At 36.9% G+C, this 48,526-nt stretch carries 38 protein-coding genes and 2 pseudogenes; 20 read left to right on the forward strand and 20 right to left on the reverse strand.

The features are described 5' to 3' along the window. A partial coding sequence (locus tag ACHABW_RS17500) for a glycoside hydrolase family 3 protein (protein ID WP_435757091.1) occupies positions 1–1,082 on the reverse strand: 1,082 nt, incomplete at its 3' end. Between the two features lie 481 nt (positions 1,083–1,563). Here ACHABW_RS17500 and ACHABW_RS17505 point away from each other — a divergent pair. The 3 genes from ACHABW_RS17505 to ACHABW_RS17515 all read left to right on the forward strand — a co-directional run bounded on the left by ACHABW_RS17505 (position 1,564) and on the right by ACHABW_RS17515 (position 6,277). Then, positions 1,564–2,421: an AraC family transcriptional regulator gene (locus ACHABW_RS17505; protein ID WP_435757093.1), complete on the forward strand. Its 858-nt coding sequence runs from the start codon at positions 1,564–1,566 to the stop codon at positions 2,419–2,421. 144 nt (positions 2,422–2,565) lie between these two features. Continuing rightward, on the forward strand, positions 2,566–6,147 hold the full coding sequence (gene pelA, locus ACHABW_RS17510; protein WP_435757095.1) for a pectate lyase: 3,582 nt from the start codon (positions 2,566–2,568) through the stop codon (positions 6,145–6,147). Continuing rightward, positions 6,110–6,277, forward strand: coding sequence for a hypothetical protein (locus tag ACHABW_RS17515; protein WP_435757097.1), 168 nt, complete (start codon positions 6,110–6,112; stop codon positions 6,275–6,277). Before pelA ends, ACHABW_RS17515 begins: the two co-directional genes overlap by 38 nt. Positions 6,278–6,456: 179 nt before the next feature. Here ACHABW_RS17515 and ACHABW_RS17520 read toward each other — a convergent pair. Then, positions 6,457–6,873 (reverse strand): annotated as a pseudogene (locus ACHABW_RS17520) (NAD(P)H-dependent oxidoreductase); the annotation flags it as partial. Between the two features lie 26 nt (positions 6,874–6,899). Between ACHABW_RS17520 and ACHABW_RS17525 the strand changes: the two are divergent. The 3 genes from ACHABW_RS17525 (at position 6,900) to ACHABW_RS17535 (ending at position 9,858) form a co-directional block, all read left to right on the forward strand. After that, positions 6,900–7,046, forward strand: coding sequence for a hypothetical protein (locus ACHABW_RS17525; RefSeq protein ID WP_435757099.1), 147 nt, complete (start codon positions 6,900–6,902; stop codon positions 7,044–7,046). A gap of 287 nt (positions 7,047–7,333) precedes the next feature. Continuing rightward, positions 7,334–8,476, forward strand: a complete 1,143-nt coding sequence (proB, locus tag ACHABW_RS17530; protein ID WP_110937475.1) for a glutamate 5-kinase — start codon at positions 7,334–7,336, stop codon at positions 8,474–8,476. 116 nt (positions 8,477–8,592) lie between these two features. Then, on the forward strand, positions 8,593–9,858 hold the full coding sequence (locus ACHABW_RS17535) for a glutamate-5-semialdehyde dehydrogenase (protein WP_435757102.1): 1,266 nt from the start codon (positions 8,593–8,595) through the stop codon (positions 9,856–9,858). A 168-nt stretch (positions 9,859–10,026) separates the two neighbouring features. On the opposite strand, the gene ACHABW_RS17540 is transcribed toward ACHABW_RS17535, so the two are convergent. Continuing rightward, a complete protein-coding gene (locus tag ACHABW_RS17540; protein WP_435757104.1) occupies positions 10,027–10,710 on the reverse strand; it encodes an alpha/beta fold hydrolase in 684 nt (227 codons plus the stop codon). A 339-nt stretch (positions 10,711–11,049) separates the two neighbouring features. Between ACHABW_RS17540 and ACHABW_RS17545 the strand changes: the two genes are divergently transcribed. Further along, entirely contained in the window at positions 11,050–11,547 is a 498-nt protein-coding gene (locus ACHABW_RS17545; protein WP_435757106.1) for a spore coat protein, read from the forward strand. 364 nt (positions 11,548–11,911) lie between these two features. Next, positions 11,912–12,430, forward strand: coding sequence for an LPXTG cell wall anchor domain-containing protein (locus tag ACHABW_RS17550; protein ID WP_435757108.1), 519 nt, complete (start codon positions 11,912–11,914; stop codon positions 12,428–12,430). A 104-nt stretch (positions 12,431–12,534) separates the two neighbouring features. Here ACHABW_RS17550 and ACHABW_RS17555 read toward each other — a convergent pair whose 3' ends face one another. The 5 genes from ACHABW_RS17555 to ACHABW_RS17575 form a co-directional block, all read right to left on the reverse strand. Then, a complete protein-coding gene (locus ACHABW_RS17555) occupies positions 12,535–13,206 on the reverse strand; it encodes a class D sortase (RefSeq protein WP_435757110.1) in 672 nt (223 codons plus the stop codon). A 254-nt stretch (positions 13,207–13,460) separates the two neighbouring features. Then, positions 13,461–14,828, reverse strand: a complete 1,368-nt coding sequence (locus ACHABW_RS17560; RefSeq protein ID WP_435757112.1) for a copper resistance CopC/CopD family protein — start codon at positions 14,826–14,828, stop codon at positions 13,461–13,463. Positions 14,829–14,870: 42 nt separating this feature from the next. Then, positions 14,871–15,857 (reverse strand): DUF4198 domain-containing protein, encoded by a 987-nt coding sequence (locus ACHABW_RS17565; protein ID WP_435757114.1) that lies wholly within the window; start codon positions 15,855–15,857, stop codon positions 14,871–14,873. Positions 15,858–16,052: 195 nt separating this feature from the next. Then, positions 16,053–16,619, reverse strand: coding sequence for an NADPH-dependent FMN reductase (locus ACHABW_RS17570; RefSeq protein ID WP_435757116.1), 567 nt, complete (start codon positions 16,617–16,619; stop codon positions 16,053–16,055). A gap of 11 nt (positions 16,620–16,630) precedes the next feature. After that, complete coding sequence (locus ACHABW_RS17575; RefSeq protein WP_435757118.1) at positions 16,631–17,689, reverse strand: LLM class flavin-dependent oxidoreductase; 1,059 nt, start codon at positions 17,687–17,689, stop codon at positions 16,631–16,633. 675 nt (positions 17,690–18,364) lie between these two features. Between ACHABW_RS17575 and ACHABW_RS17580 the strand changes: the two genes are divergently transcribed. Beyond that, complete coding sequence (locus ACHABW_RS17580) at positions 18,365–19,840, forward strand: sensor domain-containing diguanylate cyclase (RefSeq protein WP_435757120.1); 1,476 nt, start codon at positions 18,365–18,367, stop codon at positions 19,838–19,840. A gap of 29 nt (positions 19,841–19,869) precedes the next feature. Next, complete coding sequence (locus ACHABW_RS17585) at positions 19,870–20,241, forward strand: GGDEF domain-containing protein (protein WP_435757122.1); 372 nt, start codon at positions 19,870–19,872, stop codon at positions 20,239–20,241. Positions 20,242–20,452: 211 nt separating this feature from the next. Here ACHABW_RS17585 and ACHABW_RS17590 read toward each other — a convergent pair whose 3' ends face one another. Together ACHABW_RS17590 and ACHABW_RS17595 are read right to left on the reverse strand one after the other, a co-directional pair. Then, entirely contained in the window at positions 20,453–22,876 is a 2,424-nt protein-coding gene (locus tag ACHABW_RS17590) for a heavy metal translocating P-type ATPase (protein ID WP_435757124.1), read from the reverse strand. A 13-nt stretch (positions 22,877–22,889) separates the two neighbouring features. After that, entirely contained in the window at positions 22,890–23,210 is a 321-nt protein-coding gene (locus tag ACHABW_RS17595; RefSeq protein WP_435757126.1) for an ArsR/SmtB family transcription factor, read from the reverse strand. A 289-nt stretch (positions 23,211–23,499) separates the two neighbouring features. Between ACHABW_RS17595 and ACHABW_RS17600 the strand changes: the two genes are divergently transcribed. Beyond that, positions 23,500–24,060 carry a YkoP family protein gene (locus ACHABW_RS17600; RefSeq protein WP_435757128.1) on the forward strand — a complete coding sequence of 187 codons (561 nt, stop codon included), beginning with the start codon at positions 23,500–23,502 and terminating at the stop codon, positions 24,058–24,060. Between the two features lie 55 nt (positions 24,061–24,115). Here the strand turns inward: ACHABW_RS17600 and ACHABW_RS17605 are convergent, their stop codons facing one another. Next, positions 24,116–24,970: a metallophosphoesterase gene (locus tag ACHABW_RS17605; RefSeq protein WP_435757130.1), complete on the reverse strand. Its 855-nt coding sequence runs from the start codon at positions 24,968–24,970 to the stop codon at positions 24,116–24,118. Between the two features lie 146 nt (positions 24,971–25,116). Here ACHABW_RS17605 and ACHABW_RS17610 point away from each other — a divergent pair, with 146 nt between their 5' ends. Next, positions 25,117–26,235, forward strand: a complete 1,119-nt coding sequence (locus ACHABW_RS17610) for an MGDG synthase family glycosyltransferase (RefSeq protein WP_435757132.1) — start codon at positions 25,117–25,119, stop codon at positions 26,233–26,235. 333 nt (positions 26,236–26,568) lie between these two features. Here ACHABW_RS17610 and ACHABW_RS17615 read toward each other — a convergent pair whose 3' ends face one another. The 3 genes from ACHABW_RS17615 to ACHABW_RS17625 form a co-directional block, all read right to left on the reverse strand. After that, positions 26,569–27,981, reverse strand: a complete 1,413-nt coding sequence (locus ACHABW_RS17615) for an amidohydrolase (protein ID WP_435757134.1) — start codon at positions 27,979–27,981, stop codon at positions 26,569–26,571. 143 nt (positions 27,982–28,124) lie between these two features. Then, entirely contained in the window at positions 28,125–28,847 is a 723-nt protein-coding gene (locus ACHABW_RS17620) for a small-conductance mechanosensitive channel (RefSeq protein ID WP_435757136.1), read from the reverse strand. A gap of 21 nt (positions 28,848–28,868) precedes the next feature. Next, on the reverse strand, positions 28,869–29,579 hold the full coding sequence (locus tag ACHABW_RS17625) for a DUF5058 family protein (protein ID WP_435757138.1): 711 nt from the start codon (positions 29,577–29,579) through the stop codon (positions 28,869–28,871). Between the two features lie 273 nt (positions 29,580–29,852). On the opposite strand from ACHABW_RS17625, the gene ACHABW_RS17630 reads away from it, so the two are divergent. Further along, a complete protein-coding gene (locus tag ACHABW_RS17630) occupies positions 29,853–31,967 on the forward strand; it encodes a helix-turn-helix domain-containing protein (RefSeq protein WP_435757140.1) in 2,115 nt (704 codons plus the stop codon). A 246-nt stretch (positions 31,968–32,213) separates the two neighbouring features. After that, positions 32,214–32,471, forward strand: a complete 258-nt coding sequence (locus tag ACHABW_RS17635; protein WP_435757142.1) for a DUF4277 domain-containing protein — start codon at positions 32,214–32,216, stop codon at positions 32,469–32,471. A gap of 1,026 nt (positions 32,472–33,497) precedes the next feature. Here the strand turns inward: ACHABW_RS17635 and betB are convergent. After that, complete coding sequence (gene betB / locus ACHABW_RS17640; RefSeq protein WP_435757144.1) at positions 33,498–34,970, reverse strand: betaine-aldehyde dehydrogenase; 1,473 nt, start codon at positions 34,968–34,970, stop codon at positions 33,498–33,500. Positions 34,971–35,262: 292 nt separating this feature from the next. Between betB and cudC the strand changes: the two genes are divergently transcribed. The 3 genes from cudC to ACHABW_RS17655 all read left to right on the forward strand — a co-directional run bounded on the left by cudC (position 35,263) and on the right by ACHABW_RS17655 (position 38,483). Then, positions 35,263–35,814, forward strand: coding sequence for a choline uptake/conversion transcriptional regulator CudC (cudC, locus tag ACHABW_RS17645; RefSeq protein WP_435757146.1), 552 nt, complete (start codon positions 35,263–35,265; stop codon positions 35,812–35,814). 186 nt (positions 35,815–36,000) lie between these two features. Beyond that, positions 36,001–36,909 carry a glycine betaine ABC transporter substrate-binding protein gene (locus tag ACHABW_RS17650; RefSeq protein WP_435757148.1) on the forward strand — a complete coding sequence of 303 codons (909 nt, stop codon included), beginning with the start codon at positions 36,001–36,003 and terminating at the stop codon, positions 36,907–36,909. A gap of 650 nt (positions 36,910–37,559) precedes the next feature. Next, positions 37,560–38,483, forward strand: a complete 924-nt coding sequence (locus ACHABW_RS17655) for a glycine betaine ABC transporter substrate-binding protein (protein WP_435757150.1) — start codon at positions 37,560–37,562, stop codon at positions 38,481–38,483. Between the two features lie 327 nt (positions 38,484–38,810). Here ACHABW_RS17655 and betA read toward each other — a convergent pair whose 3' ends face one another. Continuing rightward, positions 38,811–40,493: a choline dehydrogenase gene (gene betA / locus ACHABW_RS17660; RefSeq protein ID WP_435757152.1), complete on the reverse strand. Its 1,683-nt coding sequence runs from the start codon at positions 40,491–40,493 to the stop codon at positions 38,811–38,813. A gap of 824 nt (positions 40,494–41,317) precedes the next feature. Here betA and ACHABW_RS17665 point away from each other — a divergent pair. Further along, positions 41,318–42,151, forward strand: a complete 834-nt coding sequence (locus ACHABW_RS17665; RefSeq protein WP_435757154.1) for an Ltp family lipoprotein — start codon at positions 41,318–41,320, stop codon at positions 42,149–42,151. Positions 42,152–42,329: 178 nt separating this feature from the next. On the opposite strand, the gene ACHABW_RS17670 is transcribed toward ACHABW_RS17665, so the two are convergent. The 3 genes from ACHABW_RS17670 to ACHABW_RS17680 form a co-directional block, all read right to left on the reverse strand. Then, a complete protein-coding gene (locus ACHABW_RS17670) occupies positions 42,330–43,031 on the reverse strand; it encodes an ABC transporter ATP-binding protein (RefSeq protein ID WP_435757156.1) in 702 nt (233 codons plus the stop codon). Next, a complete protein-coding gene (locus ACHABW_RS17675) occupies positions 43,032–44,672 on the reverse strand; it encodes an ABC transporter permease (RefSeq protein WP_435757165.1) in 1,641 nt (546 codons plus the stop codon). 159 nt (positions 44,673–44,831) lie between these two features. Beyond that, positions 44,832–45,959, reverse strand: a complete 1,128-nt coding sequence (locus ACHABW_RS17680; protein WP_435757158.1) for a Fe(3+) ABC transporter substrate-binding protein — start codon at positions 45,957–45,959, stop codon at positions 44,832–44,834. 503 nt (positions 45,960–46,462) lie between these two features. Between ACHABW_RS17680 and ACHABW_RS17685 the strand changes: the two genes are divergently transcribed. After that, complete coding sequence (locus tag ACHABW_RS17685) at positions 46,463–47,038, forward strand: IS66 family transposase zinc-finger binding domain-containing protein (RefSeq protein WP_435757160.1); 576 nt, start codon at positions 46,463–46,465, stop codon at positions 47,036–47,038. Next, positions 46,993–47,301 (forward strand): IS66 family transposase, encoded by a 309-nt coding sequence (locus ACHABW_RS17690; protein ID WP_435757162.1) that lies wholly within the window; start codon positions 46,993–46,995, stop codon positions 47,299–47,301. Before ACHABW_RS17685 ends, ACHABW_RS17690 begins: the two co-directional genes overlap by 46 nt. 141 nt (positions 47,302–47,442) lie before the next feature. On the opposite strand, the pseudogene ACHABW_RS17695 reads toward ACHABW_RS17690, so the two are convergent. Continuing rightward, positions 47,443–48,139, reverse strand: a pseudogene (locus ACHABW_RS17695) (IS4 family transposase); the annotation flags it as partial. Positions 48,140–48,526 lie beyond the last annotated feature (387 nt).

Here is a 48,526-nt window from a genome sequence, read left to right on the forward strand (position 1 = left end):
TGATCCCCCTTGAAACTTGGTGTTTTAATTACAATTTTCAGAATGTGTTTAATATTCCTGTCAAGAATATCTTCATCAAGCAATCCATTTTTCACAGCATCTGTAATTTTAGCAATATGTTGTTGTTCTCCTGGCATAATGAGGTCGTTTCCCGCTCTCATTTGTTCAATCGGGTCAACGCCAGCAAACCAATCCGTCATCACAAAACCATTAAAATTCCAGTCCTCTCTTAACACGGTTGTCAACAATTCTTCATTTTGAGACGTATAAATTCCATTAAGCTGATTATATGCACTCATTACTGCCCAAGGATTCGCTTCTTTTACTGCTATTTCAAAACCTTTTAGATACAATTCTCGTAAGGCCCTTTGTGATACGATGGTATCAATTTTCATCCTGTTTGTTTCTTGGTTATTAGCAACAAAGTGCTTAACGGTTGCTCCAACATCGTTAGATTGGACTCCATTCACATAAGAAGTCCCCATTTCTCCCGTTAATAGAGGGTCTTCTGAAAAATATTCAAAGTTCCTTCCACCTAAAGGATTACGATGAAGATTCAGTGCGGGTGCTAAGAGAATATCAAGCCCGTAGTCTTTTACTTCATTACCTATGGCAACACCAATAGCTTCAACCATTTTCTTATCCCATGTTGAGGCCAATGCAGTCTCTATTGGAAATGCCGTTGAATAATATGTATCTGTTTCATCTTCTCTAATTGGACTTATCCTTAACCCAGCTGGACCGTCGGCAAATAATAATACTGGAATTCCTAACCTGGGAATTGCGTGTGTGACTCCCACAGCACCCGCCACTTCTGCTTTGGGATTTCCAAACATTCCAGGCATACCACTACCGACAACCATTTTTGCCTTTTCTTCTAGTGTCATTGCTCTTATTACTTCATCAATTGATGCAACATCTACTAATTTAGTGGCAGTCTGTTGTCCATTATCTTTTTGCCCCGGTGGAATAAAATCTGCAAAAACAAATTTACTACTGAAAAAGAAAAACATTATGAGACCTATAGTGATTGTACATGTCATGAAAATCTCGCTCTTCTTCCTTATTATTCGAAATAGCATAATTCTACTCCTTTTATTTACATAATTGAAAACCTTTGATTTAAAAATGAAGGTTATGCATCTTTACTATAACTAGGTTTAATATGACACCGATCTAATATAAATATCCTTTCGTTCCCCTCTCATACTTTCACTCAAGCCACTTTCTAATAAGAAAAACGCATAGCGTCTTTTGTTAAATACAGCATAAGCTTTCGCCACCCCGAGTAGCACCCTGAATTGAGTGTAGCGTAAAGAGAGCTGTCAACTCTAAAAAAAACTGTACTATTCCTCGAAAGTATTTAACCTGCTTGAAAATAATATTTGAACGCTTTCCCACTTTAGAATAACTTCAACAGCTAATGATTCAACTGGTTTAGTCGCATAAATTTATCCATCCTCCCCTCAAAAAGTAGTAGGATTGTCTTATTTCTCCGTACAATGCAAAGGTAAGCTGGTTTTGCATGGTAAAATATGTTTATTGTGATTGGAGGGATGTTAGGTGGTACAAGAAGTAAGTGTTTCTTTACGTGAACAATCATATTATATTAATTATTCTAGTGGATACAATTCTTCCATGACTACTCACCACATGCACCAAGATTATGAGATATTTTATTTATTTAAAGGAGAGCGTATTTATTTGATTAATGGTAAGGAGTATATTGTTAGGAAAGATCACCTTGTTTTTATTAATAAAAATGTCTTGCACAAAACATTGGTAATGAATAATGAGTTGTATGAACGCTTTGTCATCAACTTTCGAGAGAGTTTCATAAGTTTTAATGAACACCACTTAATCAAGCAACTTTTTGAAGATGGTCCTCATGTTATCCCAGTCTCTGAAAATAAGAAAACATTGATTTATAACATTATAAAAAGCCAGATCAATGAATACTATAAGAATCAAAAAGATAAAGATACATATATTCGTTCTCTTTTAACGCAACTTCTTGTAGAAAGCACAAGATTATTGGAAGAAAAGCATAAAACAATTACTGAACTTCATCAACAACAGAATCCAAATAAAAACGAGATAACTGACGTGATTAAGTTCATTCATGATCATTATGAAAGTGCCATCTCACTTAATTTATTGTCACACCATTTTCATTTAAATGAACAATATATTAGCAGGTTATTTAAAAAAACTACTGGTTGTAGTTTAATTGTTTATTTGAATGCAGTTCGAGTGAATGAAGCCAAGAGACTACTAATCGAATCCAATATGAAGATCAATCTAATAGCAAAAAAAGTAGGTTATTCAAATAATATTCATTTATGGAGAGTCTTTAAAAAACTAACAGGTGAATCTCCTAATCAATATAGAATAACCAATCTAAATACACTAAAAATGTAAGCGTTATCAATGTAAGGCAACAAAATATGTAAACAGACTATTGCTATGATATAGATATAAGCATTTCACAAAACAGGAGGAGTGACATTTTAATATTCACAATAGTTAAAACGTATATAAAATACTTTTTTGAAAGGGGAAAATATGAGGAAATCATTACAAAAGCAATGGTGTAGAAGTAGAATTATGTTGGGATCTTTTATCATTTTTGCTAGTGTCTTTTCGACTACAGGGTATGTTAGTGCTGAGGAAGCACCATCCCAAAGTCAGATCTATGAGGCGGAAAATGCAAGTGGAGACGGCTTTATCATTGATAATCAGCACCTTGGCTATACTGGAGATGGCTTTGTTGATTATAAACCGAACGAACCCGGCGGCTATATTGACTGGACAATTGATGTAGAGGAAGAAGCAAAATATGTATTAGCTTTTCGTTACGCACATGGTAAAACAGACAATCGTCACGCAGAGCTTCAAGTGGATGGAAACATTGTCGAGGAACAGTTAAATTTTCCGCAAAGTGGAGATTTTGATGATTATATATATGTCACAAAAACCACAGAATTAACGGCAGGTGAACACACAATTCGGCTAACTGCAACAGCTGAAAATGGTGGTGCTAATATTGATCACTTAGCAGTGTACAGAATGATAGATATCACTAGTGAAGCCGAGGATACCAATAATGAAGGGGTAGTTATTGATAACAAACACCTTGGTTTTACTGGAACGGGTTTTGCGGATTATAATCCGAATATACCTGGCGGCTATCTTGAGTGGACCGTTAATCTCCCTGCATCTGGAGAGTATAATTTGGATTTTCGTTATGCACATGCGGGTGGCAGTGAAAGACCTGCAGAAGTTAGTATCAATGGAACGATCATAGAAGAATTACAATTTCCTCCAACGGGAGATTGGGCAGGCTGGAGCAATCAATCATTACGTGCTCCTTTAGAAAAAGGTGAAAATATTATTCGCTTAACTGCAACTGGAGCAGAAGGTGGCGGTAATATAGACCATCTTCGCATTCACAACCTTATGGAGACAGATAATGTACTTGCCCCTGTTATAACAGAGGAAGTAGAATTATCCGAAGTTGTTGATGGTGTCACAATGAAAAAGTTAAATCAATTAGGTATATTAGACAATATAGAAGAAAAGCAGGATCAACCAGTGACTGCTTTAGAATTTATGGCATTAATTAATAATTCGTTTGGATTTAATGACAAAGAAATCTATGAAAATATGGAATCTAGACAGGATATTGGTAACATTGCTGCTGAAGACTGGGGAATTTATGTGGCAGAAGTAGCAGAGGCGCATCAATATGTCCCAGATTTTCTTTGGCAGGAATTACAACCAAATCAAACACTAGATAAAGATAAAATGGCCTTAATTATCGGTGATTTAATGGATATGGTGTCAGAGGATGATGAGGATTCAAACATGTTGGGGAAATTAGCTGGTCAAGGGATCATGAATCCAAACAGTGATCATAATTTTGGTATTAAATCAAACATGACTTGGAAGGAAGCGCAACAACTGGTTCAAAAGTTAGTGGATAAATCTGATAAGTCTACTAATGACGTTAATATCGCACGTGTCGATGCATTAACTAGTAATCTAATAGCATTAACGTTTAATGGAACGTTTGAAACATTTGATTTTAGCGATGTAGCTATTTCGGTCCCAAGGGGAAGTTGGGAAAGTCTTTCTCCCTTGTTGGATAGAAATCTTCGGATAGCTAAAGGTGCCCATGGTATGGATACATTCGGGAATACAGTACTAATTTTGGAAAGTATGGACGAATTATCTGGTGATAAGTTTATTGTAGAAAAAGAACCTCAGCAATTTAGCGGCGACCTGGAGGAAGCCATCAAACAAGCTGATAATATGTTAACGTGGCAAATGGAACACGGTGGCTGGTCAAAAGCAATTGACTATAGTCATGCTTGGGATGGTGAAGAGTCAAGATCTGCATGGATAAACGGTGATGGTGTAGAACTTGGTACGATTGATAATGATGCAACAATCAAAGAAATACATTTCTTATCGGAAGTCTATGCGGAGACAAAAGATGAACGCTATAAGGAAAGTGTTTTAGACGGAATTGATTTCCTAATGGATCTGCAATATGAAACAGGCGGATTTGCACAAGTATTTCCAAGACGCGGAAATTACTCGGATATGGTGACCTTCAATGATGAAGCAATGATTCGTGTCTTGAATACATTCGATAATATTTTAGATAAAGAATACCCGTTTCATTCTGGTGTGATAGATGATAAATATTATGAGATCGTAGAGACTTCCATGCAACAGGCGACTGATTATATATTAGAAGCTCAAATAGAGGTTGATGGTGTCCTTACGGCGTGGGGTGCACAACATGATCCGGTCACATATGAACCTGTTCAAGCTCGTTCTTATGAACACCCATCGATTTCTGGAAGTGAGTCTATCGGTATTGTCCGATTCCTCATGTCTCGACAAAATCAAACAGAAGAAATTAGAAATGCCATAACAGGTGCTCTACAGTGGTTCGATGAAAGTAAACTGGAAAATACTCGCTATGTTAGCGGCGGAACTGATAACGGAGAATACTTTGTCGAGCACGCCGGCACTGATACATGGTATAGATTTTATGAAATTGGTACGAATAAACCGATTTTCTCCGGACGTGATGGTGTTATTAAACATGATATCAAGGAGATTGAGGAAGAAAGAAGAAATGGGTATCAGTGGGGCGGAAGTTATGCTACACAACTATTAGAAACGGCTAAAATGACAGGTTATTTTGAAGGCAACGTGTATGCTCGTATAGTGGATACACAATCTCAAGATGACATGGGTAAAACATTAGTTGAAGGACAAGTAGAAAAGATGGAAGATTACTCTAAACAACTTAACCAAATAGAAAGCAAGCTCATAGTAGCACAAGATGGAAGTGGAGATTACGAAAAAGTTCAGGATGCGATTAATGCAGTTCCGGACAACAATAATCAAGAAGTAGAGATTCTAATTAAGAATGGGGTCTATAAAGAAGTACTTGATATTCCTGCGGACAAAGCCAATATTTCATTAATTGGAGAAAATGCAGAGAAAACAATTATTACGTATGATAATTACGCGGGAAAAGATAATGGTGTGGGTGGAACAATAGGTACATCTGGAAGTGCTACAGCATTTTTGCGAGCAGATGATTTCAAAGCAGAAAACCTTACTTTTGAAAATGCTTTTGATGAAGCATCAACAGATGTTAATGGTAAACAAGCAGTTGCTGTTAACGCTAGTGGCGAAAGAATGATTTTTAATAATGTTCGTTTCCTCGGCAATCAGGATACTCTCCTGGCTCACTCGGGTACACAGTACTATTATAATAGCTATATTGAGGGTGATGTTGATTTTATTTTCGGAGCTGCTCGTGCAGTGTTTGATAATAGTACTATCCATTCTCTAGACAGGGGTTCTGATTCAAATAATGGTTACATCACAGCGGCAAGTACGCTAGTTGATCAGCCTTACGGGTTTTTGTTTTTGGACAGTGAGTTAACAAGTGATGCCCCTGCCAATACTGTTTATCTTGGACGACCTTGGCAACCAAGTAGTAACCCAAGTGCAATTGCAAATGTCGTATTTAAAACAAGCAATCTTGGTGAACATATCAAAACAGAAGGTTGGACTGAAAATGGGAGGGTTCAAACCGGAAAATGCAAGGTTATATGAATACCAAAATGAAGGACCAGGAGCTGTTGTGAATGAACAACGTCGACAGCTTAGCGATGAAGAAGCCGCTAAATACAGTGTAGAAAATGTACTTGATGGATGGAAACCGGATTTAGGTGAAGGGAATTAAGTAATGGCCAGCCCATTAGCCATCACATTAAAGGTGGGCTGTCTCACTAGTTTTACATTATAGTAAATGATTGTTTTTACGGGGATGCTCGAAGATGTGAGGGGCGGTGACACGCGAGGAACACCTCCTTCTTCAGCAGCTTCGAGTACTTCCCTGTTCAAACTTCTTAGTCTTAAACATTAAACACTGACAGTTTTGAAATAGCGATATATTTTTTCGAGCTTTTGTTTTTGCTTTCCACGCACACTCTCCATACTGCCAAATTCAAAAAACTTTACTCTCTTGATGCCTACATAATTTAAAAGGGCTTTTCGCATTAACACTTTGTGAGCATTACTTAACCATAACATCGGATAAAGGGTTGGTCCCTTCATGCTGGAAACACAAACGATTGATTTACCCTTCAGAAGCCCTTCCGGCAAAAGCCCTCCATTGTCCTTGTATGCAAACCCAGACGCAAACATCTTGTCTATATATCCTAGTAGCATAGCCGGAGGTCTTCCCCACCAAATCGGATATACAAAAACAATTTTATCAGCCCAGGTAAGTTGCTCTCTATATTCTGTAAGTTCAGGATCTCTATACATATCTCTTCTATTCACTTACCCCAAAAGGAGAAGCAATGATGAACGAAGCCTTTCAACGTATTGAATCTCAATTTAACACGCGTATAGAGAATATATCCGAAGAAGAACTAAAGGAAATCGAGCGTGCGCTGGAGTTGCTCCAAAAAAAAGTATTCTATGAAGAAAACAATTCTAAATTTTAACCGAAAACAATTAAAGGGTTTTCATTGTGCTCAAAACAACATTCATACTTTCATTTACTTCCATTTCCTATTCCTCTCTTTAAGTTCGGATACATACATAGGGTTGTAATAAAGGTGAAACTGAACTAACATTAATAGATTAGTGCATTTTATAATCTATATGAAAAGGTATTTTTCATGTGATTTATCGGCAAAAAGAGGCGTATCTATTAAAACGCCTAAACGTGTCAACAATATCCGTAAGCACAGTCAGCTGATGACGGATTAAAAAAATGGAGTGAAATAAATTGGCAGGAAATCAAGAAACAAAGCGTATAGTTGTTAAAATTGGAAGTAGTTCATTAACTAGTCGAAACGGTGCCATTAGTTATCGGAAATTAGTGCGCTTAGTAGATGAAATTGCTCAAATTAAAGATGATGGTCACGAAGTTGTTTTGGTTTCATCCGGAGCTGTTGCGGCAGGGTATCGTAAGCTTGGGTTTATAGAACGTCCTAACCACTTAGCAGAGAAACAAGCTGCTGCTTCTATCGGTCAATGCTTATTGATGGAAGCTTATTCAGAAAGATTCGGCTCTCATGGATATGTTGCTTCACAAATTCTAATAACTAGAAGCGACTTTTTAGACCAGAAGCGCTATATGAACGCTCGAAATACGATCCAAGTACTTCTTGAACGAGGAGTCGTACCTATCGTTAATGAAAATGATACGATTACCATTAAGCAATTAAAATTCGGTGATAATGATACATTATCAGCTAAGGTAGCCGGACTGGTGGATGCAGACCAGCTGATTATTTTATCTGACATTGATGGCCTATATGACGATAATCCTCACACGAATCCAAACGCAAAGCTTTTAAAGGTTGTTCATGACATTACACCAGAGATTGAAGAGGCAGCTGGCGAATCCGCTAGTGATGTCGGGACCGGTGGAATGAACTCTAAAATTGAAGCTGCAAAAATTTCATTGGCTGCCGGAATTGAGACGTTTATAGGCGATGCAAATCGACCTAACATCCTTTTTGAAGCTGTTAACCGCCAAGCTAGAGGAACGTACTTCAAACCTAATGCAGACCAAGACGACTTAAATGTCCGAAAACATTGGATTGCTTTTAATTCAGGTCCAAAAGGGGAAGTCACCATTGATGAAGGCGCACGTATAGCTATCACGGAAGAACAAAGTCATTTACTTCCGCAAGGTGTTCGGGAAGTTAGTGGCACATTTGACTGTGGAGATGTTGTGGTCATATCTGATATGCAAGGAATGGAAGTTGGACGCGGGGTCATCAATTACTCAGCAGCTCAATTGCGTGAGATTAAAAGGTTCAAACTAAAAGATATACCTGAGTATATAAAAGTTACAAAGAGTGAAGCCATTAGTCAAAATGACTTGGTTTGTCACAATACAAACCTACCAACACCCACTTAAAAAAACGCGTAGCGTCTTTTGTTAAATACAGCGTGATCTTTCGCCTTATACTTTCTGTTAAGAAAAACTACATTGCAGTAATTTTATAAATTCTTTTAAAAAAGGAGCGATTACTTTTGGATACAAATAATATCACTACAATAGATGTGGAAGACCAAGCTAGAAAAGCACAAAAAGCGGGAAAAACACTAAGTATACTTTCAACAACTGATAAAAATGAAGCCTTACTTATTATTGCAGATGAATTAGAAAAGAATAGTTCGTTTATATTAGAGGCAAATCAAAAGGATCTAGCTAAAGGCAAAGAGAAAAACTTCGATCAGGCATATATGGACCGACTACTTCTAACGAAAGAACGAGTGAAGGACTTTGCTGATGGCCTGCGAGAGGTTGTAAATTTAAAAGACCCCGTTGGTGACATTCTCTCTGAATGGACGTTAGACAATGGACTGAATGTAAAGAAAAAAACAGTTTCACTTGGTGTAATCGGAATGATTTATGAAGCAAGACCCAATGTAACAGTTGATGCAACTGGACTCGCATTAAAATCAGGTAATGCCATCGTCTTAAAAGGTGGTTCTTCCGCTTTGTATTCAAACAAAGCAATTGTTTCTGTCATTCATAGTGCCCTCAAGAAAACAAAAATACCAGTGGACGCAGTACAATTTATCGCAAGTACAGACAGAAGCGCTACAGAAAAACTATTTACATTAAAACAATATATTGATGTTCTCATTCCAAGGGGAGGCGCTTCATTAATTGAAACCGTTGTCCAAAAGGCGACGATTCCTGTTCTTGAAACGGGTGTTGGTAATGTACATGTTTATGTAGATAAAGAAGCCGATGTAGAAAAGGCTTTAAATATAATTGCTAACGCGAAGACTGATCGTCCAGCAGTATGTAATGCTCTAGAGACGGTACTCCTGCACAAAGACTGGTTTACTAACAATAAAGAAGTCCTTATTGCCATGCTAAAAGACTATAATATTACTGTACACGGCGATGAAGAAGCAGTGAAGATGATACCTGACTCGTTAGTCGCGGAAGAAAAAGATTGGACAGATGAATATTTAAGTTTAGATCTCGCAGTAAAAATTGTTGATGATATAGAAGAAGCCATTGCTCATATAGAAAAGTATGGAACTAAACACTCCGAGGCTATTATTACAGAGAATCAAACAGCAGCAGATCAGTTTATCCAGGAAGTTGATGCTGCCGCAGTTTACCATAATGCATCCACTCGATTTACGGATGGAAGTGCATTAGGCTATGGAGCTGAAATCGGGATTTCCACGCAAAAACTGCATGCTCGTGGACCAATGGGGTTACCTGCTTTAACAACAACAAAACTATGCATTTCCGGAAACGGACAAATTAGATAAAAATTATATAGAAACAAGCATTAATAAACCAGACATGTAGATTCCTGCACGTCTGGTTTTTTGTTATAAGATATTTATAAAATTATTAGTTTTTAAGCTCGGTGTTTGCTTTCGAACACAAGACCCGAATCCGCTTTCCGCAGGTACGGTCTCTAATTCACAGCTATTTTAATGAGATGCAATCAACTTTGTCCGTCTCATCCATTCTCTAATTAAAGCGTTACATTCATGGGAAGACTTAGTTGGAACTTGATGTTTCATCTTATGGACATATGCAACCTCTGTTTTAGGGATCAACTTCCGAAAAAGATATTGATAGGACTGTATGTAGTAATCCTTGGCACCGTAAATTAATAGTAATGGTGCTTTTATTTGGTGAAGCCGATCTGTACTGCTGTAATGTAGGCCAACATGATATTGAGCTGCTAACATTTTTGAATCTGATCGTATAATTTCATTAAATAGTTCATCCGCTGCTTGCTTATTGGTAAAATGGTTTTTCGCAAGCCCCGCTGCCAAGATTGTCTTAATGTTTTTGGCAGCCCATATTCCTATTTGATACTCCTTTTCCAATAAAAAGCTTCTTACAGCATAAAACCCACCAATAAGAATTAAACCTGCCGTCCGTTCTGGGTAGTTAATGGCAAATTCCTGGACGATACTTGCACCGTTTGAATAGCCACAAATAACTGCTTTACCTACATGATTGGCATCTAAAACCCGTTTTACGTCATAAGCTAGTTGCTCCATTGCCATCGGTATAGAGGTTCTCCCACTTCGCCCATCGCCTCGTATATCAAAAGTGATGATCTGACATTCATCCATTAAACTAACTTGATAACGAAACGTCAAATGTCCCACACCCGGCGGCGGTATGTTTCATAGTAAATAGAAGGTTCCCCTTTTTCTTTCGAAAATGGCATCTTATGTAATCAACTCCTTAAGAACAGTCATCCCAATAATAAATCTTGAACTAACATCTATCGAAAACCCTAATATCCATAGTCATAGCAAGTTAACTATTCTTACTATGCCTTAATTTCGACCTATTATTCCATACAGTTTAGATGAAACACTAGAACAAGTTTTACAGATTAAAAACCCGTCTTGTAAACGGAGTTTTATGAGACAAATTCCCATTTCCCCTTCTTCGAATAGTTTATTAAGAATATTTTCTGAGGAGGAAAAGATATGGAAAATTATTATCCCGATCATCTTGCATGGCATGAAACATTGGAAATTCATGAACTAACAGCTTTTCAATCAATTGGACTTATGAAGCTAAAGAAAGCTTACCCTGAAGTTACTGATCCTGCTCTAAAAGAATTGTACACACACGCTATAAATGGCTTAAGTACAAATATCCGTGAACTTCTCGAATTCTATCCCCTGGCACCGAGATCAGACGATGATGATGATGAATTTCGTAACGCTGAAACACCCTTCTATGCTGGGGATTTATTAGTATTATTTAAAACAGGAGTAAGGAATTATGCTATTGCCATAACTGAAACAGCAACACCTGCAGTTAGAAAGGTTCTTAAACAGCAATTGATCCGTGCCATTGATACCCATGCCAAAGTATTTAACTACATGTATGAAAAAAGCTATTACCCGTCTTACAATTTAGAGCAATTACTGCAAAACGATATTAACTTGGCAAATAAAGCATTAAACAAGACTTTTTAACCGTTAAATTTATTAGCTCGTCAGCTAACATAGAATTACAATATTTCTCAATCATGTTATTTATAGAACCCACCATTATTGGTGGGTTTTTATTTTGTAATCATGTTTGAATTAATTTTCCGACAGTTACTTGATCTTACAATATGTCTCCAATTTTTTCAGCTTTAATATTTGGTTAAAGTTAGCAATGAAACACTTATGAAACGTTCTTTCTATTTTTCCAATAAATAAACTCTCGCAATTTATTAAAATTAAAATCACAAATTATAAGATTTTTCAGAATATTCTTGAATTAATTGCTAGTATATGTCATACTTCATTCAGTAATATGGTACTTATTTCATAAAAAGGGGAGATACGGAAAATGATTAGAAAATGGTTAGTAGGATTAGCTAGTGTAGCATTGATCAGTCTTGGCGGAATGAGCGCAGTACAAGCAGAAGATAAGAACTGTGGTGATTTCGAAACGGGAGAAGAGGTATGGGAATTTTGGGATTCTAATGGTCATAGTAAAGATAACGATCCAGAGGGGCTAGATCGAGATAAAGATGGTCTACCATGTGAAGAGCTAACAGCAGGTATGGAAGAGCAATTTTTAGAATCTGAATCCAGTGAAGAAACAGTAACTGAAGAAGAGACAACGGAAGAAGAAGTAACCGAAGAAAACGACAGCGAAGAGGAAGCAGCGGAAGAATCTGAAGAAGAAACAGCTAGCGAGGAGGAGAATTCGGAAGAAGTAGCAGCTGGTGCGGAAGAGAGCTCCGATACTGGTGATGCCCTTCCTACAACAGCTACCTCGTATCCGATGATGATACTTTTTGGTGCTATAACTGCTGGCGCTGGTGCATTACTACTTTTCCGTCGCAAGACTATTCAGGCATAATCACCGCTTCAGAATCATCCTTATAAACCCCAATATATCGAAAAAGCCGTATTGAATCATTAATTCAATACGGCTTTTTCCGCTAAAATGTTTCATTGTAATCGTTATTTATCATTTATACTGATCAGCTCTGCTTGGATAATATAACGATCCGGCGCTGCACCAAGAAATTCAAAAGGATAGCAGGTAGTAAGGGTAAGTGTTGGCTTGTCCTTATGAATAATCACTGTCCGGTCCTCGGCATTGGTAATCCAAATTTCACGGATCTGATATTCATAAACATCTTCTTCAAAACTTACGTACAACCTATCGCCTTCGACCAGATCAGCAAGCTTCTGAAACACTGTATCTCTATGTCCTGACAAAACAGTATGTCGTAATCCGTCCGGAGGAGTAGTGAAGTCACTGTCATGATAACCGACTCCTTGATCCAGCGTATCCTCATCAGTTCCCCAGTAAACCTCGTAAATACGTTCAAGTCTAGGAATAAACAGCTCTCCTATTTCATCCCCTGCTTCATAGTTATATTCCTTTTCTACAAGCTTATTAGAGTTTACCGAAGCTACTTCGGGATCCGTTTCATCTACATTCTCAACGGATTCGCTGTTTTCATTATATCCTTCATTAAAACGGGTATTATCCCAATCTTCACTTATCGCTTGTGTTTTCTCTTTATCCTGAATGACACCTCCCGTACTCGCGTACAATTGCCAGGAGTTCCACCCGAAAATCATTAATCCTACAGCAATCATTAGAATTAAAAGACGGTTCATCATGTGGATCAACTCCTCCGGATACCAATAGTTTATTTTCCTTCTTGCACTAAGTTATGAATACATTTGCCTTTCAATCTACCATTTTCACACTATAAATAAAATTTTCAAATAAATTAAAAAACAACCTCTTAAGAATATACTATCTTAAGAGGTTGTAAACTATCAACTTTTTTTCAAATTATAACCTTTATTTTAAAGCTAACTCATTTTTACTCTTTCGAATAAGTAAATGACAGATGACCTTCTTTTCTTTACTAATGATCGTGATTTTGCATCTCAGTGCCATGATCATGGTCTATTTCAGTAGGTGGTGAGGTCGTCGAGAGCATCCCTGCAAAAACAAGAGAAACAATTACCAAAACCAGTTCCAGTCTTAATCCCCAGACTAGTGCTTTTAATTGTTGTTGTTTATCTTGCATTCCTCTGAGTTTTTTAAGATTAGGTAGCCAAACGAATCGATGAAAAGCAGCTACGATAATCGCTATAACAAAGAATCCTATTTTCCATAAAAGAGTTTCTCCGTAAACACTAGCAAAAATATTTTCCATCGAACCTACTAATCGATAGCTTAACCATAGTCCACTTGCCGACAGCAAAATCACGGAAGTTAGGGCAACCTTGGAGAACTTTCGCAAACGTTTATGAAACAGCATCATCAAGTCGGGTTCACTTGGTAGTGTAAAGGACATTACCGTGAAACCAAGTAAACCACCGATCCAAATGACGACCATACTCATATGCATATAGTGACTAACGATCTCACTAAAACCTGCCGCGTGACTCGTTACCGTAAAACTACCTAGAATAATTAGCAAAAGTAAGGCATTTAGCCATTTAGACAGAGACAAAAATGTTAATCCAAAAAGCAGTAAAAAAAGTAATGGACGAAGGATAGCCATCCACCCGATTACAGATGATATGACAATAGATTCAGCTGCCTGCCACATTAACTGCAGGTCTTCCCCTTCCATAAATTGACTGGCACGCCAGAAAACATGACTCATTCCAGACATAGTAAACAAAAGAAATCCTGAAAAATAAAGTCGTCTTTCCGTTCTTAACGAAGGATAATCTTCTAAGCTCTCCTTTCGCTTCCAAAAAAGATATATAAATACATACCAACTCGCAATAACTACAAATACTAGGATCTCTAACACTCTTAAAAAGGAAAGAAAGCCATCACGCTCACTTGAAGGAACTACCTGTTCTTCTACTTCCGCACCAATAGTTACGGTATCCTCCGGTAACTGTTTAGGCAGTTCTTCGCCCACCGAAAATCGAAAAGATCCTTCAGTGATATGAGAGTCCAAGGCAAGCACTTGCCAGGAAACGTGATACCTGTCATTCTCAAGTTCAGGTATGAGTAGAACGAGAGTATTGTCTTCTTCCCCCGACAACAACTCACCTTCCACTACGTCACCGGCTCCATTATTGAGTTTTATCTGACTGATCGCTGTATCAATCGGCTCGGAGAATTGCACTTTTATTTCAGTTGGTGATTCTTCTAACTGCGTTTCTTGAGAAGGTGATGACTGAGTTAAATAAGCATGCGCTTCCACAATCATTGGGCTCGTAAAAAAGAAAATAACAAGAATATATAGTATAAATTTGATTTCCCCCACCTTCACCCTCTCCTTACTATCTTGGCTTTGCCTAGTTATCTTCTATCTTCTTAAACGTAAAATTAGTAAGGTAATTAGTCCAAATCCCAGTAAAACCGTGAAGTAGAAAAATGGATTACTTAATACACTCCTGTTATCAGGTTGATTTTCGATGTCAGCGTACGCCGATTCGCTAGCAATGTTTGTGTCACTATTTTTTGTGATCGCTTCTTCTTCATGCCGTTCATGATCTTCTCCGTTCTGAACGGCAAACGTCATCGTTGCTTCATAGTTTAGAACGTTATAATCTTCTCCCTCTCCTTCTGTTTCTTCACTTGCACGAAGCAAATAGTAATCCGCTGGTCCCGAAGTAAAAGAGATCATTCCTTCCTCATCTGTCAAAAAGACTTCAGATTCAGAGGTGCTCCTTCGAACGAGCGTCACTTCCTCCTCTTGAACAGGGCTGCCCTCTCTTACAAGTTGAACTTCGACAGCCTCCTTTGGCGTTAATGCTACTGGGTTAAATTGAGGAATAAACTCTGCTCGATCCTGCGTTACCTCTTCCCCGTATCCGTCCATCGCTTTCGCCTTATGAAAAGTTGGAACATCACTGACTGCCGCAAAAGATTTAGCACTCCGAAGCGTTCTGCTACTCGTTTCTCCTTGTGAAAAAATACTGTCGCTTTCTCCGGAAATAATATATATCCCTGTATCTATAGCGGAGAAAGATGCTATATGATAATTATTTACTCCTGAATCGCCTTCATCAGATTCATCTAGCTCCCCCGTGTAAAACAAAGTACTTGTAACGTCCACTGCTTCTCCTGCTGGTGTACGAACATTAACTTTTGTATTATCTTCGTTCCAATTTCCTTCAATACGATAACTTCCATGATCGTTAGAGTGATTTCCAAACAATAACTCTATGTAAATATTTTCTTCCGGTTCTACGATCGTTGCGTTCGTTTGTGTCCATCCATCGTGAGCCTTTACTGGCTCAGCTGTTCCAATCACTAATAATATAAAACTTAATAAAATAATTTTTCGCATTTGATTGTGACCTCCTGAAAGTTCTATATTCTAATAACGAAATAATGGAGAAAATGGATCACAAAGTGTTGAAATGTTTTTTAAGCTAAATTAAACCCTCTAATCCTAAAGGATTAGAGGGTTTAATGGTTAACATCTATTTATAACTTTAAGTCTCTTCGGTTTTCACTCGAACCTAATTTCAACAACAAACGATCAAAAATCGTACTCTGCCTTTTTATCTTCCCGAACTTTTTTAAACGTTTCGGTTAACACTACCGTGTCTTCTACAAGCCGGTCAATTCGGTGTAAAACATCGTCATTCACAATTTCTTTTTGATGAAAGTCCCGTTCCTCTATGAATACGTATGTTTGTACAATCTGTGCTTTCATATAAGACAGAATAGGTTTGAGTTGTAGATCCGCCACTAAATAGTGCTTCGGCGAACCAGCCGTCACGAGCATACTCACGACCTTGTCCCGAAAGGCATTGACTGGAAGTAAATCAAATATGTTTTTTAAAGCAGCCGGTATCGAGGCTTGAAAAATGGGTGTTCCAATAATGATCGCATCTGCCTCCATGATCGTTTTGGTAACAAATCCTGTGTCCCCTTCATAGTCCAAAAAATTACGACCATCACTAAACTTCACGTCATAATCAGCTAAATCAATCAGTGTCATTTCCAAGTCGGGATATTTCTCTGTCAGAGCCTTCTTCGCAGCATTCATAGCGGTTCTCGTTTTAGAACCGACGATAGAGCCTGATAAACCAACGATTTTCATAGTAACACCTCCTACTTTTTAGCTGTATACTTTTTAATTGCCGGTAAAATTTCTGTGCCAATTAAATCCAGGTTTTTCTTAATGTTATCCATCGGCATTCCACCAAAGTCAATTTGCGCAATGTAACGTTGGTGACCAAACATTTCATGCTGATATAGAATTTTCTCAATGATCTCCTGCGGGCTGCCGATGTTCATAATGTTATGTGGATCGACCCCTTGAGCGAAATGTTGCTTTGGAAAGCCTTGTCCGTTTGTTCGCTTCATTCCTTCATTGATGTGGGGATACAATTCTTGTAGCGCCTGCTGTGAGGTTTCGGCAGCATAGAAGAAACCCGCTGTTGCTATTGGTAGCTCTGATGGATCATGCCCGCCTGCTGTTGCCGCTTCCCGATAAGCATCTACCGTCCGCTTGAAAACAGAAGCAGTTCCACCTAAATGGGCCATGAACATTGGAACACCTGCGTACCCAGCTTTCATCGCACTAGCAGGTGTCCCGCCAACAGCACGCCAAATCGGCATAGACCCATTTACTGGTCGTGGAAGCACCCTAGCGTTCTTTAGCGAAGCGCGGAATTCACCGCTCCAGTTCACAACTTCTTCTTCATTTATCTGCCTTAATAAATCAAACTTTTCCTCATATAACTCTTCGTAATTACGAATGTCATACCCTAATAAATCAAAAAGTCCTACTCTGGACGCACGCCCGGCAACGATCTCTGCTCGTCCTTTTGAGATCAAATCAACCGTTGCAAAATTTTCATATACCCTTACAGGATCGGAAGTACTGATAATCGTCGAAGAGCTGGCAATCTTTATTTTTTCTGTCGCCTGAGCAATCGCTGAAAGAACAACAGCGTGCGCCTGCGTTGCAAAGTATTCTTGATGACTCTCTCCTACACTAAAAAAATCAACGCCTGCCTGCTCAGCCAGTTTTGCGTAATCGATGATTTCATGTATCCGTTCCTGTGCAGAAATCCTTTCCCCGGTTGCAGGATTTGGTAAATGATCTCCAAGTGTATAGATACCAAATTCAAGTCCTTTGCTTTCATCAATGCGATATTTATTCATTTTTTATCCACCTTTCTTTTCATAGTTATTCATGCCCAATTTTATTCAAACTGTACTATCTCTTTTTTTCTTATATGAGACAACCAATTGCTGTCAAAACATTATCTTTTTTCTTAACTATAGGGTACAAAATATTAGTTGTTATAGCAACTATTGTGTACTTAACCCAAGAAAGAAAGAAAGAAAGTAACTATATTAACCATGTAGGTGTTTTACAATTTGACTATAAAAAGAACAAATTGCTTATTAAGAAAGACTGCATTGTACAGTCTTAAAAAAACTTTTATATCTAATTTGGTTTAATTTGCTGACTTATATTTTTTAAAATGCCACCAAAACTATTTCGCTTGGTAATTCAGCTTAGATTTATTATCAGTAGCACTTCCTCAAATACGGATACCGACTAAGTTTTACCAACCAACAAAACTAACATTACTATAATACTACATCTATATATCTACAAATTGTAAATAAATAATAGTATCAGACATAAAAATGAGTGTTTTGTGATATAATTGACCTATTATTTCTAACTTGAAGTTACACATATTCACCAACATTGTTCTGAATATTAAGCAGGGTTTTTTCACTTATAAAAACTAAATGTTCTAAAAATCTACATTATGATTAACCCATTCTTATTATTTTAGCATCAGAGAGAGAGAGGGAAGCATTTTGAAGCCTAAATTAATACTATTATGTGTGGTTGTCATTTTCATTTTACAAGCATGTACTATCCCAAACGAAAGTAATAATACCAGTTTCACAGCTAAAGAGGGCAATATCGATCTATCTGAATGGGACAATGACAAGTCTTTAGTACATTTAAATGGGCAATGGAGTTTATATTGGAACCAACTGCTTGATCCAACTGATTTCACAAGCGGCTCTTCTGTTAAACAGACTGGCATGATAAGTATGCCAAGTATCTGGCATACTCAATCCATCAATGGTAAGTCTCTTCCAAAAGAGGGCTTTGCTACCTTCAGGCTGGATGTTTCCATGGAAGAAATAGATGAAGTAATGGGACTAAGAATTCCTTATATGCATTCTAATTTCAATTTATGGATCGATGATGAACTACTTGCTAGTAACGGACAGGTGGGTACAAGTGCTGCTACAAGCGTTCCCGAAAAACACCCAAAAATAGTTTATTTCAGTCCAAAAAACAACACATTTTCCGTTACCTTACAGATTTCCAATTATGACTATGCTGTCGGAGGGTTATTGGAACCGATTATATTGGGAAAATCAGATAACATTCATTCTAGTCATTTTAAAGAAACCATCGCTCAGTCAATTTTACTTGGTATTTTAATATTTTCCGGAATTTATCATATTGGTCTTGGTTTTTTCAGAAAAACAGAACCTTATTTCTTTTATTTTGGAATATTTTGTTTAGTGGCACCTTTTCGTTATTTAATGGTTGGAAATGTTTTTTTCACAAAAATTTTTCCGAACATAGATTGGGCCCTAGCTATGAAACTGGATTACATTAGCCTATATAGTCATGTCCCGTTGTTCGCCATGGTGTTATATCGTTTATATCCTCAACATAGTTACAAATGGGTTACTATATTTAGTTTTATCGTTACTGCTTTTTACGACATGCTTACTATTTTAACGCCTGCAAAAACCTATCAGTTATTCACTGTCTATTTTCAATTATTTATGATTACAGGTGTTTGTTATGCCCTCTTTGTAGTAGTTAAATCACTGAATAAAAAGCATGTAGAAAGCTATTTCCTTCTTACGGGTATAGTCTTTTTAATGACTACGATTCTTTTAGATATTTTCAATTCTTTACTCAACTATCCTGATTCTAATTTTTATCCAATTGGTATTGCTACTTTCATCATATGCTTCTCCTTAATTATATCGAAAAGACTGTCATCTTCCCTAGATCTATCAGTAGGGTTGGCCGAAGACTTGTCACGGTTAAACAGCGATCTTGAAAACAAGGTAGAGCAGCGCACACAACAAATTCAACATTCCAATAAAAAACTAGAGGCAATTAACGAAAAACTTAGAGGCATGGCACTTATTGACGGACTGACAAACATACCTAATAGAAGACAATTTGATGAATACTATAAGGAGCAATTTGAAATCTGCGCCGATGAAAACACTAGCTTTTCAATCCTTTATTAGATATCGATTACTTTAAAAACTACAACGATTTGTACGGACACCAACAGGGGGATGAATGCTTAAAACTAGTTGCACAATCATTAAACGACAAAACAACCAAATTAACAGAAGGATTAGTTGCAAGATATGGCGGTGAGGAATTTGTATGTGTTATTCCAAAACATAGTGAAGAGATAGTAAAACAATTTGCCCAAGATATCAACCAACAAATTGAACAATTAAAAATAGTTCATGAGAAATCACCAGTTTCTAACTATGTCACTGTTAGCATTGGCCTGGTCACTCTTATTCCAAAACATGCAACAGCAACAGATATGAATAGTGTAATAAAGAAAGCAGATCATGCTTTATATCAAGCAAAGACTGCAGGAAGAAACCAAGCAATCTTCTATACCGACTAGGAAATAGGTGAAGATTTTTGTTCTTTTTTCAGAACAGAATTGGTCATCAGAAAAGGCATGCTTTCTTCATAGTTTCCAACAAATTACCTAATGAAATAAAGCGTAGTAGAAATTTTCCTAATACGCTTTATTTCTATCATTAAGGTCTTTCTCATCGTTGTGAGAAAATTTAACAAAAAAGTTGTTAAGGCTATCGAACAGCCTAGCCTTACTACTCTTTTACTTTTAGAAGTCGGAGAGCATTTAGTATTACTATAATAGCAGCACCTGTATCGCTTAGCACAGCCATCCAAAGTGTAAGCCATCCCGGAAATATAAGAACTAATGCGATAAATTTCACGCTTAAGGAAAACCAGATATTTTGTTTAATGATGGATAGTGCTCTCCTACTTAATTTAATCGTATGTGGTAACTTTTCCAGATTATCAGCCATTAAAACAATATCGGCAGTTTCCATTGCCGTATCCGTTCCTGCTCCACCCATTGCAATACCTAAATCAGCAGTAGCTAGTGCTGGGGCATCATTTATTCCATCGCCAACCATGGCTACTTTATGACCTTCCCTTTGTAATTGTTTAATCGCATCCACTTTATCTTCTGGTAATAGCTCTGCAAAATAGCGATTTACATTCGTTTCGCTAGAAATCAATTTCGCAGTACCTGCATTATCACCAGTTAACATGACAAGTTGTTTTACGCCTACTTGTTTCAACCCATTCAATGCTCTAACAGCAGTTGATCGAAGGGTATCAGAAACAGAGATTATCCCCATTATTTCTTGTTGTGTACCGATAATGACTACCGTTTTTCCTAGACTTTGGATCTCGTCTACTTTGCTCCTGACATCTCCCGTGGATATATTCATTTCATCAAACAGTTTTAAATTACCGGCATAATAAATGTCTCCATTGATGGTTGCTTGAACACCTTTACCGACTATACTCTTATATAACTCTCCGTTTTTGCCCTTAACTCCCTTGTCTCTTGCATATGCAACAATTGTTTTTGCTATAGGATGTGTTGAATAATTTTCTAATGTTAATGCGATAGAAATTAACTCTTCTTCCGAAACAGTTAGCGATTCAATTTCAGAAACTTTTGGTTTCCCTTCTGTTAATGTCCCTGTTTTATCAAACGCAATCGCATTAATAGCACCTGCTTTTTCTAGAAACGTCCCCCCTTTGATTAACACACCATTTTTTGCAGCGTTTCCGATAGCAGAAACAATTGCAACAGGAGTAGATATAACCAATGCACAAGGGCAAGCAACAACTAATAATGCAAGTCCTTTATAAGCCCATTCTCCCCATGTTCCAAAGCCTAAAAGTGGTGGTAGTATAATGACAACGAATGCTAATATAAATACAATTGGTGTATATATGCTTGCGAATTTATCGATAAATGCTTGGGTAGGAGCTTTTTGCTCCTGGGCTTCTTCAACCAAATGGATGATTTTAGCTATTGTCGTCTCTTCTACTAACTTCGTGACTCGAACTTCTAGAGAACCACTTTCATTAATGGTACCTGCGTAAACCGCATCTCCAATCATTTTATCAACTGGAATAGATTCTCCAGTAATAGGCGCCTGGTTTACACTGGTCTCCCCTTGGATGATTTCCCCATCTAATGGAATTCTATCACCGGGCTTAATCACAATAGTCTCCCCAACCGGGATGTCCTCCACTGGCTTTTTAACTAACTCTGATCCAACTTTGATCCAAGCCTCTGATGGTGCTAAATCCATTAGATTGCTGATCGATCTTCTAGTTTGTTCAATCGATCTATTTTGAAGCAAAGTACCTAATGCAAATAACCATACTACTGTCGCCCCTTCAAACCATTCTCCAATTAAAGCAGCGCCTATTGCTGCTACTGACATTAGAACATTCATATCTAACGAACGACTTTTTACAGCATAAAACGCACTTTTCACTGGTTTATAGCCACTTATAACGATAGCTATCGCATATAAGATGGATGACATTAAAAAGGGGAGCCCATTGTAAGAACCAATAAAACCTAGGGCAATTAATATACCCGATAAGGTAATTAAACCGTACCCTTCCTTGTTTACCGAAATTTCTTTTGATTTGCTGCCATTCTCAAGCAAAGAGGCTTTAAAACCAGTTTTAGAAACTTCCGAAACGATTTCATCAACACTATTTTCGTGCTCCACTTTCATTTTTCCAGTGGAAAAGTTTACACTTACATGGCTAACTGTTGGAACAGTATTCAAGTGATTTTCAATACTTTTCGCACAACTACCACAGTCCATTCCTTCAATATTATATGTTCTCACATTTTTGTTTTGTTTTAGTGGTTCTATCTTAAATCCTAGCTTTTGGACTTCATTTTCTATACTGTCTGAAGACAGGGCATTAGTACCGATTACCTGCAGCTTCGAGGTGTTGTAAGTTACCTTTGCTTCTTGTATGTTGTCTAACCTTCTTAATGCATTTTCTATAGTTATTGCACAGGAAGGACAATCCATTCCGTATATTCGATAATCTACTTTTTCACCGTTAACAGATGTTATATGATTGTTTGAACTTTCTTCCTTTTCTCTACTACAACACCCTTTATTGTCTTCCATACTTATAAGTTCTTCACTTGATCCATCGCTTTTGTCTGCCATTCATTCCACCCCATTAATCTATATGATTTTCACAACTAGCAATATCATTTTGAACATCTTCAAGCACTACATCAAACATCTTTAGTAAATCGCGTACAAGTTGATTGCGTACACGGTAATACACATATTTTCCATCCTGTCTCCCTACAATAAGGCCGCATCCTTTTAAACACGCCAAGTGCTGGGATATGTTTGATTGATTACCTTTTATGTCCTGAACAATCTGTGAAACTGTTTTTTCATTTTCTTTTATACATTCGAGTATTTGAATTCTCGTTTTATGTGAAAAGCCATGCATAAACTTCATCTTCGTATCTATATCTACTTTTAACATTGGTTATCCTCCCGTTATATTAGTTTACACTAATATGTTTTGTTATTATCATATTAGCAGTAACTAATATATGTGTCAAACTTCAATTTGTCCACTAAACACTGTTTTATGTGTCTTTGCCTAACATCCTCAATAGGTAATACTTTACTCTCATCAAAGTTGCATTTTTATTCTTTAGTGAAAGCTTTCTACTAATAAATAGCAGCGGTTAAAATTTTCCATCAATAAAATTGGCAAAGTTGATTAAAAATATCATGCAGAAAGGAAAAGAAAAGGAGAGGCAGGAAACATGAGAAGTTATCTAATTTCAATTTGGGGTTTAATCGATCCCTTATACTATTTTTGCACACGTCTTACATCCCCTCCAAGTAAAGGAACAGAAGGAAATATTTTCAGGATCAGACTAACAAAATATAAAGGGAAAAGTATCGTCCTTTCAGATGGTACACAAATAAACAAAAATGATACTTTAGTAAAGATTCATCTTCACAATGTCAGACTTTTATCAGAACTTAAAGATATAAAGAGTGAATTTAAAAGAGCTAAAATTATTTCCTATTATGTCAAAAAGTCTTTGCCTGGTGTTGAAATTTACATTCGGAACTATAGCAATTCTGACGAAATAAAAGGAATTATTGGAATTACGCTATTAAATAAAGGCTGTGAACGTCTTGGTTTTGAGATTGTTGACATCACACATCCCATTTACAAATGGTTTAAGCGATTATCTTTTTTACCAATTAGTATTCTGGCCAGCAAAAATTCGTCAATTAATCATATTCTCATGCAACAGGCGCCAAGTTATTTATTTATGTCCAGACTAAAATTATCTAATATGTACAAGCTTTAATAAATATCTGTAAAAAAAAGAAAAAAAGCTGTTAATGAATTAACAGCTTATCTCCTTAAATTGCTTCAACTACTTTTTTAATAATAGGAGCCGGCAAAGAAAACTCATGAAATGTAATTTCCGGTCGGCTTCCAACGCGGATATTAACGCCTGTTTGACCTAACCCTTCACTGATATAAAAGGATTTCCCACCTTGTATATGCAAGCCTTTTATGATATTCATTCTAGCAAGTTGACCCATTTTTGCTAGGTGATACGCTTTTGGATAGCAGATTTGCCCTCCATGAAAATGGCCGGCAAGCAAATAGTCAAAATGGTATTTATCCATGTGCAGTACGATATTCGGATCATGGGTTAACACTAAGTTTATTCCTGATTTTAGTCCATTATATGAAGCTGCAAGGTTGCTTCGTTTTGTACTAAAATCATCGATGCCAATAATATTCACCGGTTTTCCCTGAACAAAAATGATCTCATTTTCATTCTGTAAAACTTTACAGTTATATTCTTCAAGCGTTTCTATTAATAGTTGTAAGTTTTGATTACGTAAAACATAATCATGGTTTCCCAAAACAGCATAGATACCGTATTTTGCATTTAATTGATTCAGTATTTTTAAATATGGAACAAGCTTAGGAATTGTTCTTTTACGGTCGAGGAAATCTCCAGTGAGTGCAATTAAATCAATTGGCTCATCTTTTAATTTTTCATAAAGCTCGGTAGGGGAAATAGAAATATTTTCGAGATGTAAATCGGAAAGTTGTAGAATATTTATTTTAGGAATATGTCCATGGGACACTTCATTATTGATTTTAATTTTATGAATGATGATATCCTTCGTGTTTTTATAGGCTTTTATAATGAAATAAAAAATAATAATGGCTAATACTATAAAGAACAATATCTTCAATGACAATCACTCCTTCCCTATTAGATTATACAGGAGAAATACTGTTTTTCAGCAAGTAAATAATGCCTTAAATTCCATGGCAGCGAATACCATACCATCATGCTCAGAAGTAATAAAATTATCGTAGTTTTTAGAAGAGGTGCCCTATGAATAAACTTACTAAATCCGTGTTATTCTTGCCTTTTTTACAGATTCCATCTGGTCATCATCAGACTGCAACTGCTTTAATAGATGAAATTTTACAATTGCATCCACAAATAAGGTGCGAAAAGGTAGATATTCTTGCATACAGTTACGGAAAAATTGAAGCTTTAGTTTCTAACGTCTATCTCAAATGGATACAAGCTTTCCCCGGCATATATAATGCCCTTTATCAAAACTCTGTCTACAAAAATATCGAAGAAAATAAACGTTATCGTTTGTATGAATTTTTATTTATTTATTTTATGAAAAGACTTATACAGGAAAAAAAACCAGATCTAATAGTTTGTACCCATGCTTTACCCGCTTATATGTTAAATTACTTAAAGAAAAAAAATGAACTTAGAGTGCCGGTTATCAATGTGTATACAGATTATTTCATACACAGTTTTTGGGGAGTGGAGTATATCGACTTACATTTTGTTCCCTCTTATAACATGAAACATTTCTTGATTAAAAAAGGAATTAGAGATGAGCGAATTTTCATTACCGGAATTCCGATCCATTCAAAAATTATAAAACAGAAACAAACTGCAGAACTGTCAACAAAATCTGTATCTTCTGTTTTAATTTCTGGAGGAAATCTAGGTGTCGGCGCCATGGAGGACTTAATCCGAAAAATCAAAGAGGTCCCTGTCCAGGAAATTCAATATTATGTGTTGTGCGGAAAAAATAGAAAATTATATGAAAAGCTAAAAAGTATACAAAAAAACCATATTATTCCGTTCCCGTATATTACCTGCAGGGAAAAAATGAACAGAATTTATGATCAAATTGATGCAATTATAACAAAGCCTGGAGGTGTCACGATAAGTGAAAGTCTTTTTAAGCGCAAGCCTATTTTTATTTATCATGCATTGCCAGGCCAAGAAGAAATTAATCTGCAGCAGCTAAAAGATTTAGGTTTGATCTTTCATCTAGATAAGCAGGGTATTCATGAACAATTACATTCCATTCTCCGAAACCAAAATACACTCGAAAAATATCAAAATCACGTGGCAAATTTCCATTCTCATATTCATTCCAAAGAGCCAGCGGAGATAATAGTCGATCAATTAATGTAATTTAGAAAAGCAATACGGAATTTGGAAATTTCCATCAAGTTCCGTTAGCCTAAAAGTACCAATTAAATTGTATAAATGCTTTATAAAAAAGCAATAGTACAGTTTGCTAATCAACGCACTGAGGATTAGGAACCAAAGTCTGGAATTATTCAGTAGTGCCAGGAAAACGATCTACTGACCGATGTTATATGAATTTCATGTATAGCGAACATCTGTAGTTTTAAAAGGGGATGCTCAGAAACCTCGGAACTTTATTCACGTTCCAAACATTATTAAAGAACAAAGATGGCTACGTTTATTCCACCTCTGTCCTTAAGCATCGTTGCTCCTAAGTTATTTAATCTTCACTGCACCTTTGGGTGGTCCTGTTTCTTTTGGTATCCCAGCTACATATTGCTTTTCTTTTGTACTTCTCTTAAACTCTTCCTTTGCCTTCTCAAGAACTTTCCCTTTATTCACCAACAAATCATAAGCAGTTAGTGACATGATTTGGGCCGCTAAATGCATCCCTTTATAACCAATTGATGATCCAAAAGAAGCAGTCGCCTGCCAAGAATGAAGTGGAACACCAACAGGAGCACAGGTTGTACTAATCATGCCAATTGGTGTAATCCAGCTAACATCACCAACATCAGTTGAACCGCCAATAGATCTTCCACTTAGTTCCCTCTTATATTGAAAGTTTATTGGGAGAAGCTCATCAACTGTACTCCCAAACAAGCTAGTTTCATTTCCGACTTTCTGATCAATGGAATTCACTAACTGTGTTGCAAAACTTTGCTCATCCTCATTAAATAACAACGCAGTCGATTGATGCATGTTTTCAAACATAAGCTCATTTAGTTGTTCATTCGGAAGCGTTTCATATGCATACGCTAATATTTCAGATTCTATATTTGTTTCCGTCATCATGGCTGCACCATTTGCAATTTTCTCGACTCTCGTGAGTAATTGATCAACTTGATCTTTACTCGCTCCTCTCAAGTAATACCAGACACTAGCCTCATCTGGAACAACATTGGGTGCTAGGCCACCATTTGTAATGACATAATGTATGCGGGTACCATCTGGAACATGTTCACGTAAATAGTTTGTTCCTACATTCATAAGCTCTACACCATCAAGAGCACTTCTTCCTGCATGAGGTGCTGCCGCGGCATGTGCGGTAATACCTTTAAAATGAAATTTCACAGAAACCATCGCTTGCATACTCATATTCATTACCATGTTCGAGTCACCAGGGTGCCATGTTAAAGCACAATCTAAATCATTAAATACACCTTCTCTTGCCATAAATGTTTTTCCAGAGAGAACCTCTTCTGCCGGGCAACCATAGTATCGGATTGTTCCGCTAATCTCTTCCTCTTTCATTACTTTTTTTAGAGCTATGACAGCTTCTACACCCGCTGTACCAAGTAAATTATGTCCACAACCATGCCCTGGACCACCTGAAACAATTTCTTCTTGAATTGCGCTTACTTGTTGAGAAAGTCCTGGCAAAGCATCATATTCACCTAATATTCCAATTACAGGTTTTCCAGTGCCGTATTCAGCCACAAACGCTGTATCAATTCCACCGATATGTGACTGAATGTTAAATCCCTCTTCTTCTAATTTAGATATCTGTAAATTAGAAGCATACTCTTCTTCATATGCTAATTGAGGATGTTCCCAAATCTTTTTCGCCATATCAGTAAACTCGGACTGATACCTGTTCATTAATTGTAAAATATTTTGTTTACTCAAATCTAATCACTCCATCATAAATTTAACTTAAGTTTCAGATCGACCTTTTCATCTTAAATATTTCTAGCAGGTTGCTCAACTTTAAACAATTCCATGCAAATTGGCAACGTGCGAAACTCTGTATTCTTTTTTACATTTAATTATTATTCTACTTCCCTTTGTCTTTTAAATTTCTCCAAAAGCATGCAAACCACCACTGTCCCAAGGATACACAAAAAGGTTTGCAAAGGACGTGCTACTGGACCTAAATTCACAAATAATCCAAAGGCAATTGCAACAATTCCCCATACTGGCCTTTGAACAGCAAATTTCGCGATAACTGCCCCAAAAATAGCTGGAAGAACAAATACAAATGAATTGGCCACTGATTCAGGCAAAAGAGATATCATATATGAACCACCTAGAACAGCTAAAATAAGGATGATGATATTAACAAGCGAGGCAGTAGCTATAGCTAACGTCGCCGTAAGCTCACCTTTTTTTGTCCCAGGTTCTGCACCAACAACACTTTGAGCAATTGATGCACAAGGAAGGCATAGGTTTCCAATATTTCCAGTTAGAAAGGCAAGATAAGTACCTGAAACCCCTAGCACTGGATAATAACTTATAGGCTCAATTACCCAAACTAGTGCAATAATTGAAGCATAAGCAGCGAATCCTGTGATAATTACGTTCCAACCCGGATGAAAACCAAGAACAAATGAAAGATAAAGAGGGACCATTAACGTTAAAATAATAACCGCCCCGATTGTCAAACGCCCCCAAAAATGTGCCTTATCTTGAAAGTGATCAAAATTTATTATATCTGATTTTACTTGCTTTCCTTCACTCTTAACCACGTTTTTTGCTTCATTACTAAGTGCCATTCACCATCTCCTGCCCCTCTTTTACGAAATAATGTAACCAACCGTCAAACCTATAATGATGATCAATCCAAGTGACCATTCTTTCAACCAGTTTAAATTAAATTTATTTGCAATCCACATTATGATTGGCATACTGATAAATGCAACAACTAATACAATTGACTCAGTTAAACCCTTTACCATTTCTCCTGTTCCAAGATAACCAAAGGCTCCTAACATAGCTGCAGTTGAAACTAGTTTTAAAGTATTTACGTTTTTCGTTTTACCAATGGCCTTATCTTGTATTTTCCCTAGTGATTTTGTAAAAAATAACACGAATAACAACCAACCCAATCCACCAAGACACATAACCCATACAGCAGTCGTAAAGGCCATTGCAGTGTAATTAGCAGCTCCTAATTCAGCTCCTGCTGCTTGCGAACCAATGCTAGCACCAACCACTTCAATAGCAGCTGAGCCAATGATTCCAATTCGCATTAACGTAACAGGATCTCCTATTAATGTAAGAAGAGAAATAACCACAATCACAATGGCGAGGGAAGGTCCTAAAGAGCTAATGGCCCCCGTTCTAATAGCTGCTTTAACTTCTTGGGAAGTCATTCCGATAGATGAACTTGTTTTTGAAGCAAGTCTTATAAAAATAATTGCCTGAAATATAACAACGCCAGCTACTAGTGAAGCAAAAATCCAAAGTGGAAAACTATTTGCTATTTGCATTACTTGTTCCATCATTTAACCCCGCTCTCTACATTATTTTGCCTAAAGTTCTATAATGAAATCTATCTCGCCGTTTTTATTGTTAGCGCTTTCATTTACTCCCTTCCGACTCTGTTTTATGCGAAATTTACAGAGCTTATGTTTTAATTGAGTTTTTTGAACGTTTAGACTTTTCAAACTATTACTTTTACTTTACACTCAGGTTAAGAAGAATACAATGTATAACCTTACATAATAAATACAATCAAAGTGTAAGGTTATACATTGTATTAAGAGGGGGCGTATGAGTTGAGTCAAGTTGAATATTATCTTTTATTTTTAAAAAGAAAATTAAATGATATTCCGTTTCAAGTATGGACATATAAACACTATCAAAATGAAAGGAACTTATTATATAGTAGCGGGAATAAAGAGCCTCTTTCACCACCGCTTCACAATTGTCAAGAAGAAACTACCACCTTCAGAATCAAGAAACAAAGCGATAAACATTTAATATTTTTTTATTATCCTGATGGAAATCAAGTTTGCGTGTGCATATATCGACCTTATATTGTTCTTACTAATGAGGAGATAGAGTATTTATATAATTTCCTTTCTCTACCGCTATTGAAAGAAATCATTCAAGAGAAAGATATAGAACTGAATAATGTAATTGATAGTTTTCGTTCATTAACATCTAGCTTAGATCTTAATGAAGTACTAGAAAAGATTATTAATAATGCCCTTAAAGTAATTCCAGCTGCAGATGCAGGTTTTTTACTTCTTTATGACCATTCAACGGAACGATTAATTCCGAAATCACCTGTAGGTTTTAACCAAAATATTTATCATTTAAAAATGAAAGTAGGGGAATCCATTACCGGTAAAGTATTCGAAGATGGAATAGGAAGGATTTTTAATTCAAAAAAAGGGCTTTTTGACGAAATGAAACTTAATAATATCTCTAAGGAAAATTATTATTACATTACCTCTGCTGCAAAAAAAACAGAAGCTGCTATGTGTGTCCCCATCTCAATAGATGATAAAAGAATTGGAGTAATGATTATTCATCAATGGTATAAAAAGAAAGTGTTAGTCGAACATGACCTTATGTTACTGCAAGGGTTTGCTACACAAGCTGCTATTGCAATTCAAAATGCACAATTTTATTCAAAAGCAAATCAAAGATTAATCGAAATAACGAAATTAAGTAACCAGCTAAAGGAAAAAAACACTCTACTTCAAAAAAGACATGATGTGCATGCAGCATTAACAAATATTTCTCTACAAAATAATGGAGTTGAAACAATCGTTCTTGAAATTAATCAAATGATTCAGCCCTCTGTATCATTTTTAAATGTACTTGATAATATGTTCTATTCAGATAATTCCATTCAAGCTCCTTTGAGTATTTATGAAATTAAAAAAATACTTTCAAATAAACGTCAACCTTTACATGTTGAAATCATCGAACAATCAATCAAAAAGTATTTTCTTTATCCTATTTATAACGGAACTGTTTTGCTTGGTTGCTTAATTATGAACGAAACAGTGCCCATTTCAAACTCCGATCAAATGACACTTGAACAAGGTTGTTCTATATTGGCTTTGGAGTTACTTAAAAAACAAACAATTACAGAAATCTTCTATAAGAAGACCCACGAACAATTTGAGAGTTTGCTAAACTATCAAGATGCCCACCAATTAGCTAGACAAGCAAAAGAGATTGGACTAAACGCTTCTTCTCATTGGGTGATCACTGTTTTTGAAATACCCAACTACTCGGACTTACAATTACTTGAGATTCAAATCCATCAACTAATCTCAAAAATAAAAAAACAACTGCAAACTGAGGAAAAATTGATATATGGTTTTAATAATAAAATTATCATACTTATTTCCATACCAGAACCCGATAACTTTAATCACATTTATTCAATATTCCAATCTATAAGAAAGGGATGGGAGAAAAGTGATAACCCTCCTTTTCGTGGGGGAATAAGCACCATTTATAAAGGATTAGAAAATATTAAAAAATGTTACGATGAAGCCAATAAGGCACTGTCTTATCTAGCTAATCAGAATAGAACAGAAATTTTCCGCTTTGAAGATATTGGGTTGAATAGACTATTTTTAAATCAATCTTTTGAGGAAATCGAACAATTTATAAACGAGATCTTTTCACCACTTTGGTCTGCTCACGATCGAAACAAAGATTTAGAAAAAACTCTACTCACATACATTAAAAACAATCGTTCCGCTACGAAAACAGCCGATAAGCTTCACATTCATATTAATACATTATATCAACGAATCAAAAAAATTGAAGATTTACTACAATTAGAGTTAAATAATAATGAGGATGCTCTAAGAATACAGTTAGCTTGTCACCTTAGAGAGACTTATCACCATTTACTGGTATAATTAACTAAAAACTTAATTGTCTGTTTAGAATAACACCCAGATTCCGCGCCTTTTCTAGCATAAAAATACCTTTTAGCATGAATTTAGCATAATGATATCAAAGGTTATACCATAACCAAAACCGGAATTATAACATTTGCGAGACATTCCTAACATTCACCCGTTGCATATCGGGGCAGCACCCGTTTTATAAGCCAGTTGATCGATAAGATGGAGCTAATTGCGCGTATTGATAAGGTATCCCCTATGAAAAAGGAAGACTGTAACGTCTCCATAGGAACTCGAATCGCCGCATTGATCATCAATCAATTAACCGATCGCAAAGCGCTTTATAAGGTGGAAGAATTCTATGAAAAGCAAGGTATCGCCTCGCCTTATGGTACCGTTGTGGAAACAAACGACTTTAATGATGATGCCTTATCCAGGGCATTGGACGCCCCTTATAAGGCAGACCTTTCTATCGTGATGATGCAAGCTTGTTCAAGGCATTCAACAAGTCGCTGATCTTTCCTGGGACAGCCTTCACTTTGATACGACCTCCTTCGTGCATACGGGGGAAGCGATGGTGAACCCGGACGACGAAGGTACATTAAAAATCGTACGAGGGTATTCCAACGAAGTCTTCGGTTTCTTGTCGTGCATTCCAACAAGCTAGATGCCCGAAAAAAGAAAAGCTGGAAAAGGAGCTTGTGAATCCGACGCGAAAGAAGCCCTTTCCGCGTTTCTCAAGGGCCACCGTGGTTTCACACCTGCCATGGATCGATCGTTCAGGAAGGGAAGATAAAACGACTCGTCCCATCGAACAGTCACCGCGAATTGGAACACTTGAAAAGGATAGCTCCCTGTCTTTCATGTCGAAAAAACAGGAACCGCTTGATATTTTGGCGTAAACAACCCGACACATAGAATAGGTTACATATTAGTTCATCTATACCAAAAAGTATGCCTTGATTAGGTAGCTCGGAATCTAGCTTACATACCACCGCAACGCCTATTCCTTCACCAGTGATCGCTGCTGCACCGTCAGAAGCTAAAAAAACAGCACTTCTGAAGGCTTAAGTCGGATCAATTATAACTCCCAAGCCCATTAACATATCAGTCGGCTACAATGGTAGTAGTATTATAAAAAGAGGTCTTCCATTAAGTTTGTAACTTAACGAAAGACCTATCTAATAATCTTAATAGTTAATATCATCATTTTTACAGACACTTAGAATGTTGTTAAGGTTCATGAAAGTTGATATAAAAGGGGTCTCATTCCCTTATTACATCATGCCGCCCGTAAGAGAGTCTGTAACATCTCTAACGGAATTTTATCGTTTCTCACTTGATTGCGTTAGAGAAATGATAGCATTTTTTATTAGCTCTTTGGAGAGTATGAATGTTTAGTTTAACACTAATCCATAATTAGAAAGATGAAACTCGGTTTAAGACTGCAAGTGTACTATTTGGTTTAGGCTATTAGCTCTTTACCTTCAGTTGTTTCATATCTAGTATAATGCCTACATCTGTCACTTCAACACTGATATCTTAGAACCAGTTAATAGCTTCAGGTTTAAGGTTTTGGAATATATGCTTTGTTTCTGTGTATTCTTCCATACCTAGTTTTCCTAGTTCGCGTCCAATACCAGACTGCTTAAATCCACCCCATGGTGCATGTGGGAAGTACAGGTTGAATTCATTGATCCAAACAGTACCCATGCGCATCTTTGTTGCACAGCGTTCAGCTTTTGCAATATCGTTTGTCCAAACGCCACCAGCAAGTCCGTAAATCGAGTCATTAGCAAGCTTTACTGCTTCCTCTTCTGTACGGAATTTCTCAACCGTGATAATAGGACCAAATGCTTCATCTTGAACAATGTTCATGTCTGTTGTACAGTCTGTGAAAATAGTTGGAAGGTAGAAAAATCCATTTTGTAGTTCCGGATCTTCTGGACGGCTACCACCAACTGCAATTGTAGCACCTTCTTTAACACCTGTTTCTACATACTCTTCTACTTTCGCAAGTTGCTCTGCTGAAATAAGCGGGCCCATTTGTGTATCTTCATTAAATCCGCTTCCAAGCTTAAACTTTTTCACTCGCTCAACAAGTGCTTGAACGAACTCATCGTGAATACTTTCTTCTACAATCAGTCTTGTACCAGCAGAACAGATTTGTCCTGCGTGGAAGAATACCCCGTTTAATGCTTGGTCTACAGCTATCTCAAAATCAGCATCAGCAAAGATAATGTTAGGGTTTTTCCCACCAAGTTCAAGTGCTAGCTTCTTCACATTAACGCTTGCCGCTTGCATGATTTTCTTCCCGGTAACAATTCCTCCTGTAAAGGAAATAAGGTCCACATCCATGTTACTGGATAGCTCTGCACCAACTGTGTTACCAGCACCAAGTACTAGGTTAGCAACACCAGCAGGCACTCCCGCCTCTTCCATTAGTTCGAATACTTTAATCGTAGTAAGTGGTGTAATTTCACTTGGCTTCATTATTAAAGTATTCCCAGTCGCAAGCGCTGGAGCTAGTTTCCAAGACGCTTGAAGTAATGGATAATTCCACGGTGTTATTTGACCACAAACACCAACTGGTTCGTTAACCACTCTACTAATAGAGTTTGGCACTGGAGAATCAATCAGTTCCCCGCCATTCTTGTCTGCAAGCTCTGCATAATATCGAAATACTCCAGCGATATCATCCATATCTCCACGACTTTCCTCTACTGTTTTACCAGTATCTAATGATTCTAATCTAGAAAGCTCTTCTTTATCTCTTTCTATTAATTCCGCAATTTTCCTTACAATAGCCCCTCGTTCTGTTGCTGGAGTAGAAGACCATTCTCCATTATCAAATGCTGCTCTTGCAGCAGCAATTGCTGCTTTTGTATCTGTTTCATCAGATTCTGGTACAGTAGCAATAATTTCCTTGTTAAATGGATTAATAATATCACGCGTATTACCTGAATTCGCGTCTACCCATTGACCATTAATGTATTGTTGTTGTTTTATACTCAAATCCATCAACTCCAGTTTTTCGAATAAATTAAGTTTGTTAAAAATATATTTAACGTTTTTAATATAATACCATTTATTTTGGAGGCTGTCAAAGAGACATTTAAAACAAAAAAGTTTAGAAAGAATTTAAATTAACTAGAAGGCTTGTCATACTAAGTTAGTAGACGTATGCAGTTGTCTAAAATCATGTTTTTCCATTTGACATTTAATCTGTACACGGTATCATAAAGTTTGTGAAGAAGATTAAAAAAAGATTTAACGCACTTAACTTTATTATGAAGGGAGTGACTTTATGAGTGAATCTACTGATAGATCGAAAATTAAAATAGAAGAAGCCAAAGATAAAGTTATTGGGGCCATTGCAGAGACAATGGATTTATATGGTCTAACACCATCTGCTGCAAATTTATATGCGACGATGTACTTTAAAGATCAGATGACTCTTGATGAGATGCGTACGGAACTTGAAATGAGTAAACCGAGTATGAGTACTAGTGTCCGTAAGCTCCAAGAAATAGAAATGGTGAAGAAAACATTTACCCGCGGTTCTAGGAAACATACCTATGTAGCTGAGAAAAATTTCTTCCGTTCCTTTATGGTGTTCTACTGTCACATGTGGGAACGCGAAGTAAAAATGAATTTGGAAGCAACTGAGGAAGCACAAGAGGATTTAATAGATGTCATAAAAGATCCTACTAGTACACCAGAAATTGTTGCAGAAGCAAAAAAATACTATGATCAATTAGAAGAGTCTAAAACATATTATCACTGGTTGACAGACTTAGTTGCAAGCATAAGAAGTGGTAAGATATTTGAATTTTTACCTAAAGAACAGCAAGATTAATTTGAAAAGAAGTTATCAGGTAGTCTCTAGAAAAAAACTATTGACTACCTTCAATATAAATGTTTCACTTCTATCTTCTAAATAGGAGATGTTTAAGTTTTGTGTTATCGTTAAAATATTTCTTAACGTTTTTAACATTTGAAATATTTTAGTTTAGCAAATAAAAAAACAAAGGGGTTTTACAACATGAACAACTCGAAAAAAACACTTATTTTTATCTTAGCGATACTAATGGCTGCTGTACTAACAGCATGCGGAAGCAATAATAGTGGGGAAACTAACAGTGCACAAGATGACGCAGAAACAGAAACCAAGGTAAGTGATGAAGAATTAACGATTGCTCAAATTAACTGGGCTGAAAATATTGCAGTAACAAACATGTGGAAAGTAATTTTAGAAGATAAAGGTTATGACGTGACGTTAAACTTATTGGACATGGGTGTTACGATGGAGGCTTTAGCAACTAGCGAGCTAGATGCTAGTTTAGAGATATGGTTACCGGTTCAAGATGCGAATTATTTGGATACGTATGAAGATACTGTTAACTTTTCAGAATCTACTTGGTTTGATAATGCAAAAGTAGGACTTGTTGTTCCAACCTATTTAGAAGAAGTGAATAGTGTAGAAGATCTAAATGAACATATAGAACTGTTTGAAGGACAAATTATTGGTTTTGATTCTGGCGCAGGGACGATGGAAGTAACGGAACAATTAATTGAAGATTATAATCTTGAGTTTGAACTACTACCAAGCTCTGAACCTGCGATGATAACTGCGATTGGAGAAGCAATAAAAAATGAAGAACCAATCGTGTCACCACTTTGGAGCCCGCACTCGGTATTCTCTAACTATGACTTGAAATTCCTAGAGGATCCGCAAAACACATTCGGTGGTGTAGAAAAAATTCACCATGCTACAAGACTTGGATTTGAAGAAGATCATCCAGAAGTGAGTGAGTGGTTTAAAAATTGGAAGATGAATGACGAAGAAATTGGCCAACTTATCAGTTATGTAGATAATGCCGAAGACCCTCTTGATGGGGCTAAGAAATGGATTGAAGAGAATCAAGACTTGGTTGATGAATGGGTAAAATAAAGACATAAGTAAATAGTTGAAATACAAAAAAAAGCTGGTCCTTCAATTTGGAGAGACCAGCTTTTTTTGTATTTCAAAACTGTTTTATATTTTATACTTTCCCCTTTGATTACGGCCATAAAAATGTACTACTTCTGTCATGTTTTTCAGAAAAAATTGGCACAGTTTTTACTACATGCTACCAACAGTTTACCCGTGGAGTAGCTTCAAGAAATTACGGATTTACAACGTTAAGATAAGAAAAGTCTAATCCTCTTCAAAATAAGCAAGCTGTTACTTGAAGTACAATTCACAAGCAACTAGTTGTCAAACGTACATTATCCTCCTCCTTGAACAAATTCATATTAACAAGGAAAAAGAGTGAATATGGGTACAATGGCTCTAAGATGGAGCATAGTGAAGGAAGTAAACGTTATATACCTTGAAGTACGGACAACCTTACATTTTACATACTATTTCGACAATAATTACAGTATTAACCGTTTGACTTGTACATCAACGAAAGCTTAACATTTAAAGCAGTTAGTCTCTAATCTCGCTATTTCATATGCTTTTACTGTTGGTGACATAGAACATAAAAGACAACTGAAAATTACTACATAGCAGAGCAGAAAAGTGGTAATAATAGTAACTAAAGGAGTGTACTAAACATGTTTAATTGGAGAAAAAATCTAGGGATTATTGCTGGTTTATCTTTATCCCTTGTAGCCGCTGGATGTGGAACAGAGGAGTCAAATGACAGCGGGAATGGGCAGACAGAAGATACATCAAATGTCAGTGAAGAAATGGGATATCAAATTACTGGTATTGAGCCTGGTGCTGGGCAAACACAGACAAATGAGAAGGCTATAGCTGAGTATGAAAGTCTTGCTGGTTGGGAACAGGAAACGTCTTCAGCAGCTGCCATGTTGACCGCGTTAGGAGACGCTATTGAAAACGAAGAACCCATCATTGTTGCTGCATGGTCACCTCACTATATGTTTGCTAAATATGATATAAAGTACTTAGAAGATCCTGAACTTATCTTTGGTGAGGAGGAACACATTACAACAATTGTAAGACAAGGTCTAAAAGAAGACATGCCTAGTGCTTATACGATTCTTGATAGACTTCACTGGGAACTACCAGTATTCCAAGAAGCTTTACTTGAAGCTCAAGAAATGGATTTTGATTTTGAAAAAGTAGCTCAAGAGTGGGTGGATGAGAATCCAGAAAAGGTTACAGAATGGACAGAAGGGGTAGAACCTGTTGATGGTACTTCAATAGACTTAGTCTTAACTTCGTGGGATGCAGAAACTTTTTCAACGAATGTGGCTAAAATTGTTTTAGAACAACAAGGCTTCGATGTTATGCTTACACCAGTAGATCCATCTATTATGTTTAGTGCAATAGCATCTGGTGATTCTGATGCTACTCTATCTCCATGGATGCCTGCAACACATGGTGCACTTTATGAAGAGTATGATGGTCAATTTGAAGATTTAGGACCGAACCTTGAAGGGGCTAGGATTGGTTTAGCTGTACCATCCTATATGGACATCGATTCCATAGAGGATCTTGAGCCTGCAGAGTAAGAACACTGAATACAAAATAGATATGCTTCCCTTTAAGTAATTTGATTACTAAAGGGGAGCATTCTTTATGTTTAAAAGAGCTTACGATACAGAGTATACGTTCAATAATTTACATTCATCACGTTCTTTAAAAAATTCAATCAAGAAGATGAACTTCATTATTTACGTGAATGTCCCCAGTTTTATCACAGAAGCATAAACACCAAAATTATTATTTCTTTTTTTACACGTTCCAGACAAAAAGAAGAAGGCACTCTTTCATGAAATGTATGCCTTGACTGGCTAATACATTTTGAAAGAGGCCTTCTTATGAAAGCATTATTTAACTTAACCTTTTATTGTGCCTGCATCAGCTGGATGTACCCCATGACGATAGAAGTCCGTATTAATAGGCTCCAGTGGTTTACGTCCAAGGATTAAGTCCGCTGCCTTTTCCGCCAACATCAATACCGGTGCATGGATATTACCGTTAGTGACATAGGGCATAGCAGATGCATCAGCCACTCGTAGATTGTCGAGCCCATGGACCTTCATGGTTAGAGGATCTACGACAGCCATTGGGTCTGAAGCTGGTCCCATTTTTGCCGTACACGATGGATGAAGCGCAGTCTCCGCATCATTCGCCACCCAATCCAAAATCTCTTCATCTGTTTGAACAGAATCACCAGGTGAAATTTCTCCTGAATTGTAGCGTGCCATTGCTGGCTGAGACATAATATCCCTTGAAATTCGTACCGCTTCAATCCACTCACGTCGGTCCTGTTCGGTAGAAAGATAGTTGTAGACCATGCTCGGGTACTCTTTAGGGTTTTTCGAACGAATCTTTAATGTTCCTCGAGAATCGGAGTACATAGGTCCTACATGGACCTGGAATCCGTGATCAGTGTCTGCTTTTTTTCCATCGTACCGTACCGCTACCGGAAGGAAGTGGAACATCAAATTTGGATAGTCGACGTCCTCGTTCGAACGAACAAAACCCCCACCTTCGAAATGGTTGGTTGCTGCTGGACCTTTGCGACTGAGCAACCACTGCAAACCAATCCAAGGCATACGCGCTTTATTTAAGTTAGGCTGCTCTGAAACCGGTTCTGGACAAGAGTATTGAATATAGGCTTCAAGATGATCCTGAAGGTTCTGACCTACACCAGGAAGATCAACTACAGGTTTAATGCCAAGTGAGCGCAAGTGCTTCGCGTCACCCACACCTGACAATTGAAGCAGCTGCGGCGTATTGATTGCACCACCAGAGAGTATAACTTCCCCTGCTTTAACTTGATGAGTTCTCCCGTTTCGTTCATATGTCACACCTTTAGCTCGGGTACCTTCGAAATCGATACTTGCAACAAAAGCACGAGTTTTCACAGTGAGGTTCTTACGCTTCATAGCCGGATGCAGATATGCACGTGAAGCTGACAATCGTCTGCCTTTGTACACATGCTTATCAAACGGACCAAATCCCTCCTGCCGGAAACCGTTCACATCGGGTGTTCGCGAGTAACCAGCCTCGACACCTGCGTTAAAAAAGGCTGGGAATAAAGGATTCTTAGCTGGCCCGCGTTCTAGTTTAAGAGGACCATCGTGACCGCGAAGCTCATCTTCCGGTGAAGCTAAAGCATTTTCCAGGCGTTTGAAATATGGAAGACAGTGCGCAAAATTCCACGTTTCCATACCTGGATCGGCGCCCCAACGTTCGTAGTCCATCGGATTACCGCGTTGGAAAATCATACCGTTAATTGAGCTCGAACCTCCGAGAACTTTTCCACGGGCATGCTTGATATGCCGTCCATTCATATAAGGTTCAGGGTCAGATTCATATTTCCAGTCGTATAATGATTTCCCTGCTGGGAACGGCAAAGCTGCTGGCATTTGGATCAATAGGTCCCATGAAAAATCTTTTCGCCCTGCCTCTAACACAAGAACACTGCGTGTCCCATCTGCACTTAAGCGATCGCCGAGAACAGAACCCGCACTACCGCCACCTATAATAACTATATCGTATGTTTCTTTCATATTTAGTACCTCCTTGGATGTTTGAAAACTAGTTTAGTGATTAAAGCTATACTAAAAGCATTTATCATAAACTCACCTTCTGTTATTGAAACCAGTTCGTAGTTTGATAGTTTTTTAATTAAATTTACTTGAACCAATTCAGTGGCTCAGATTCGACTTTTGTTAACTTTGTTAAATTTTTATTTAATGTATTTAACACTTTTAATTTACCATAGTATAATTTTTTTGTAAACCTGTGTCTGTATTATTTTAGAGATATTTTACTTTTACTCAAGAAATGAAAGGTAATATTGGCATGAGCAAGCCAACATATTGAAAATCAAATCTAACGGATAACGAAACAAATGAACATTCACCAAAACTCAGAAGAAACACACATGTGGAAGAAACTACAAGTCATTGCAGCCTTAGTCGAGTTTATCTATAGAGGATATTTTGGACGCCTGGAAGCATGACGATAGATGCCACTCGGATCATCTATCGTCATGCGACAGGAGAAATGAAAAAGAGGCTTCTCAAAGTTTTATTAAACTTCGAGAAGCCTCTATAAATGACACATACAAATACTTTAAAACAGAACAATAAAACCGCTAAATAACGTTAACACTATAGGAGACCATTTCTCATCTGAAGCTTGTAGAACATCATTAAAAATCATATCATTCCGTTCTTTAAATATAGTTTATATATCAGTTTCATCTGTTTTCATTGATGTTTCTCTTTTAACAAGAGTTTGTATGAACTGTCGAATATTGTTATTTGTTTTATATCTTTTAGATATGCTACCATTTAACTATACTCATATAAAGAAAAGGATGGTTATTTTGGGAGTTTTATTAGGGGTAATAGGTTTTCTAGGAATTATAGTAGGAATTGTATTATTTATTGTTGGTATCATTAAGAAGAAAAAATTTAAGAGTGGATTAATTATTGGTGGATCTTTCTTATTACTTATCATTAGTATTATTGTGACACCTACCGAAGATGAAAGTGAAATAACAGCAGATGACGAAAAACAAGAAGAATCAATTGAAGAAGAAGATACCGCTGAACCTGAAGAAGAGGAAACGGAAGAACCTATCGAAGAAGAAGATACCGTTGAACCTGAAGAAGAGGAAACTGAAGAACCTGTCGAAGAAGAATCCAATCAAGAGAATGTTGAAAACACATCCGACGAAGAAGAAACAAACACAGAAGACGATGTCCCTACTGAATACATATCTGCATTAAATTCAGCAGAAAGCTATTCAGATATGATGTATATGTCTAAAGCCGGAATTTTTGACCAGTTGACTTCCGAATATGGTGACCAATTCCCGGAAGAAGCTGCTCAGTACGCAATTGACAATATTGAGGCTGATTGGAACGAAAATGCATTGAAATCAGCAGAAAACTACAGCGAGAGTATGCATATGTCTAAAGCGGGTATATACGACCAATTGATATCGGAATACGGAGAAAAATTCACAGATAAAGAAGCACAATACGCTGTGGATAATATAGAAGCAGACTGGAATGAGAACGCACTAGAATCAGCAAGAAGTTATCAAGAGTCAATGGATATGTCGGTAGAAGCAATAAGAGATCAATTAACATCAGACTACGGAGAAAAATTCACTCAAGAACAAGCAGATTATGCAGTTGAAAATTTAGAGTAATCTATATTATTAATTATGTATTAATGAACTCAAAAGCAAATAATCGTTAAAAACCGGGCATAAAAACCATGCCCGGTCTTTTTAGGTCAGATAATACACCCCCAAAAAATATTGTTTTATCTTAGCAATTTTCTTCTAGATCACTTTCGCGGACCACACAAAGTGTTAAAAAGGTTTATTAATTCACTTTTTCATTAAGTAAGCTTAGCATGTCACACGGCCTGCCGGACTTAATCATTTTCCCTTTGTTTAAAATCACCATTTTATCAGCCAAAGCCCTTACATCATTTTCATCATGCGTAACAAAGATGGAAGTTGTCCCTGTCTTTTTGAGAATTACTTTTAGTTCCTCTCTAATCTTGTTTTGCAAATTAGCATCTAAATTGCTAAAGGGTTCATCAAATAATAAAAGAGCAGGATTAGGAGCCAAAGCTCTTGCTAAAGCTACTCGTTGCTGCTGACCACCACTTAGTTCATGAGGATAGCGTTTTGGGTACTCAGATAAGTTTACTAAATCAAGAACTTCTTCTAATCGCTGCTTCTTTTGTTGCCGGTTCCATTTCTTCAATCCATACGTGATATTCTGCGCAACTGTCATGTGAGGAAATAAAGCATAATCTTGAAAAACCATACCAATTCCTCGTTTTTCCGGTAATACAAATGTATATTCATCGCACAGCAATCTATTGTCAACTTTAATAGATCCTTTTGCAGAAACTTCTAAACCAGCAAGGAGTCGTAAAATTGTACTTTTACCACTACCGCTTTCACCAAGAATAGCGAGAATTTCACCCTTTTCTAAATCTATAGAAAAATGGTCCACCGTAAGCTTATCCTTCCTTTTGTACGCAAAGCAAATTTCCTTAATTTGGATATACAATTAGAACACCTCCTTTTCCATAAACAGATGAGAGAAAAAGATAAAAATACCACTAATCATAACAATAATAAGAGAAGGTATCGCAGCTTCCTGAACCATCTCATTTCCTGCATATTGAAAAGCTTTTGTCGCTAATGTTTCAAAGTTAAACGGTCTTAAGATTAATGTTAAGGGGAGTTCTTTAATGATTTCGACCCACGCTAAAATAAACGCACTTATCACAGCACCTTTTATTAATTTTAAGTCAACTTTAAAAAATGTTTGTGTCATCGTCATTCCTAACATCCTGGAAGCCTCGGTAAAGTGGTTTCCATTTTTTTCATAGCCTGCTTCGATAGAATTGTAGCCAATGGCCAAAAAACGAATGACGTAGGCAAAGCATAACAATATAAGACTAGTACTTAGAACGAGCGTCTGATTCATACCTATTAATGAATAAAAGGCCGAGAGTGTTTTATCGATACCGATAAATAAAATCAACACGCCAATGGCGATAACTGCACCAGGTATAGAATAGCCGAGGATAACAACTTTCGCCGATATTCTTGAAAAGAATCCGTTGCTTATCCTCGTAAAGTTACCAATTATGACAGCTATGATTACAATTGCAATGGCACCAATACTTGCAACGAAAACAGAATTCCAAATAAGTTTAATAAAATCCTTGTTGAGGACCGCATCGTAAGCCATGAATACCCACATAACCAACTGACTAAACGGAATTATAAAAGCTAGAGTAAACACACTTCCACAATAAAAAGTCGTTAGTCCTGCCTTCCATCCAGTTAATCTAATTGGCTTAAGGGGACGTACCTTTGTAGTTGTTGAACTGTACTTTCTTCTACCGCGCATTATTTTTTCCATTAAAAGAAGAAAAACCACAATAGCCATTAATGTTCCTGCTAGTTTTATAGCTGATTTAAGATCGCCTAATCCAAACCAAGTTTGAAAGATTGCCGTACTAAGCGTCTGAATCCCAAAATATTTAACTACACCATAGTCATTTAAAAACTCCAAAATAACTAGACTGCCTCCCCCTACGATAGCTACTCGTGAAATAGGTAAAACAATTCGAAAGAAAATTTCAACTGAACCACTACCTAGCAACCTTGCATTTTCAATAATAGAAGCAGATTGTTTTACCAGGAATGCACGGGTAATCATGTAGACATAAGGAAACAAAAATACCGTAAAAATAAAAACGGCACCCGGAATATTCATAATGTCAAAATATTTTTGGTTTACTTGAATTCCAAATGAATTACGCAAAGTAGTTTGAATGATTCCAGTATAATTTAATAACCCATGATAAGCATAAGCACCTATATAAGCTGGAATAGATAATGGTAAGATTAAACCCCATTTCAAAAAGCCTTTCATCGGAAAATCATATGCAGATACAAGCCATGCTAAACTAACACCAATAACAATCGTAAGAATGCCTAGCAACACTATCATAACGAATGTAGTAACTAGGTAATCTTGCAACATGTACGCTTTAATATGTTCCCAATTTTGATTTGGCTCAGAAAATAATTGAAGTAGAATAGATAAGTTGGGTAAAAGGATGAAGCAAACGAATAAAAACGTTAAAATAGACCAGCCATTTGTATGTATGAGTATTTTAGAAACTAGTTTGATGGTAGACACACCCTTGTACTGTAATTAAATTAAGTTAATTGTCTCATAAATACAACCCCCTTAATGGGATATTTTAAGCAATAACATCATGATATAAAACTACAGAATGCCCCATCAAATGCTTTTTTTGATGTGACATTCTGTATTGAATATAATTTTTTATTTCCAGCCAACTTCATTAAAGATCATAACCGCTTCAGCATTATTCTCGCCAAGTTTAGTTAAATTAAGATCTTGCGCTTTAAACTCCCCCCAAGATTTAAGCAACTCTGATACTTCGGCATTTGGGTTAACTGGATATTCATAGTTTGCTTCAGCAAAGCGTCCTTGCGCTTCTTCACTAGATAGAAATTCGATTAACTTAATAGCATTGTCTTTATTTTTGGCATGTTTTGTTACACCAAGGCCACTAACGTTAATATGCGTTCCTGTTGTTTCTTGGTTAGGGAAGAAAAGAGATAATCCTTCAGCAACCTTGACCTCTTCAGGATCTTCAGAATTCAACATATTACCAAAATAATACGTATTAATAACTGCAATGTCGCCTTCTCCAGCTGCAATAGCTTTTGCTTGATCTCTATCTCCACCTTGTGGTTCACGTGCCATATTTTCAACAATACCACTAGCCCACTCATCCGCTGCATCCGCTCCATTTAATTCAATAATGGAAGCTAGAAGAGACTGATTATAAATGTTTTCAGATGAACGGATTAGTACTCTTCCTTGCCACTTTTCATCAGTTAGTGCTTCATAAGTTGAAAGCTCTGATTCGTCAACACGGTCATTCGCATATACAAATACACGAGCACGTTTTGTTAGACCAAACCATTGATTGTCAGTATCACGAAGACTTTCCGGAATATTATTGGTAATGGTTTCGTTTTCTACAGCTTGTAATAGACCTGCATCTTTTGCACGGAATAAGCGTCCTGCATCAGCAGTAAAGAAAAGATCAGCTTCCGTTGCTTCTCCTTCACGATTAAGACGTTCAATTAACTCGTCAGAATCACCTTGTACTACATTAACTTTGATCCCTGTTTGTTCTGTAAATGTTGCAAAAAGTTCATTATCTGAATCATAATGGCGGCTAGTGTATAGATTTACATCTCCACTATCATCTTTTTCTTCTACTTGTTCACTTGATTCATTGCTAGTTTCATTGCTTTGGGTATTTGTTGAATCTTTTGCAGCATTAGCTTCTTGCTGCTCCTCTGCTCCACAAGCTGATAAAACAAGTACGGTAGTTAGTAACATTACTAGTGCAATTAAAATACGATTTTTCTTCAATCTCATTTCCCCCTATGTAAATTTTTTTCTAATTGAAAGTGATTCTCATTATCATTATACTGATAATTATTCTCAAGTCAATACTTTTAACATAAAAGTTTAAAAGTTTTTAAATGTTATGTATTATCATAATTATTCCGAGCGTAACTCTCTCTTATTACTTACTTCTTTTGTATGGTGATACTGTAATACTTCAGCCACCTGTTACTTAATTCATGGAACATTTTGCGATTCTCTCTTAAAACGACTCTCTCAATGCAATCAGAATTGCAAAACTGTATAACTATGATGAACATTTAAAATTAATTTTTCTTATTTAGCAGCAAGTCTAATCATTCAGTATATTTCTTACTACCCACTTGTAAAAATCTATCTTCACAAGTAAAACAACTAAACATTTACTTAGCAATCTAAATATTCATACTGTATATAGCTTAAGTCTGAGATACCACAACGAATATTTTTTCAACTGTTTATTTAATATCTTCTCGGTAAGAGGGGAAATGGTGAGCATTAAATTTCAAAAAATAAATGATCTTAAAAACTTACCGCTTATACTTCCTCTTTTTAATGAGGCAGAAGTCTGCCAAAATGAGAAAGAAGCAGAGTCGACTTACGAAGAAATTACATATGAACGTCAAAAAAAGCACCGTTCTAGAACCGATAACATGAAAGACCTTCCGGTCGAAACGGTCATGCATCGCCTCTCACCTAGTGAGCAGGTCTGTTCGTGTCGCAATGGGGAACTACATGAGATGAAAACAGAGATCCGTCGAGAGCTCAAGGTGATTCCAGCAGAAGTCAAAGTCGTGGAGCATCATCGTTCCATGTATTCATGCCGATCCTGTGAGCGTCATGGTACAGAGACACCTTTAAAATATGCGCCAATTCCGGCTCCTTTTTTCCAAAAAGCATGGCTTCGCCGTCCGCAATCGCTCACATCCTCTCGCAGAAGTCCATACAAGGCCTTCCCTTGTATCGGCAAGAAGCTGAATGGAAGCATAACATTCGCAAAGAACGAAGTAAGCCAATCTTGGAGGCTTTTTTCGCATGGATTCAAACCAATAAACCCAAAGTAACCCCGAAAAGTTTGCTTGGTAAAGCACTGTCGTATGCGCTCAATCAAAAATCATCAAAACTTCTTACATTTTTAGAAGATGGCCAACTTGAGATCGATAACAATCGAAGTGAACGCAGCATAAAACCCTTTGTAATAGGTCGAAAAAATTGGTTATTTAGTGCCACTAGTAAAGGTGCTCGATCCAGTGCATTAATTTATAGCGTGATGGAAACGGCAAAGGAAAATCTTTGCATCCTTTCCGGTACCTCACGTATTGTTTAAAACGTTGCCAAATCTTAATTTAGAAGAACCAGAGGTCTCGATGCTTATCTCCCCTAGTCTAAAGAACTTCCCTCAGAAATTTATATTTCTTCTGAAGCTTAAATACATCATAAATGATCCTCATCTTCCGTGGAAGGTGGGGATTATTTGATGCTTAATAAATAATGTGATATAAGGCAGTTTAAAATCGTAAAGCTCCCAAATGACAGCGTTTTTCCGTAACCTGGAAAGGAAAAAGTAGCCATCATCAGTCATGCGGTCAAAACGCTCATAGTCCAGGTAGCCACGATCAAACACATACATGCATTCTTTGTCATCAACCATGACTTCAAGCTGACCACGATCATGTTCCTTCGCCGTTGTTATCACTGCTTTTTCTGGATAGGAGATCCCTTTCTCCATAAACACAAGACGCAAATGGAGTTTTACTCCAGCTTTTGTTCTCCTGAATTTTGCCCATTTATGATGGGTCAAATTCAGTGGCAACGTGCTTGAATCAATAATTTTCAAAGGCATGACACGGTCCTTATAATGTTTTTTTGATGATTTGAGCGACTAGATCCAGAAAAGTCGTTTGAAAGATCAGAGGGTCCATCCCATTTAACCGACGTGACAGCTGCGAAATACTGATCGAGTCAAGGTCAACGCTATCCTGTAGCTGATCATTAAACAGACAGTCGCTTAATGCGTGGAGACTTTCAACTTCTTCTAACTGTGCAAAAAGTAATCATTTCATAAAAGATTCTGTCGTAAGTTTTTTCGTATAGTCATCTAAATTCAAAGCTTTCACCTGTCCTTCAAATAGTTGAAGATTTATGACTTCGGTTAAATATATTATCTTCTTGCTCCCCGAATATCACACCATGCATTTTCATTATATGTTCCTTAGCATTCAGATTCGCCCATTATTTTTTGATCGTCTGCAGACTTACTTCTCTCGGACAAAGACCGTGTTTCTGCAAGCATGTCGATAAAACAACAAAGTTTACGAAAATATTTTTCCAATTAATGAAATTCCTCGTATCGATCACGATACGAGGAGTTTCATTATCTATTACTTTTTAATTTTTGTTAACTCTCTATTTAGGCGATAGATCATTTGTTCAGTAAATACGTCTTCCGCTAGGGTAGCAACCGTATTGATTTTTATCGTTTTCATCATTCCAAACATCGGACCTTCTGAGAAGTTTCCTAGGTATTTTGCAAGAACTGCATTGGCTTCTTC

Origin of the sequence: Salipaludibacillus sp. CF4.18 (assembly GCF_051262595.1) — a bacterium.
Classification (GTDB): domain Bacteria; phylum Bacillota; class Bacilli; order Bacillales; family Salisediminibacteriaceae; genus Salipaludibacillus; species Salipaludibacillus neizhouensis.

Excerpts from the sequence above, each read along its gene's own strand:
- pelA (WP_435757095.1), top strand. The coding sequence starts at position 2,566 with ATGAGGAAATCATTACAAAAGCAATGGTGTAGAAGTAGAATTATGTTG.
- ACHABW_RS17515 (WP_435757097.1), top strand. The coding sequence starts at position 6,110 with ATGGGAGGGTTCAAACCGGAAAATGCAAGGTTATATGAATACCAAAAT.
- ACHABW_RS17525 (WP_435757099.1), top strand. The coding sequence starts at position 6,900 with ATGATGAACGAAGCCTTTCAACGTATTGAATCTCAATTTAACACGCGT.
- ACHABW_RS17545 (WP_435757106.1), top strand. The coding sequence starts at position 11,050 with ATGGAAAATTATTATCCCGATCATCTTGCATGGCATGAAACATTGGAA.
- ACHABW_RS17550 (WP_435757108.1), top strand. The coding sequence starts at position 11,912 with ATGATTAGAAAATGGTTAGTAGGATTAGCTAGTGTAGCATTGATCAGT.
- ACHABW_RS17555 (WP_435757110.1), bottom strand. The coding sequence starts at position 13,206 with ATGATGAACCGTCTTTTAATTCTAATGATTGCTGTAGGATTAATGATT.
- ACHABW_RS17565 (WP_435757114.1), bottom strand. The coding sequence starts at position 15,857 with ATGCGAAAAATTATTTTATTAAGTTTTATATTATTAGTGATTGGAACA.
- ACHABW_RS17570 (WP_435757116.1), bottom strand. The coding sequence starts at position 16,619 with ATGAAAATCGTTGGTTTATCAGGCTCTATCGTCGGTTCTAAAACGAGA.
- ACHABW_RS17575 (WP_435757118.1), bottom strand. The coding sequence starts at position 17,689 with ATGAATAAATATCGCATTGATGAAAGCAAAGGACTTGAATTTGGTATC.
- ACHABW_RS17590 (WP_435757124.1), bottom strand. The coding sequence starts at position 22,876 with ATGGCAGACAAAAGCGATGGATCAAGTGAAGAACTTATAAGTATGGAA.
- ACHABW_RS17595 (WP_435757126.1), bottom strand. The coding sequence starts at position 23,210 with ATGTTAAAAGTAGATATAGATACGAAGATGAAGTTTATGCATGGCTTT.
- ACHABW_RS17600 (WP_435757128.1), top strand. The coding sequence starts at position 23,500 with ATGAGAAGTTATCTAATTTCAATTTGGGGTTTAATCGATCCCTTATAC.
- ACHABW_RS17610 (WP_435757132.1), top strand. The coding sequence starts at position 25,117 with ATGAATAAACTTACTAAATCCGTGTTATTCTTGCCTTTTTTACAGATT.
- ACHABW_RS17620 (WP_435757136.1), bottom strand. The coding sequence starts at position 28,847 with ATGGCACTTAGTAATGAAGCAAAAAACGTGGTTAAGAGTGAAGGAAAG.
- ACHABW_RS17625 (WP_435757138.1), bottom strand. The coding sequence starts at position 29,579 with ATGATGGAACAAGTAATGCAAATAGCAAATAGTTTTCCACTTTGGATT.
- ACHABW_RS17635 (WP_435757142.1), top strand. The coding sequence starts at position 32,214 with ATGAAAAAGGAAGACTGTAACGTCTCCATAGGAACTCGAATCGCCGCA.
- cudC (WP_435757146.1), top strand. The coding sequence starts at position 35,263 with ATGAGTGAATCTACTGATAGATCGAAAATTAAAATAGAAGAAGCCAAA.
- ACHABW_RS17650 (WP_435757148.1), top strand. The coding sequence starts at position 36,001 with ATGAACAACTCGAAAAAAACACTTATTTTTATCTTAGCGATACTAATG.
- ACHABW_RS17655 (WP_435757150.1), top strand. The coding sequence starts at position 37,560 with ATGTTTAATTGGAGAAAAAATCTAGGGATTATTGCTGGTTTATCTTTA.
- betA (WP_435757152.1), bottom strand. The coding sequence starts at position 40,493 with ATGAAAGAAACATACGATATAGTTATTATAGGTGGCGGTAGTGCGGGT.
- ACHABW_RS17685 (WP_435757160.1), top strand. The coding sequence starts at position 46,463 with ATGGTGAGCATTAAATTTCAAAAAATAAATGATCTTAAAAACTTACCG.